Source organism: Streptomyces alanosinicus (assembly GCF_014650595.1).
In the GTDB taxonomy this organism is placed as follows: domain Bacteria; phylum Actinomycetota; class Actinomycetes; order Streptomycetales; family Streptomycetaceae; genus Streptomyces; species Streptomyces alanosinicus.
This window is the reverse complement of record NZ_BMVG01000028.1, coordinates 1-56,696: the sequence shown is the minus strand read 5'-3', so window position 1 is coordinate 56,696 and position 56,696 is coordinate 1. Positions and strand designations below refer to the sequence as shown.

The window sequence follows — 56,696 nt, the reverse complement described above, 5'->3', positions numbered from 1 at the left end:
TGCGGGCTTCCGTCCGCTCCTCTATAACGAGTTCAACAAGCGAGCGGGCGAGACCCTGGAGGCCAACGGGGCCAAGCCCCGCGGCGACGAGGAAGGGATCCCCAAGCCCGGCGAGCCCTGTCCCTTGGTCGTGGGCGACGTCCGAGAGCTGTCCATGGAGTACCTGCGTGACGCCGAGGTCGACGTCCTCGCGGGCGGTCCGCCCTGTCAGCCCTTCAGCCTCGGGGGCGCCCACAAGGGTACCGAGGACTCGCGCAACATGTTCCCCGAGATGTTCAGGGCGGTTCGGCAGATCAGACCCAAGGCCGTGATCTGCGAGAACGTCCGTGGCTTGCTTCGCCCCTCGTTCAAGCGGTACTTCGATTACATCCAGCGGGAGCTGGAATTGCCTTTCGAGGAACGCGCGGACGGGGCGTCATGGGAAGAGCACGACAAGATCCTGAAGCGACGCCGGGAGGAAAAGCCTCGCGACCCGTCCGAGAGGTACGAGGTCATCATGACCCCGGTGAACGCCGCTGACTACGGCGTGCCGCAGATCAGACACCGGGTCATCCTCGTCGCGTTCCGGGCGGACTTGAACGTCGATATCGAGGCCTTCAAGAGGGCCGTGCGCCCCCAGTACTCGGAAGAGGCACTGATCCGCTCCATGCTGGACGGGTCCTACTGGAAGCGCCATCGAGCCATCCGGGAAGTGCCGGACCACGTTGCGGAACGCGTCCACGCGCGGCTGCCGCAGCAGGAGCTGCCGCAGGACGAGGACGGCGAGAAGAAGCCCTGGCGGACCCTTCGCGACGCGATCGCCGGAATCGATGGGAACAGGCCCCTACCCCCCGTCCCCGAGGAGCTCTTCGATCGCAAGGAGCACTACTTGGGGGGCTTTACCTACCACATCGGCTGGCCCGGTGCCCGTATCTACGACGGCCACACGCCCAACGAGCTGGACAGGCCGGCGAAGACCGTCAAGGCCGGCGTGCACGGTGTACCCGGTGGGGAATCGGTCATGCTCCTGGACGACAAAGAGCCGGACCCCGAAGCCCCTAACGGCTGGAAGTACAAGCACCGCTACATGACCGTTCGAGAGACCGCTCGCGTCATGACATTCCCGGATGACCACAAGCTGGAAGGTCCTCGCGGAGAGAAGATGCGGCAACTCGGCAACGCCGTCCCCGTTCTACTCGGCGAGGTCTTCGCCAAGGCCGTGGCCGCCGCCCTGGACGAGGCGGAGAGCCGTAGGTGACCGGTATGGCACCAACCGAGCCAAGCCGATGGAAGGACAAGCCGCCACCCGCCCGCGCGTGGAAGGGCCGAGAGGGAAGAAGCCGTGAGGCGCTGGCGGCCGAGCAGGACCGTGCCGCTAGTGGACGGCACCGACGCATGGTGGACCTGGGCGACGGCCGCTTCGCGCGCGCTTCCATCGAGCTGAAGGTCCTCCCCAAGACACGGCGCATCCGGGCTTATCTCCGGTGGTCCGACAAGGGCCGCTCACCAGCTGAGTATGTGGGCGAGGTCGCGCACGAGACACGTGGTGCCAACCTGGCTCAGGCATGGGAGATGGCGAGGGACGCCGGGCTTCTCGCCGAGGAGCCGCCGCCCGAGCGGTCATGGGCCACTTCGCCGGCCGTCCGGTCTGTGATGCGGGGTAACCGCAGCAGGGACACCAAACCAGAGATCCGGCTGCGCTCGCTCCTGCACCGGGCGGGCCTGCGCTATCGCGTGGGGATTAGGCCACTGCCTCAACTGCGCAGGACGGCCGACGTCGTCTTTCCCAAGGCGCGTGTCGCGGTCTTCGTCGATGGCTGCTTCTGGCACGGTTGCCCGGAGCACCACCGACCCGCCACGAAGAACATCGATTTCTGGCGCGAGAAGATCGAGGGAAACCGCAAGCGAGACGCAGAGACTGACAGCCTCCTGCGCCAAGCTGGCTGGACGGTCATCCGGGTTTGGGAACACGATGACCCAGTCGACGCGGCCAACCGGGTCATCGCGGTTCTCCGCCCTGAGCGCGCGACGGTTGAACGCCCAGACCTACAAACCATGCCCACCTAGTAGGTCCTCGACCGAGTCCTCAAAGCGGCGCAGCACGATCCGGCCGTCCCCGTCGCTGTAAGCGAGAACCGTGGACCCCGGGTTCAGGCCGGCCTCGGCCAACAGCCCCATGGGCAACTCAACGGTTCCGTCCGCTTGGACGGTTAGCTCTGTTGGTTCGCGGATCATACGGCTGAGTGTGCCACGCGGCCCTCTGCCACGGGCGACCACTTCGCCTCCAGCCTTCCTGACCTTGAGTCGTGGATCATAAGTGGCCTCTCGGGTCGGGAGTCGGCTCCACCGCTCCTGTTGTCTTTGAGGTCACGACTGCGCGTGTGTGCCCAGGGCGGATGGGGACGCGCCCAGGCACCACCGATGCCTGGGTAGTCTGGTCCTGCCCGAGCGGGGCGACCGGCGGAAGGGCCTTGTAGAGGCTTACGCGAGTGACCTTCGTATGAGCTCATCAGCCACCACATGGAGCCAACGCGAGAGCGACCTAACCCGTCTTCCTCGCAGCAGCACGCCTGCTTCGGCGTGTGACGAAGTGCCTCCAGGCGTGAGGTTGGCGGATCCGACGTACGCCAGATGTTCGTCCGCGAGCAAGACCTTGAAGTGGACACCTAGGCCAGCTTCGTCCCACGAGCAGATTTTGAGGCGACCACCGTTTGCGCCCGCGGCCTCAAGAAGAATGGACACAGAGTCGACATTGGCGTCGGAACGCTTTGGTGCCGAAACACCCAACGCCCTTGTGATCAGGACCGCGCGCCCTCCATTCGCCAAGAGATCGGCCAGAGCGGGCGCCAGCGCGGCGACGAAGGATGGGTGCAGATAAGGCGCGGCCATCACCAGTCGATCCTGGGCGCTCTCAGCGACCATGCGGAGCGTAGGCTCCGTATCGAGAGGGAGTCCCGGGCCGCCGTTGTCCCGGGACATCGTGCTCAGTGAATCACGCAAGAAGGTCGGAACGGTCAAGACCAGGTCCCAGTTGTCCTCGACTGACATCGCGACCATGGCGTGGGCTTGGGCGAGAAGCAATGGTGCCGACTCGGTAAGGTGTCCGTCTTCTCTGAGCACACCGGCGTGGACGAGGGCGTGGGGCACGAGGCGTTGATCCGTCACCGCGTGGGCGACCTGCTCAATCACTTTCGCTGCGGTGGCGCCGGCGGCCGCGAGGCTGGTCGCGGCCGCTGCGACGCGGACAGGGTCCGCCGCTTGCTGGAGAAGGGAGACGAGAGGTCTCAGTGGCTCCAGTACCCGCGCCACTGCGGCTCTTCCTTTCGTCCAGACTTGGCTGGTGTGCTCGCGGGGGAAGCGGACAGCGGGAGCGTGCCGAAGAGCAGGTTGCGGTCCAATACGGTGTTGAACCTCGCGCAAGCGACCTCGGAGATGTGAAGGCAGGCGGCGCACGCTCCACCAAAGTCCCGTCGACACGGGGGGTCGAAGACGCAACGGGTCTCCGCGTCCAACTCACGCAACGCGTCTTCGAGATCGAAGCGATAGACATGCTCCAGCCCGCCAAGGGTGAATTCGCTTCGAGTGTTCGCGTAGATCAGGTAGGCGCAATTCGCCGAGAAGAGGTACTCCGCCAGCGAATCGACATTGAGGCCGCACCTGCTGGCCATGGCCTTCATGGTGCGATGCGCCATCGAGTGGACAAGGCCGAGTAGCGCCCGGCTGATCGGGTTCTCGGGGGCGTTGAAGACATCGACTACTGGGTCGGCCACCGAGAAGATCCAACGTTGAGCGTCTTCCTGTGTACGCACGCCCGGATCCGCGACGAGACCGGAGTCGACGAGCCACTTCACCACGGCGAGTTTGTCCAGCTCGAACAGCAAGCCCTCGGTCTCCGTACGGACGCCATACATCGGGAACTTGCTGTCCCGGCCAGCGGGGAAGAAGCGGAACTGCTGCGTAGTCTGCGTTCCCCGACGGGTCGTCGCGACCGCCTTGCTGCTGATCCTGGTGTAGCCAGCGACGATGTAGGCGATCGGGAGCTCTCGCAGCAGGGTCACGTCGGCGAACCCGTAATGGGTGAAGAGCTTGCGGTACCGCCGGTAGATGGGCTCAAGCTCAGTTCCCTCGTCGCCGTCCAGCAGCTCCTGAGACGTCAGGGGCTTGGCGTCCCAGGCCAACCCAAGCTGACGGCACTCCTCACCGAACTCCTCAATCGTGTCTGGATCCCGTCCGAGGGAGTCGACCTGTGCGTCCCACGCGGGCGCGTCTCCCTCCTTCTTCTTGGCCTCAGCGATGAGTTGGTTATAGAGATCATCGCCCGCCTTCAGGCCGAGGGTCGCGGCCATCTCGCGTGCCTGTTCTACGGCGCCTCCCGTGGCGGTGGAGCCTCCTCCCCGTCGTAGTCCTTCCGCACCCTTGGGCAGGAGGCCAAGACTCTGAGCCACAGCTGCCGCGTACACGCGCTTGTGGGCCAGGGCCCCATAAGTGCCCCGAGTCGGCGGGTTGATGACGGTGATCTGCTGGGGGTAATAGACCGACGTCTGTGGCACACGCATCACCTGAGGGCGACCCTCGCGACAGGTAGAGCACCACTTGACGATCGGCTGGTCGGAGCGCCTTTGGCAACGACCGCACATCCAGTACCAGCGGTACGTGTTCAAGTCGCGGGTGTTGCAGAGCCGCATCGCGCCCTGGCAACCGGAGGCACATCGCGGCACCGAAAGCTCCTTCAGATGGCCACACTCATGCACCTCACCCCAGGAGAATTGGGCCATACCCCCGTGGCTGGACACCGAGCAGGCCGGCGCCGGGTCACTCGCTCGGACGGTCTTGAGGAGGCCACACGCACGGCAGATAAAGGTGTTGGGGAAACGCGTGGCGCGCAGGTCCTCCGCCTTCACGAGCCTGAACTGTCCGCGATCGATCGCGTGCAGTTCAGCTCCCGACCTTGAGCCACCCTTCGCCGCGGCGGCGAACGGCAGGAGGAGGCGAGTGAGTTGCGGAGCGACCCAGCCCTCGGGCACATCGAGGGCGGTCACCTGTCGGGGTGGCTGGCCGATGACCGATCCCTTGGAGGACCAGTTGTATGGCTGGCCGGGCATGTAGCGCCAGAGGGCTTGGATATTACTGCGACTGAGCTGTTCGAAGGCCATGACGGACTCTCTGGAGAGACGTGATTGAGAACGGCTGGTGCGGCACGCTGACTTGCGCGGCTGACTACAACTCGCCGTAGATGATCAGAGGTTCCTCGATATCCCGGAGAGACCGGGGCACAGACGGGTTCAGCAAGGTGGGCAGCCTGTCACCAGCTTCCGCCCGCAGCGGGACCGTAGTCAGATGTTCGTCCACCCAGGAATCGATGGCCTGCCGGTGCATGCGGTGGTAGATGCTGGTGTCGTCGATGCCGAAACCGTGACGCAGAAGTGAGACGAGCAGCTTCTTGTCGATAGCGCCGGCGTTCACGGCGTCACGGAAGGCCGTCGAGTCCGCCAACGAGCGTCGCTTCGGCGCTCCCGTGATCCAGGCACGGTCGAGCACCTGGAGCAGCCACGCCATCAATCCGCCTGGCAACACTCGCTTGAGTACGGGTACCGACTCGCGGTTGACGGGAACCTTGTGGACTAGGCGGTCCAGGTACCTGATCCACTCGGGGTAGTAGCGAAAGACGCTGGCATCGCGGTCGCGACTGGGGTTAATCACGTTCACGACCAGGCCCGGGTGTCGTCGCCCCACACGCGCGGACGCTTGGATGATCTCGGAGGCCTGAGTCGGGGTTCCCATGACGGCCATGACGCCGAGTCGTGAGACGTCGAATCCATGCCCGATCGCCTTCGTGGCAGCGATGATCTTGACACGTTCGGATTCGTCGTCAGGACGTTCAAGCAGCCGGGTAACCGCCCCTCGAATCGCCGATGGGCTGGCGTCGCCGTTGATGATCGCGAGGTTGTCCCGGCTGACTAGGAGGTCACTCACCGCCGGGTCCCGGGTGAAGCTCGTCAGGTCCTCATTGCGCAGACAGTAGGTGACCAGCACCTCGTAAAGGTCTTCGCCGGCCTTTCGAGCCTCCTCCACGATGTCGGGGTCGTTGGCGTCCAGGCCGGCTTCCGCGACGACGCTCTTGGGATTGGTGCACAGGTCACGTACCCAGTAGTCGTGGACGACGGCGACCTCTCGGGTGGCGGTGACCATCGTGCTCGCCCGGGAGCGCACGCCAAGGTAGCGGCGCAGTGGATCGCCAATCTCGGTGGTGGACCAGAATGTCTCCCCCGCCTCCGGACCATTGACGGGGAAGCGCCTCGCGTCCCGGTCGTAGAGGTGGCGCACCTGGTTCTTGTATCCCTCGATCGTCGCGGTGGCCGCAACGATCTGAAACGGATCGTTGTTCAGGTGCTCGCTGATCTTTTGGAGTAGTGACTCGTACATGCCGTCGAGAGCGCCAAGGCTCTCATCGAGCAAGTGGAGCTCGTCCGCGATCTCCAGGCGTACATGCCCGAATCCCTTCGGCACGGGGAGCCGGTTCTCACGGCATCCATACACCGCACACCAGTTGGGGTTGGAGGAGTATCCGTGCTTAGGGCAGACGGAGTGAGGCCGCCCGAGCAGGATCTGGAACGCCTGGTTTTGGCCAAGTTGTGCCAGTTTGTCTACAGTGCCCACAAGGACAGCGGGTGCCCGGCGATAGATATCGTCATCTACGCCCCATACCGGCAACACTCCCGAGAGCTGACAACCGTCGTTCTCGCAAATGTGACGCATGGTGTGGCTGGGATCGTCCCACCGCACCGCTAGCGGGCAGCCGCACAACGGGCAGTCGTCCAGCACCCGGCAGGCCTCCGCTGTCTCAGGTGACGTGGGGTCAGGCCCGTGATAGCTGTTGTTGCCGGGTTTGTACAGCTTGTTCGGTGTGTTGCCGCCACCAACGAAGTAACCGATGCCGAAGGCCCCCGTGTGGCGAATGCGTGGGTCTCGCTGCCGCAGGACCTCCGCGTGCAGCACCATCTTCGCGAATCGCTCTGTCTGCTGGAGGGCCAGCAGGCGCAGGGGGAAGCGAGCCCACACCTGAGTCCCGCGGGTGACGCCGGTGTACCTGCCGTAGAACAGAGTGACCAGCATCAAGCCGAGGTAGGCCTCTGACTTGCCACCACCTGTCTGGAACCAGACGATGTTGACCTCGCGGTGCTTCCTGGGGTCGACCATGCCGGGGAGGCAGCCGACGATCCAGGCGATCTGGAAAGGTCGCCAGGCCGTGTACTCGTTCTCCGCGGCAGCTTTGACCACCTTGTTCGCCGCCACGAAGGCGGCCAACACATCGGGGTTGGCGCGTAGGGTCTCGAGCCCAGCGCGTACCCAGCTGGCCTCCGCCCGGGCGGCCAGAGCGTCCTCCTCGGCCTCAGCGCGCGCCTCGTCGTTCCAACCGCGCGCCTTGTGGAGGGCATCGAGAGCGGACGCGCCCCAATTTCTCTCAACCCACACGTCGAGGAGATCCACGAGCCTCGCGACTGTTCCAATCGGATCCGCGATGAGCGAGTCGAAGGTGGTGTCAATAAGGATCTCTCGTCCGTCGGCGTCCTTGGACTTCGTCCTGGGATGCGCGCGCCAGGTCGGTTGTTCAGCCGCGAACTCCGTGCGCAAAATTGTACGTTCCCCGCGGGTCTCGCACGTGACCGGAGAGGCGTGTCCGAAGGCTGAGACCGTTCGCTCGTAACGATGCGACTGGGCTACCTGCTCCAGCTCGTACGGCACGACGGGCGCATCAACGGTCGCCGAGAGGATGACCTCGTAGAGGCGAGTATCCAGGTATGCCTCGTCGTAGGGCCGATTGCCGTCGACCAACTGATCACGCGGAGCGGGCGTGGTGTTCACGACGGCGACGAAGATCTCGTAGCAGCCATCTACGGGCCTCACCTCGACCTCGACAGCGGCCCGATGCTCAGGTGGAGTGAGGTGATCGGGAGCCAACAAGTTGTGAGCTCCGTAGGAGGCCCACGTTCGTTCGTCGATAAGGTCGTGATCGCGCGGCAGGGAACCAACGGGTGGGCCGGCCAGACGCTGCCGGTAGAGCTCCCGCTGCTGTCGTGCCGTCGCGGAGCGCATCGCCGTAGCGATCTCGCTTTCCCCCACCCGAACCGAACGCGCCTCGCCTGAGACCAGGGGAATCGTGACCTTGACCGGGGTCATCGAGATCTTCGTCCACACCTGAGCCAGCGGGTATCCCGGAGTCTGGCCGTTCCCAAAGGTGGACACTCGTGTTCGCGGCGCAGGAGCGGCGGCGGGGACACCGCGGGCGTGATCCGCCGCCGCAGAGCCAAGCTCGTCAGCGGCGTCGAAACCGTGGGTACTCGCCTCTGTTGCCATAGACGCGCGCTGTTCGTCGACCGTTGGGTGCAGCGCGAGGAAGGCGGACGCGCTGACTTCGACGGTCAGTTCGCTTGGCAACCTCTGTACGCGGAAGGTGAAACCTTGCGCGGGAGGGGTGATCTGGAGGCCGCGAAAACCGACGTTCGTCTCCTGGATCATCTTCGGCTCGCTCGCGAGCATGCCGAGCCACAGGCGCTTCTGAGGCTGGTCGGAGAGGCGGGTGCCGCTAGGGATTGAAGTGCCTACGGCCTGGCTGACCACGCGGCGCGAGAGGCTCGCGAGCAGGGCGTCGTATCGCTGGGCAGGCGTATTGGCCGGCGCGGACGCACGGCCATGAGGGAATGCCGACATGGCGAAGCTCCTGTGCTGTGAACGGTGGGCGTATAGCCGGTTGGCCCGTCCGGGGGGAGACCCCCTCGCGTGACCCTCATGTGGGTTAAGTCGAAGAAGAGCTAAGTGCGCAACTGCGTGGCTATTAGATGGCCGATACTCTAGCGCGACGCATTGGCCGGTGTAGGCCGAACAGGTTCAACCAGTGCCACTTTTAAGCCAGTTGAGTGACGATCTCACTCAAATGTTCGTGGGAGTAGGTGCCCCACCTCGTGCGTCGCGACGGTGCGCGGGCTGGATCGACCGCCCCGCCGGTATGCGCCGTCACGCTATCCAGCAGATCCGAGACGCGGAGCCCCAGGTTCACGTCGATCAGCGTCTCGTTGGGGCGCGGGTCGCTTCCGCTGATCTGGGAGGACAACCAGACTCCCGCCTTACGGTGCACGATCTGCAGCGTCTTCAACGCCCAGCCGACTCTCTCTGCCTGTGCGAGCAGACCCGGTTCTGCACGGCGATGGCGAACCGCCGTACATCGGCCGGATCCTGCGGGCCGTTGACCTCGCCTCTCACCCATGAGTCAATCGCCTACTCCGAGGTGATCGACGTGCCGTGCGTTCGGCGGAGAATGTCACAGTATGTCATTCCGGACCACGCGACGAGTCCTGCTCTGCGGTGCCAAAAATCGACTAGTGCTACAACACCGTTGCTTCATTTGTACGTAGACGATCATGCCAGGTGTATACAGCACATATACCGGCGCACTGTGGCAGCCGGAGTTCGCAGCCCGTGATGTTGGCCTGCGTAGACTCGACCACGGCGCGGGGCCATCTGGGAGCAGCACTCTTGAGGACTCGCAGCCTGCCCGCACCGACAGCTGTGCTCGGTTACCGCCGCGATGGTCGCCCCATCCACCCCGTACTCGGCGCCTCGCCGGACGACGACTCGAACAGCGACGAGGCGACCCTCAGCATCAGCCAGAAGCACCTGAGCACCCTCATGGCCAGGGAGAAGGACCAGGGCGGCCGGGCAGCAGTCCGCGGCCTTGTCGAAAAGCTGGGCTTCCCCAGCGCATCCGCTCTGGAAGAGTTCATCACCACCGTCCGCAAGGCGGAGCAGGAGCAGTTGACCGAGGCCGAGCGCCGCGAGCAGGCGCTCGCTGAACGGGAGAAAGCCGCCCTCGGCCGTGAGAACGCGGCTATCGCGCGGGAGCGGGAGGTGATGTGCCGCGCCCTGCTCGCCAGGGCCGGAGCGACCGGTCGTGACCTCGACGATGCTGTAGTCCTCCTACGCGTAGCCGACGACGCGGACGAGACCGCGTTCGACGAGGCGATCCAGGAGCTGAAGGGCCGTCGGCCCGAACTCTTCGCCCATCCCTCTCATCCGCTCCCAGCTGCTCCTGGTGGTGCTCCTGCATCGGTCCCGCCGCCGAGGCCCGGGAACGTCGAGCGCAAGCCCGGCGCCGCTGGCCTAGAGATGGCCCGCCGCCGAGGCCTGCTCACCAACCCCGGATAGCTCGACCACCGGAGCACCGAATCGTGGGGACCACGCCCCGCTTCCTCCCCGTGGACCGCGCCACCACTCGGTGAGTGCGCGACCGCACCCTGCACCACCTGGAGAGAAGCGGCTTGAGCATCCAGCCGTACACCACCTCTGTGACGGTCACCGCCAACCGGGATTGGCTCGCCTCCCGACACGGCACCGACTCCACGGAGACCATCACCCTCGACCTGACCAATCTCACCAAGAACACCCACTACCTTGAGCCGACCGCCGGCCAGCCGCACGGCTACGTTCGCTCCGGCGTCCCGGTCGGCCGCATCGCCGCCTCCGGCCTGTACGGCGCGTACGATCCGGCCGCGAAGGACGGCCGCGAAGTCCTCGCCGGCCTCGTCTACGCCGAGGCCCCGTTCACGCCCGGCACTACGAAGGTTCCCGCGGCGCTGTTCTGGCACGGGACCGTGAACACGGCGAAGATCCCCGGAGGCATCGACCCAGCGAAGATCGCCCCTAGCCCGGCGGGCGCGCAGATCCGGTTCCTTGGGGCGGTGAGCGCGTGAGCGTGGCCGACCTCCTGAAGAACGTCTCTGTCGCGGACCTGACCGTCTACGCACGGTCGATCCCGACCCCTGCGGACTTCCTGCTCACCCAGAGCGTCTTCGCCGAGACCAAGGTTCAGGACGTGAGGTGGCGTGTTCGGCAGTCGAAGCGTCGCGTCAACACCGCCTCCTACCGCGCTTACGACTCCAGCGTGCCGTTTGCGAAGCGGCAGGCTGAGTCCACGCAGACCGAAGGCACCCTGCCGGCGCTGGGCCAGAAGCTCCTCGTCGGCGAGATGGAACAGCTCCTCCTGGACGCGACGCGTGGTGCGGACGAGGACCGGTTGATCGACTTGCTCTATGACGACACCGAGCGGCACGTCGAGGCCATTCGTTCCCGCCTGGAGCTCGCGGCGGGTGACGTCCTGGTCGACGGCAAGTTCACCCTGGCCGGGGAGAACGGCCTCACGATCGAAGTCGACTACGGCGTGCCCGCGGCGAACATGCCGACGGCTCCGAAGCCGTGGAGCGACCCGGACGCGGACCCGATTGCTGACGAGTTGCGGTGGATCGACTACCTCGATTCCATCGGCGCACCAGCACCTGAAATGGTGATCACGTCCAGGAAGGCTTGGTCGCATCTGGCCTCCAACGGCGCCTACCGGGCGGCCTACTACGGCACGTCGGCCGGTGGTCAGACCCCGACCGCGACCCTGAATCCGGAGCAGGTCAACTCGGTGCGCGGCACATACGGGCTGCCGCCAGTGACGCTCTACAAGGCGCAGGTGTGGCAGGACGACGTGTCGAAGCGGGTCCTGCCGGAGGACCGGTGGATCATGCTGCCGCCGGACCGCGCGAAGTGGGGCCAGACCCAGTACGGCACCACGACCGAGTCGCTCGCTCTGTCGCGGGGCGCTAGCCCACAGATCGAGCGCGAGGACGCGCCGGGCATCGTGATCACCCGTGACGCCGAGGACGATCCGGTTCAGATCTGGACCAAGGGCGCTGCGGCCGCGATGCCTGTCCTGTACGCGCCGGACTGCCACATCACGGCGACTGTCCTGTGAGCGCCAGCGGCCCCGCTGGGGGCATCCTGGCCGCGACTGTCCACATCCTCGATCCTGTCGAGCGAGTACCGCTCGTACTTCAAGCCGGAACCAAGGTCACCGACCCCGTGATCGCCGAGCAGATAAACAACCCCCGATGCTGGCAGCCCGATGCACCCGACGTGCGCCGAACAAGCGCCCGGAAGCCGAAAGCCGCCCAGTAACCCTGCTCAGCGGTGGGGAGTAGCACGTGCTGCTCCCCACCGCCGTCTTTCCCCAGGAACACCGTGAACAGCGACGTACTGCACTGGCTCCACGCCCAGCTCGGCCCTGACATAGATGCGGCGAACCTTGTCAGCCGATACGAGCGTCTCGGATCCGCCCGAGCGGTCGCTCTCGAGGTACTGCACGAGCGGACCGCCGCACTTCTTGCGGATCCGTTGAAGGTCACCGTCAATGGCGTGGTGACGATCGACAACTCAGCCAACGTCTCTGCGTTGGAGAGACAGGCCGCCCGGATCAGTGCGGCGGAAGCTCCCGACGACCTATCCCCCATGCAAGGCGGCACTCTGATAGCCGTGCAGTTGCATACTCGTGCCCGCCGATAGCCCCGTCGGCCAGCATGATCGGGTCGAGTACCAGGCCCCCTTCCTCGCCTGAGACATCCACGTCAGAGACAACGCGGGACTGTGCAGGTCCGGCATCCCGCCTGGGCCTGCACCATGCGTCGCTCCCCGCCTACGATGGCCAACATCTCTTACAGCACAGCTCTGCTGAGCTGCCTCGACGGCCGACGGCGATCGGGCGCGGCGTTTCGCTGGCACGTGGACTACGAGAAATGCGACCGTGGTCGCCGCTCCTATGGCTCCCAGCTCGTGACCTCAGCCGCTCACGGACCTGACCGCCTCTCCCGCCTTGAAGGGAAGAAGCCGGCACGGTCGCCTTCTTGCAGGCCGAACCGGTGGGTGCGGGCCTGGGCGATGACGTCGTGGGGCGGGTCGCCGTTCTCGAAGATGATCACCTGTCCTGGGAAGGTGAGCATGTTCCGGTAGAAGTGATCGACGACGGTCGATGTCATCGGTACGTCGTCACCTGGGGCGTCGCCCTGGGGGTCGCTGTGGGGGCCGCGGTAGGTGACGACGGGCGAGTCGAGGACGACGAGCCCGGGGTGCGGCCGGTCGTGCTCACGGCAGTAGTGGGCCAGGGCCGTGGTGAATGCGGAGTGCAGCACGGAGCGGACGCCCTTGCCCCGAGAGGCCCGCAGTCGGTTACCTGCCCTGATCTCCATCTGGTACTGGTCGTACTCCGCGTACTCGACGGAAGGCACCTTCCACGCCTCCAGCGTGTGCTGGAGGACCTGGTCAAAGGCGGAGAGTGCCCGGTTCGGAATGTAGTCGGTGGGCCGGTGGGCGGGCGTTGCGGCTTCACCGTCCAGCTGCGACCGGCGTTCTTCCAGTTCCTCGATGCGCTGGTGAAGGTCCAGGTCGCGTTCGATGGCCGAGCGGACCTCAAGATGCTGGTCCATGTCCTCGCGCAGCGGGGCGAGCCGTCCCCGGGTGACGGAGATGTCCGCGTCGAGGCGAGCAGCGGATGCCTTCAGCTCCTCCCTGCGGCTGCTGAGCTCTTCGAGCTGACTGCGCAGGTCGCGCATGGTCGGCCGAAGGTCATCAAGGAGCGAGGTGGTCTTGGCCATCTCGGTCTCCACTGCGAGATGCAGCTGGGTCGTCTCGCGTTCGCTGTGGTCGGGGTGCTGGTGTTCGGGTTCGGCGCCGCAGAAGACGCAGGTGCCGACCTTGAAGAACCCCAGGAGGTTGCCGGCCTCGGTGACCATGACGAGCCGGTCGATGTCGGAGCGGTACTGCTGTTCCAGCAGGGTGAACCGGGACATGAGGTCGCCAACCTCGGCCAGGCGCGCTTCCATCCCGGCCAGCTCCTCCGTGACCGACATGCGTTCGGCCACGGAGTTCAGGTGCTGTTGGGTGATGGTCTCGACTGCGCGGGAGTAGCCGTCGATGGCTGTCTGCAGGCGCCGGTGCCGGTAGCGGAGTTCCTGGACGTTCTCGGAGGTGCTGAGCTTGTTCTGCAGGTCGACGATGATCCGGTCGAGGAGGCTGACCTGCCCTTTGTTGACGCGGCGCTGGCCGGCGTTCATGCCGGTGGTGACCTCGGCGTCGCCTTCTCCGGTCATCAGCAGCCGCATGACGGAGGCCGCCGCGGTTTTCCCGTTGGTCGAGGAGGAGTGCAGGACTGGGGAGCGTTTGTCGACCATGCGGTTCTCGGGAACGACCGAGAGGTGCACCAGGTCGCTCAGGCGCAGCTCGCGGGTGCCGCCTGCGTCGTTCGTACGGATGCGCAGGTCGTCCCATCCGAGGTTGCCGAGGAGGAACTGGGAGAGGCTGTTCTTGCTGCGCGCGGTGTGCTTGGCCGTGACGTCGAAGTCGGAGGGGCGGGTGACCTGTTCCCGCAAGTCGGCCCAGTGCACGTGGATGGTGTTGCCGTCCGGGACGCGCAGCAGGGTGAGCGGGGTACCGTCGTCGAGTTCGAGGCCGAGGAGGATCTGGCTGTATCCCTCGGCTTCAGAGACGAGGTCGAGCTTGCTGCCGCCGAGCATGTACTCGATGGACTCCGCGACGAACGATTTGCCGGTGTCCGAGGCCCCGTAGACGACGGTGAGGGACGGGTCGAAGTCCACTGTGGCGAGCGGCTTGGTCGCGGAGGCGTAGGTGAGATGTGTCAGACGCAGGTCAGCCATGGCCAGCCCCTTCGGATGCGGAGCCTGTTGCGGCGCGGTTGATGATCTGGTGGGTCACACTGCGGGCATGCGCCGCGGAGGCGTAGTGGCGGAGGGCCCACTCGGCGCGTTCGCGCAGAGATGCGACGTAAGGGGCTTCCAGCACTTCGATGAAGGTGGGGCCGGTTTCGGTGGCCGCGTACATGAGGCCGCCCTCGCTGCTGACGATGTCGGCCAGCCCGGCCCGGATCAGCACGAGAAGACCCTGTTCGAGGAGTTCTCGCTTCCTGCCGAGCTCGCCTTCCCGGGCCGGCAGGTCGGGGTGGAGGCTGCGCGGGCCGTCGAACTCGCCGCTGTGGAGTACGAGGTAGTCCAGCGCGACGAGCTGGGCGAGGTCCAAAGGCCGGGGGTGGCTCTCGGCCAGGAGGACAAGGGCGCGCACGCCAACCTCGAGTGGGCTGTTGAGCGGGGTCACTGCTCTCCCTCCCGGCACCAGATAAGGCGGTTGTCGTTTGCCAGGTGGTGACATATCCCCTTGCGGACCTCCGGTCCCACGTAGGGCTTGAGGATCGTCTCGGTCACTTCCACGGCGCCCGCGCAGATCGTGACGGCTGCGTGTCGTTCCCAGCCACTTGGGTGGGCCCGCTCCGCCTCCTCCACGACAATCGTGTAGATATCCTCTTTAACCTGGTCAAAATAGTCTGATGTGGTCGAGTCCCGCGCGAACACACGCACGGACTCCGCAGCGAAGAAGGCCACCCGCTGTCGCAGAAGATGCCCCTTGGCCTCGGCCACGTCGTCGACCTGCTCAAGACTGTTGATCTTGTCGGGGAACCGCTCCCGGTAGACCTCGACGAGGCGCTGCACATACCGCGCCTCGTCGTGCCGGGGCCGCTCGGGAGGAGTCAGCTTCATCGGCCCGCTCGCCGGCGGAGCCTGCGGGAAGCGCGCGAGCCAGTGAGGCGTGGTCATGTGCTCCTCGAGCAGCTGATCGAGATCGATGCACGAGAACATCCCGAAGTCAGTGCCTTCCGCCAGCCCCTCGACCTTCCGGCGCTCGTCAGCGTCGAGTTTGGTCACGAGCTTGTCCTTGGTCGTGGACAGGTCTTCCAGGAACTTTGCCTGGCACTCGGACGGCTTCGAGATGAGGCGCTTCAGGCTGGCAGCGAAGGTGAGAGCAACGAAGACGTAGCGGGTGGGGACGGTGAAGTGGCCGGCCGCAGCGGCCACGAACATCTTCCGCATCTCCTGGGCCGCAGTGGTCCAGGACAGATCCCTCTTGTACTGCTTGCACTGGTAGTTGTGCCATTCCCCCTCCAGCTTCGCCTGCGTCAGGAAGCCCGCCACGTCGATGCCGTGGTCCCCCGCGCCTCCCTGCCGTTCAACGAGGTCGTACTTCGCCCCCTGCGTCGGCACCCATTCCTTCACGAACTCCTCGAATTCGTCGGGGTCGTACAGGAAAGTGACCGTCTGCTTCGGCGTCGCCATCCTCGGCATGCTGAGCCTAGGCGGCAGCACTGTCAGTGCCCGCTGCTCTTCGCCCCCCGGCTGACCGTCATGCTGGCTCGTCACGCCATCCCCCCTTGCTGCGCTTGGCGATCTCAACAGATATCACCGGGACGCAGCCGCATCCAGACCCGAACAGCGGCGCCAGCTGCCGCATGGTCAGGTTCGTTCGCCAGTACGCCGCGACCAGCAGTGCCCGGTCCTCCAGCGGAAGGCTCCAGGGCCGGCCGCTGCGGACCGCGTCCGCACCCCGCCCCTCACACCGTCACCAGCTTCCCGAAGGCACGCGAGCTCAGCCCGGAGAGCGGGGCTGTCCAGGACGGCTCCGACGCCGTCATCACACCAGCCACACCAAGATCATCACATCAGGATCAGGCGGAGGTCCCCGGCCCCTCTCTCACAGCGGACGCGACCTCCAGGGAATGAGAGCTCCAGCGCAACGCGTCCGGTGATCGGTTCGTGCTGTCGTCGGAGGTGCTGTTCCACCCGTATCGGCAGGGCCAGCGGTCGGCGGGCTGGGCGGCGCTGCACGGTGCACGCCATGTCCGATCTGCCCCTGACCCGCCCCGACTTCGGGCGATCCTGGCGCACCTCGATAGACAGATCGCGGAGAAACACCCGATCGGCGTCTACCTGCGACTCCAGCGCGAGACAGGCCAGAAGCCCCTTGGCCAAGCCGAGCATCCGCCCCAGCAACAGCGGCCGAGGCGCACCATCACGATCCGCAGGCGGAATGAGGCTTGGCCAGCCCGTGGTGGCCACCACCTCGCGCGCGATGTCCAAGACAGGTCGCTGCATATCACGAGATCATCCGGCTGGCCTCGTCTAGTACCGCTTCCCACGGATACTGGCGCCCCGGCATCCCAGCCCGCGGCTCGGCGAGCGGCCACACCTCGTCTCCGTAGATCAACCGTACCCCTGCATCGTGAAGAGCTTTGATGTGCCCTGCCCATGCAGGGTGGCGAGCATGCGCGGCGTTCACCCGGGGCCAGACGACTACCGGAAGGTCCAGTGTTCCGATGGCTTCGTTGAGCTGTGTCAACGCCTGATTGTCTGAGATCCCCAGGGCGAGCTTGGCGACGGTGTTGGCACTTGCCGGGGCAACGACATAACAGTCCACAGGCGGATGCGGCCGGGAGTCACCTGGCAGGCGTGATGCGGACCGTACGGGAAAGCCGGTCAGCCCCTCGAGCTCCGCCGTCTCCCCGCTCGCGCCGAGCCACTGAGCAGCGATCGGTGTGAGCGTGACCGCAACCGTCCAGCCCCGTTCGAGCGCCGGGACCACCAGTCCTGGACGCAGTTCCTCAATCCCGCCGGCGCTCGATCCCACGACGCCCAGCACCTTGCCCTGCATTGAACTCACTGCACCGCCCTGCATCACTGAGCCACGGCCAGCAGCCCGGACGAGTGGCTGCCACCCGTGACCGGGTACTGCTCCCTCAGGTCGCGAAAGGTCTCGCGGACACGTGGATTGTTCCGCACGAGCCGGGGCGAGGTGCGTTCGGCCTCCCACCGCTCCCTGAAGGACTCGTCGACGCAACCCCTGGGGCCGAGGCCGCAGGCATAGTCAGTGCATCCTTCTCGTACTCAAAGGATCAAGGAGTCGCTGATCGTGAACGGCCACCCGAGGGAAGGACATTGCCGAGAAATTCCCGACTCGATCCACGAAGCCACGTTCCTGTTCCGGGGTCCGAAGCTGCATCACATCGTCGACGTGGGAGGCAGCAGGACCGCCTGGCCGTGCTCTGGGTAGCGGTTCGGCGCTTCAACGGCTCACCGCAGCGCGAGAGAGTGGACGACCTGCCAGCGGTACGCCCTGCGTTCGCGGCGGAGTTCAACGAGTTCCACGTGGTGCACGCCCACATCCATCGGGTCGAGATTGCGGAGGGGCAGTATGGCGGCCCTCACATCGTGCGCGGGCATCGACCGGTTGCAGTACGCGATGCCCACGTGGGGCCGCAGGCTGGCGGTCGGCTTATCCAAGGGCAGGCCGGACTCGCTGCCGGCGGCTGCAAGCGTCGCGTGAAGCCGCAAGACGGGGTCCCAGGGTGCGATGCTGTAGCGGATTGCCCCGCGGGAGGCCGTCAGTGGAATGGCCTGAAGCGTGAACGCGTGGATGATGTGCTCTCGCACGATGGCTGCCAGATGCTTCAGCCGATGCGGGGTGATCTCGTGGATGAGTCCGATGCGGCCGAGCGTGAGGTGGAAGCCGTCTTCGTCTACCGTGTCAAAGCCGAGGTCCTGGAGTTCCCGTTGGCAGTAGCGAGCTTGCTTGATGAGCGGGAGCGGCTCAGGGAAGGTGAGCATCCAGTAGTACGCGCGAGTACTACTGGTCCATCCGGGCCGGTCCCAGTGGTTGACCATCTGGCCAACCGCAGCGAAGGCGTCCCAGTCGTGAGCCGAAATGACGCCGGGGTCAGTGGTATCGGCTGGGGGTGCTGGCGGAAAGGCGCGTGGGTCCGGCGCGAGCGTCATCCAGCTCCCCCGTCTCGCACATGGCTCAGGCCAGCCATCATGGCAGATGCAGTGATGATGCCCTGTCCTTCCGCTACGGGGGAAGCAGAAGGACAGGGCGGCTCTCATCAGGCGGCGGCAGCGTGAGGTGGGCGCGCGCGTTCCGTCGCCTGTAGATCGCAAGGTATCGCCTACGCGTGTCCGCGCCACCTCTGATTACTCAACTCTGCATTGGCGCCGCATACTTCGCACATCACAAGTGTGATATCCGGGCCGGAATCAGCCGGGTACCTTCTTCACAGAGCGGCGTCAACGCAAGTTGAATTGTCACGGCCGCCGTCATACTCAACCCGCATCTTGGTGGCAAGATCACGATCGAGGTTCGAGCATCAGGAGACGGTCCGGAGAGGTAGGCCTGGAGAAGCGGCTACGGGGCGGAGCATCGGCCCAGTGATGTCGACGGGTGCGTTCAAGCCGTCTAGGAGCACGACGATCCGCTCGATGTTGGTGAGGCGTCGATGCCCGGATTCCAGCATCGACAGGAACGCCTGACTCAATCCCGTCAGAAGGGCCATGTCCTCCTGACGGAGATGGCCGTACTCTCGCACGAGTTGGCACAGCTTGCCGAAGTCCTTACGTAACAAGGCGTCTCTGACGTCCTGGCGGGCCCATACATGGGTCGGAACGAAGGGGCGCGCAGGCGGCGCGGCTGTCGTGCTACGAGCGCAGCCGGAACAGATGTCGTCGCTGTTGTACCTGCTCAGGCGGCACTGGCAGGTGCGGCAGCGACGAGTGCCCCACGAAGTTGCAGGTACCTCAGTGGTTCGCGGTCCCGACACCTGATCGTCTCCTTCGCCGGCTGATGAACTCCTGGATCCGGCAAGCGGGCCTGCCGGAGTGGGCCCCATCACACCGGCATTCGGCTCTGTGGCGTATCACTGGCGCTTGGCGAAGCTGCTCATCATCGAGCGACGTGACTTTTCAACATCGGCTTACACATGAGTTCGTTCGGGGCAGACTTAGGGTCCCGATCATGGTGAGTAGTGGGCAGGCGGTAGCAGGTATGGGGAAGGGCCGCGCGGGGTGGCGTCCGGAGCAGCTCCGCGCGATGCGCGAAGCGCATGGTCTGACGCTTGAGGGTGCCGGTGAGCAGCTACGGGAAGTGGCGCGCGCTGCCGGACTCACTGTGCCAGCCGCGAACTTCCAGACACTGTGGCAGCACGAGCAAGGTGAGGTGTATCCCGGTCCGCATTACCGCCGGGCTTACTGTCTTCTCTACCGAGCCACCGAGCCGGAGTTGGGGTTCCGTAAGGCACTTCCGGGTGAGCAAACTCAGCTCAGGCTCACACCATCGAAGGTAGAGCCGATCGGCGACCACGTGCTGGCCGTTGAGCGTGCGGTGCTGCAGATCGCTCCGGGCGATGCCAACAGCAACGGCCAGGAGGTTCAGCAGCGGATCATTGATGCGTGGAAACGTCGTCACACGGGCGGCGATCCGAATCAGCCCACGCTGTTGGTGGTGGCCGGATTCGCCGGCAGTGGGAAGTCAGAGTTCTCCCGGTTCCTCTCGAGGCTCACCGGATGGCCGCTCCTCGACAAGGACCCCATCACTCGTCCGCTTGTTGAGCGGCTGCTGATCGAGATGGGAAGCGACCCAAACGACCGCCGCTCCCCGATATATCGGGAGAAGGTGCGGCCTTTGGAGTACCAGTGCTTGCTCGAAACCGCCTACGCCAACGTCGACTGCGCGATCAGCACCGTACTCACCGCACCGTTCGTTGCCGAGGTGACCGACGAGCGGTGGATGCGCCGGCTGATCAACCGATGCCAGGCGCGGGGCGTGATCGTGCCGGTCATCTGGATCCACTCTGACCTGGAGACGATGCACGAGAACATAAGCTTCCGCTCGGCAGCCCGCGACAGCTGGAAGTTGCAGAACTGGGACGAGTACGCCTCCACGATTGATACGGAACTACGACCAGTCGTACCGCACTTGGTGGTCGACAACCGTCTCGGTGCAGCAATATCCCTCACGGATCAAGTTAGGCAGATCTTCGGGACGGTGTTCGCATGAGCCAGGGCATCCTGCTGTACGGTCCACCCGCGTCCGGGAAGGACACCATCACCACGGCCCTCTGCGAACACAACGACACCTATCGCGCGTTCATGCGTCTCAAGATTGGCAGTGGCCGCACCCGTGGCTACCGGATGGGGTCCGCCGATCAGCTGGCAGAGCTTGAGGCACGAGGGGACGTGATCTACCGAAACGACAGGTACAGCAACATCTACCTCGTGGACCGTCCCGGCCTTGTCCAGGCCATGAAGGACGGATGCATTCCCATCCTGCATCTCGGGCAGGTCGCGGGCCTTGAGGCAGTGGTGGAGAAGTTCCCCGCCTCGTGGACCAGTGTGCTGCTGTGGTGTTCGCGGGAGAGCACCGGTACCCGTTCCAAGAGGCGCGGCGACAGCGACACCGAGGCCCGCCTGGCCGCCTGGGACGCTACGGCCCAAGACATCGAGACCAGCTCGGATTTCGCTTGGGACCTGCAGTTGGATACCGACGCCATGTCGCCCGCAGAGGCAGCGCAGGAGATCGATCTCCTGATTCGCCGCGGCGTCTGACCGCAGGCGAACCACAGGGGCACGCTACGGTTCGGCGTTCTTGTCCCGTCCGTGGTCGACTTGCAGAAGCGAGAGCGTCTCCGCGACGGTGAGGTCGCGGTCTCGGGCGTCCGACCACTGGTGGAGGACTCGGCTGGCTGCTCGCATCAGGTCGTCTGGGAGCCCGACGTCCCTCAGCAGGGCTGCTGCATCGTCGAGTTCGGGGGCCCAGCGCCAGGCGCGGGATGCTGTCTTGGGGATGTAGTCGGTTTCGGTCAGGTAGCTTCCGCCCCGTTTCCCGGCGATCTTGAGGAGTTCGTCAGCTACGCCGTTGGCATCGGCGACACCGTAGGCGAGCGCCGCCAGGATGCGGGAGGCCTTCTGGTAGCTCGAGTACGACAGCTTCAGCGCAGAGGCCGTTCCCACCTCGGTGCCCAGCACATGGGTCTTCACGTCGCTCGCGTCGAACAGGGCCGTGGCCCGGAGGCAGCCGTCACGGTCTCCTGACAGATACAACGTGGGCTGCTTGCCGCCCACCGGTGGGGAGCCGACAACCGCGCCGTCGATGACCACAGCGCCAGGAAGAAGTTCTGCGACTTCCCTTACACGGCGCGGCGTGATCGCGTTCGCCTCGATATACAACCGGCCGTCGAACCCGCAGGCAGCCACTTGCTGCGCGACCTCCACTGCGGCGGCTGGCGGGCACAGAGACAGCAGCACGTCGGCACGCGCCACCAGTTGCATCAGGTTCTGTACGCCTTCGAGGCCGGCGTCCTCGGCCCGGGCCAAGGACTGGCTGCTGCGGCCGTCCGTGCACCACAGCACCCGGACGTTCTGTCGTCGCAAGTGGGCGCCGAATGCGGCGCCCATGCTGCCGGGGTGCAGCAGCCCAACCGTGATGGCTTCGCAATCCACGACGATGTCCTCTCAGCCCACGGTGGTGAGCAGCAGATCGATCGCCTGGCGTACGTCGGTGGTGACGTGGTCCGGCTGCACGTCACCACTGGGCCAGGTCCTGCCGCCGCTAATCCAGATGGTGTGCAGTCCAGCTGCTCGGCCCCCGCGGATGTCGGTGTCCACACCGTCCCCGACCATCCAGCCGCCCAGTGCAAGATCAGCTCCGCAGGCGGCAGCCGCTTTCTCGAAGATCACCGTTTCCGGCTTGCGTGCCCCGACTGCCTCAGAGATGCACACCACATCAACGTGATCAACGATCCCCGATGCGGTCGCTTTCGCAGTCTGGATCTCGGTCCCACCGTTCGTGGCAACGGCAACCTTCCAGCCGGCGCCTCGTAGCCTGGATAGGCCATCAAGTACTCCTGCAGGGCAACTGACGGAACGCGCCATATGGCGGCTGTAATCAAGCCACAACGCTTCGGCCGTGGGTGCGAGCTTATGTTCAGCGCAAAACGCCTCAAAGGTCTCCAAGGAAGCGCGGTCACGCATCGCATCGAACAGGTGCGTTCGAGCAAGGTCCGTCAGGGCATGCCGCTCGGAGAAGGCTGAGATCCAGGCTGTCAATGGACCTTGGCGGTCCACAAGGGTGTTGTCGAGGTCGAAAATCGCCAGCTGCTGCATGGAGGCAGAGCCTACGGGCCGGCGCGCCAGCGACGTATCACGCTGGTGATTTGGCTGCGTAGCGATCGACGCGCTCGGGGGATAGCAGCGCAGCGATGGACAGGGCGTATCACGTCGAGGTGTGGTTGCCCAGCAGCGAAACCGACGTCGAGTGGAGGCCCGGGATCATTGGACTGAGCCGTTCGGGCGGATCACGAAGCCCAACCGCGGTGCAGAGGGAGCTGGCCAGCCTGGTGTGCGTTGCGCTGCTCAGTGATCCACTGCTCGACCTGGTCCACGGATTCGGTGACTGAATGGTCCGTGGTGTCGAGCAGCTGAGTGCACCATCGGGGATCACCGGAGTGCCACCCGGTCCAGCGTTGCCAGGCCATCCCGGGCCAGCCGTCCTCGATGATGACGTCGGGTCGGTGAGACGGGTCGAGGGCGTGCTTGCGGCGCCATGCAGCCCAGCCGAGGTAGGCGTCGATCGCCTGGATGTCCCACCGCCCGGGGTCACGCTCGACGAGGCGAGCGCGTCGGACCGGGTCAGTGACATCGACCAGGCAAACGGCGATGCCGTCCAGTCGCAGGGCGGAGGGCGCTGCCAGCAATTCACCCAAAGGGGACTGCCCGCTGAGCAGAAGGTCGATGCCGCGGTCCTGGTAGTCCAACGCGCGTCGCACCCACATCTCGGTCATGCGATGCCGCCACTGGCGGTTGGCGTCCTCCGGCACACCAAGCTCATCGGAGTCGTGCACAGCGATCTTCCCGAGCCGACAGGCCGTCGCATAGGCCAGGGTCGTCTTAGAGGTCGTTCTCTTTCCGAACCTCACGTGTGGTTTCCGCTGGTCCGGCATGGGATGGCGACTGGCACGGAAGTCTCGGTCCGTTGCTGACCGAGATGTCGTGGGGGTGGCGGATGCCGTCGATGCGGGCGGTGTTGGAAGCGAGGCAGAAGGCCGCGATGGTGCGGGTGGAGGAACTCGAAGCCGAGCTGGAGCGGGTGCGGGCGGCTCTGGCAGATGCGGAAGAGGTGCTCAGGCGCCGGGTGATCGGCCTGGAGCAGTATCTGGAGGCGCTGGCCGAGGAGGATGCGCCCGCCGTGGCCGTCGTGTCGCAGAGGAAGCCGGTGGGGCCGCGCCGGGCGGTGCCTCACCGCCAGGACGCGGCCGACACCGAGGTGCTGTCGGTGGATTACCAGGCGTTGATGGCCGCTGCCCTGGAGGCGGGAGCCGATGGGCTTGGTGCCCGACGGCCAGCGGTGGTGCTGGGCTGGGACAGCGCCTCCGCCTCCCGTGTCGAAGGAGCGAGGGCCCGGCTGAAACGGCTGGTGGAACGGGGCTGGCTGGTGGAGGAGAAGCCGGGCAGGTTCATGCTGCCCGCGCCGGAGCAGGACGCTGCGGGCACTGGGCGGCCAGGCGGCGGCTCATGAGTATGGTCATCGACCACAGGATGACGGTCTCGCTGGTGTCGGTGCGCCGTTCATAGTCACGGACCAGGCGTCGGCTGCGCAGGAGCCAGGCGAAGGATCTCTCGACGACCCAGCGACGGGGCAGGACCTCAAAGCCGCTGGCCTCATCGCTGCGGCGGACGATGTCGAGGACGACTCCGAGGTGCTGGGTGGCCCAGTCGGTGAGGTGGCCGGTGTAACCGCCGTCGGCCCAGACGCGCGCCAGCCGCCGGAAGTGATTCCTTGCTGCGGGTAGAAGGATGCGGGCCGCGTCCCGGTCGGTCGTGGAGGCCGGCGTGACCAGCACGGCCAGCAGGAGTCCGAGGGTGTCGGTGAGCAGGTGGCGCTTGCGCCCGTTGATCTTCTTCCCGGCGTCGTATCCCCGTGAAGCGAGGGTGACCGTGGCGTCCGCCTTCACCGACTGTGAGTCCACGACCGCCGCGCTCGGCTCCGGGCTGCGGCCCTCTACCAGGCGGACGGCCTCGCGCAGCCGGTCGTGCAGCTCGGTCACCAGCCCCGCATCCCGCCAGCGGGCGAAGAAGGCATAGACCCGTGGCCAGGGCGGGAAGTCAGACGGCATCGCCCGCCATTTGATGCCGTTGTCGCAATGCCGTTGCTTGAGAGGTGCACGTAGTTCTCTCCCAGGCACGGTGACCGCCGGGGTGCTGGTTCGTTGACACGGACATGCATCCATGGATCGGGTTATCCGATGAAGTCCGGCTCGGGTTGCTCACCGAGTGGATCGTTCCTGAGCTGGTGGACGAGGTGCTGACCGCGTGTGGTCGGCTGGATGCCAAGCCCCGTCCCCTGTCGAGCCGGTTCATGGTCTACTACGTGCTTGCTCTGGCGCTGTTCCAGCAGGACTCCTACGACGATGTCGCGGAGAACCTGGTCGGGGCCCTGGGCGAGATGGACCAGTCGGTCCCGAACAAGTCGTCGTTCACCAGGGCCCGGCAGCAGCTTGGGGCCGCACCGGTGGAGGGAGTGTTCCGCCGGGTGGCGGGGGCGATCGCTCCGCGCACTCTCGAGGCCGCGTTCTGGCGCGGGATGAGAGTTGCCGCGGTCGACGGGTTCTTGCTGGACGTGCCGGAGAACGATACGACACGTGCCGCTTTTGGTGGCCAGGTGGACAGTGTCGGTCGGCCCATCGGGTTCCCGCAGGCCAGGGTGGTGACCCTGACTGAGACCGGTACGCACGCGACGATCGACGCGCGGATAGGCAGCTTCAAGGGCGGTGGTGGCGAGCCCGCGCTGGCGACAGAGATGGCCGGCAGTGCCGCCGGCATGCTGGTGATCATGGACCGGGCCTTCCCCGGTGTCGCACTGTGGAAGGCATATACGCGGGCCGGAGCGCACTTACTGATCAGAGCCCGCACCTTCGTCGCCGCGAAGCCCATGGAGGTCTTGCCTGACGGGACCTATCTGACCCGGATGAATCTCGCCGGGCAGCGGCGGTCCCATCCGGGCGGGGTGACAGTGAGGGTGATCGACTACCAGGTCGACGGGGGTGAGACAGCCAGGCTGCTGACCGACTTGCTCGATCCGGAATCCTGGCCCGCTGAGGAGCTGGCGGCCCTGTATCACGAGCGCTGGGAGGTCGAGTCCGCCTACCGGCAGCTGAAGACCTGTCAGCGGGGAAAGACCGAGGTTCTGCGGTCGGCGTCGCCGGAACTGGTACGGCAGGAGATCTGGGCTCACCTGACTCTCCATCACTGTCTGAACCGGATCATCATGCGGCTGGCCGACGGCGAGGGCCTGGACCCCGACCGGATCTCGTTCGTCAAGGTCCTCAAGCACACACGACGCAGCGTCGTTCTCCAGGCAGGCCAATCAACCCGCCGCCTGGGGCAGTTCATGAAGCGGATGGCCACGAAAGTCGTGCGCAAGCTCGACAACGGGCTACGGCGACTACGTGCAGCGGACCGCTACACCCGCCATCCGGTCTCGCAGTACATCGTGCGCAAGAAAGACCAGGTCAGGCGAGGTACACGACGGGTTCCGGAGAAGGTCATCACCCTCACGCCCGCGATACTTCAGTAGCTCAAGCAACGGCATTGGCCGTTGTCGACGAGGTAGCGCACAGCGTCGATCATCTGCCGGTGGCAGTAGCCCTCTGGACGGCCGCCCCGGCCCGCCAGCCATCCCGGCACCGGCAGCAGATCCCGCACCAGGGCCCACTCCGCATCGCTCAGGTCCGAGCCGTACCGGGGCCGGCGCTCTGGCCGGTCGGCCGCGTTCCCGAACCGATGGGCGAGGCAGTCACACCCAGGAGTGGACGGACTGGACCCGGCAACCACGACCACGCGACACTTCGACAACAGGGCCTCTTGCTTCTCGCTGGACTCGACAACCGCGAGCTACCAAGAGGCCCTTCCTTCATGCCCCGACGTCGGCCAACTCACCCGATCCAGGACCACGTTCGAACCAGACCGAGCACACGAACGGATAGAGAACGGGCAGTTACCCGAGCAGCTTGACCCGGTGAGCATGAACAACATGGCGCCAGAGTGCCAACAGCAAGGCACCTTCCACGACCGGTTTACTCCAGCCAGGCGCCTCCGTCTGCCGCCCACGTGGATCGCGCCGCGGTCGTGTTCGTCGTCCTGCGCGCCCGTGACCGCAGATAAAGGGCGACGCCCAGGAGGAGCTGGCAGCCGTTGGCTGCGTGGGCCGGTGGACTGAGCGAGCCGTTCGGCTGTCGCTTTGCAGAGATACGAGAGTCGCGCTCCGCCGTGGTCGGCCTACCCCAGGTGTGCGTGCGATGCGATGTCTACAACCGAGGTGCCATACAGCGTGGTGATGGCACACGCGGGCACGCCTTCGTTTAGCAAGCTGGCCGTGAGCGCATCGTCACCGATTAGAGTTCGCAACAGGTCGACCGTAACTCCACCATGGGTAACGACCGCGATCGGGCCCGGCTCTCTGGTCAGATCCCTCAAGCAACTAAGAAATCGTGCCCCGGCTTGATGGGACGAGTCTCCGGACCGTGGGATGAAATCCCGGTCCTGGACCGTCGCGTCCCACTCTGTGAGGAAATCTTCTAGGGATTGATCGTCGTCCCAGTTCATCCGTTCACGTAGCCGGGCATCCTCTCGTACCGGCAGCTCGGCAGCGGCAGCGATGAACTCCGCGGTCTCACGGGTTCGCCTCATCGGACTGCTGACCACGGCTTTCAGCCCGACATCACGAAGCCAGTCTGCGGTACGTACAGCCTGCTGCGTCCCCAACGCAGTCAGCCCAGGATCGCCTAGTTGGCGTTCCTTCTCCGCATGTTGCACTACGTAGAAGACGGTCATGGTCAAAAGTCCTTCCTGGTAGCCATCGGGGACAACGAGATGAACCCATCGCTTTGTAGATCGAGTGGAATGGCCGCCCAATCGGCTTCACAGCGCGCTGCGAAGTCAGCGGACTTTTTCGACATGCCCGGAGGGTAGTGGCTTCTTTGACCAGATCGCCCCCTGATTTCCTGGCCCGACGTGCGCCTCGGCTGGAGCGGTCAGAAGGTCCATCCGCGCCGGTCAGCCAGCCATCGCAGTGTGACCTCTCCACACCACATCTGATGCTGGCGAATGTGCGGTGACCAGTCTGCTGGGGGCTGTCCGCCGGAGGTGAGGAAGAACCCGGAGAGTGCGGCGAGCGCCGCATCGAGTTGCTCGCCGGTGACTCCGCGGGCGGTGGGGTGCTCGGCGAACAGGGACGTGGCATCGTGGCCGTCCGCGTAGGCGGTGGCCAAGAGAAGCACCAGATCGAACCAGCTCGCCCCCAGGCAGGGCCAGTTCCAGTCACAGATCCATGCGGTGCCGTATGTGTCGATCAGCACGTTGTCCTGGCGTAGGTCGTGGTGGAGGACGGCATTGCCTGCGACGGCCTCCCGCCATCCGCTTTCCAGGCTGGCCAGCACGTCCAGCAGCTCGAGTGGCATCCAGGAGGGGAGGACGTTCACGGACGTGGCGCCGCCGACGAGATTGCGCCAATCGACGAAGTCACCACCCTCACCAACCCGCTTAAGGCCGACGTGTTGAAGTCGTGCGGGTGGGGTGGAGAGGGCCTCGGCCGTGATCGTGTAGGCGTCGAGGGCGGCGGTGAGCTCGTTGGGTTTCCATGGCGTGGTGGGCAAGCAGCCGGCATCGATGCCGAGGGCGACCCATCCGTCGTACTCCTCCATCCACTGCAGGCGTGGTGCCGGTATCTGTGAGGGGAGTGCCTGGTTGATCACCGCTTCGCGCCGGTAGCAGTCGGCGACCCCAGGGGTGTCCAGGCTGTTGACCGCTTTGATGAACTGAGGTCCGGAGGTCCCACGGAGTACTGCGGCGAAGCCGCTGGTGAATCCGCTCCCTGTGCTGGGCCCGGCCTGTACCTGGCCCCCGAGGTGTTGTGCGATGAGTCGGCGAACGTCCTGGGGGAGGTCCTCCCACTGTGGGCGTACCGCCGTGGCGTCGTAACGGAGGCGGGGCGTGATGATGGTGGGCATGCCGTCAGGATGGGGGAATGGCGTTTCCCGGCGCCACGGAGTTGTCGCGTCGACCAGTTCCCGTCCATGCGCCGGCTGAGCCTCGCAGGGCTGCGCCTCCGAGTGGCGTCGTGATCCCTGCGGCCACCACGTGATCCTGCGTCCGGGCCTCCGAGCTTCTCGCAGGCGCCGACGATCTCCGCCTCCGCGAAGGCTCCGATGAACGTGGGGATGTAACCCTGTCCTACACCGTGCTCCCGGCAGAAGGACGACAGCGCCTCGAAGAAGTCCTCCTCGTGGTCGAAGGTGACGCCGAAGCTACGTCCTACGGTCAGCTCATGAGCGCGCCTTCCCGGAATCGACTGAAGCGGTGGAGGTAAGCGGGTGGAGGCGGCGCGAATTGCCCGGAAGTCGGCTTCTTGGGCCTACCCCTTCGCATTCGCCGGAATCAGCTGCCCCCACGATCAGGATGCTGCCGCCTACGCGAATTGGCAGCGTGACAGCGATGGCGGACGAAACGCACAAACACCCCATAGCCCAGGGCGCTTGTCCGTCACCCCAGCGACTTTCGCACTGCTTCGGCCAGCGCCGCTGCACGCATATCGTCGGGGCCGCCAATGATGTGGTTCATTACGTAGCCGAAGGCGATGCCGTGCTCTGGGTCAGCGAAGGCGAGCGAGCCGCCTCGACCGGTGTGGCCGAAGGAGTTCGGTCCGGTCATCGGGGTGGTCGCGGTGGGAAGCATGTATCCGGAACTGAACCGGCTCGGGACCACCATCACCTGGTCCACCCCGCTGGCCTGTTCCTTTGTGGCCGATGCGAGGGTTTCCGGGGTGAACAGGCGTATGCCGTCGACCTCGCCGATCAGCGCGGCGTACATGCGCGCGAGTCCGCGGGCGGTGCCGATGCCGTTGGAGGCCGGGAGCTCAGCAGCCTGCACCTCTGGCGAGTTGAAGTCGATATCAGCGGGGTTGGTGACCGCGAACGCGCGGTTGGAGAGCGAGTCCGGGTCGCGCCAGGCGGCAACCAGTTCACGAAGCTCCTCGGGGACCGCCTCCGGTGGCAGGGCGGTGAAGTCGATCTCCGGCTGCTGGTACACCATCCGGCTGACCCGGCCGCGTTCGCTGGCCGGCAATCCGATGAAGAAGTCCAGCCCGAGAGGGGAGGCGATCTCGTCGGCGAAGAAGCGTCCCGGAGTACGGCCGGACACTCGACGGATCACCTCGCCGACCAGCCATCCCCAGGTCCGGCCGTGATATCCGTGCGCGGTACCTGGAGTCCACTGTGGACGCTGAGCGGCCAGTGCCGCCACCATCGGCTGCCAACTCAACGCCTGGGCCAACGGCACGGGTTGGTCCAGCGACACTAGGCCGGCACGGTGGGACAACAGCCAGCGCACAGGGATATCCGCCTTGCCCTTCGCGGCGAACTCCGGCCAGTACCTGGCCACCGGTGCGTCCAGGTCCAGCACGCCGCGCTGGGCCAGTAGGTGTACGGCAGTCGCGGTCGCGCCTTTGGTTGCTGAGTAGACCAGTTGCAGCGTGTCCCGAGTCCACGGATAACCGATGCTGGGGTCCGTGACCCCACCCCACAGGTCCACTACCGGCCGACCGTCGTGGTACACGCAGAGCGCGGCGCCGATGTCCGCGTGCCGGTCGAAGTTCGCCGCGAACGCCTCTAGCACCGGTTCGAACCCGGCCGCTACCTCACCGTCGATCGTCGTCATGTCGCTCATCCTGGCATTCTGGCCGCCTGCCGCGAGGAGGGCTGGCTCACTGTCTCGCACAAGGCGCTGCCTGTCAGTTCGCGGCGGGCAGCGCCCGAAGGCGCTCACGGAAGTCGCGGACGGTTGGAACGGATTTGTGCGGTTCGAGTCGCTCGGAGAATTCCTTCAGGCGGTCCAGTGCCCGTACGGAGCTGACCTTGTCTTCTAGGAGTCCGGCGCCGTAGTTCGCGGCGTCGAGCGCCCCGTCCAGGTCATTACCGGCGAGGCGGGCTTCAGCCAGACGGCTGGACCGTACCGCCTTGTCCCGTGGGGCGGCCTTCTTGACGGAGGTCTCCAGCGAGCTCGTTGCGCTCTCCACCTGGCCGGCACGTAGCAGTACCTTGCCTTCGGTCGACTTCAGTTGCGCCTCGCCGAACCAGTCGAGCCAGTCCGGGGTTTCTTCCAATGTGTGGCGCTCCCAGAGGGCAGCGGCACGGTTCAGCGCCGTACCGGCCCTCTGGTGGTCGCCGTCTCGCGACAGTGCTTCGGCCTTATGCAGGTAGAGGAAGGACTGGGTGTAGGGCGTCAGCGTTCGAGGAGCGTTGTCGATGGCGGTCGAGATGAGGTCTACGCGCTCGGCGGTCCGTCCGGCCTCGGAGACGTGAACTCCCATCTCCGCTAGGACGAAGGCCCCGAAGGCGTCGTCCCCAGCGGTGCGGGCGCCGCGTAGGGCCCCGATGTAGTACCGCTGCCCCGCGGATCGCAGCCCAGCGTCGTAGGCCATCCAGCCGGTCAGATGGGACACCCGGGCCGCCAGGGCGTACAGGCGGACGCGGATCTCGTCTGTGTACCGGCCGGCGCTCAGGAGACTGGTGATCAGAGCCAGATCGCCGCGTGCCTGCTCCAGCAGTCGGGCGCCCCCGAGTTGGTCGTCGAGGGTCCGGAGTGTGCTGATGCGCTGTTCGATCGTCGAGACCATCGTGTCCGTGACTCGGTCCCCGTTGAGCGCGGAGGCAAAGGCGTAGGGAGCCCCGGCCCAACTCGCTGCGAGACCCGTCAGTGCGGCACCAGTGATGGTGAGAAATCCCCGACGGTCCATGCGGCCACTCCCCACTAAATCAGCCAGGGCCTCAACGGTGCCCGCCTCAGTCCAGGGCGCCGTGAGTCCGGTAACTTCCCACACGGGGAGCCATCGCGGCCATCCCTCCACCCGAACCTGTTCGTAAGGAACCTGAAGCAAGTCAGCGAGGACGCGCTGGGCGTCGGCGTCCGGCTCCTGGCCCTGCTCCCACTTCCATACGGTTGTGCGATTGGTCGCCAGGGGGATGCCAAGTTGTTTGCCGCGTACCTGCATGAGCCGTCCGAGCTCGGCCTTTCCCCAGCCCTTCGACTGGCGGACGAAGGTCAGCGGGTGCATTGCTAATGACTCACCAGTCACGTCACGCCTCCGGTCGTCCTCGTTCGACGATGGCGAGATTACCCACCTGACGTGCACATGGGAGCCCTCAGCGCCGAGAGAAACCCCCTAGAAACGTTCCTACCTGCTCGCCAGATGGCTTGACTGATCTGCCAGGCCGGTGCGCTCTCGGGCTCGGGGCATCGTCGGATCTCAGAAACCCAACTCAGCGAGCTCGGTTCCGCGCAAGATCACCGATCTACTGATGGAGCCTCGCCATGCGCTATCCGGCGACGAGAACCTCCCTGTCGACGGGTCTGTCGGCGATCACCGCGCAGCCCGCGGGCGATCTAGTGCTGGTCGGCACCTCCAGCAGGCGAGGTTTTGCACATCAGGCTCCATGCCCACCCGCCGAGGAAGCGTCGCCTCTGGCGATGCCCTGGCTGGCCGTCTCCGGCGACCGAGCGCAGCAGCCCGCACCAGCACCGGCTGTAGATGAGGGCCTAGGGCAGCGCACCCGCCGGTGCAAGCAGTGCCGTTGCATCCTCAGCCGGTACAACGAGGAGGCATACTGCAGCAGTTGTGCGCGCAGTACGCGGAATCAGCCTGGACCAGTTCCCTGCGTGGCAAGCGATGTGTGGGCCCGTGCCGATGTTCAGGAAGCACTGGTCGCTCGTGACTTTGGAAAGTTGTGTCAACTGGTGCGTGTGGCCAGCGACTTACGGCAGAGCGACATGGCTGAGCTCACAGGGCTGAGCCAAGCATTCCTGTCCATGCTTGAGTCAAGGGCACGACGCTTGACCAACATCGACAAGATCACCGAGCTACTTGCAGGGCTCGGTACTCCAGCGGAACTCACCGGCCCTATGCTCCGAATGCCGAGGCCGAATCGAGATGAGCCCGACGTGCGGCATGGCATGCCCGGGTGACGTGCCCGACGATCGCGCTCGGTTTGAAGTGCCACGTCATCGTTCCATCAGCGGCAAGACCGGGCCGCCCGGTCTGCACTGGCACAGGTTGCCCAGTTCCCCCAGTGCTCTTACGCAACCCGCTGCGCTGCGCCGAGCCCTGAGTATGGCCCGCAGAGAGATCTATGGGTCCATGGAGGGCTCCGTCCTTTAGATCCCACAGGTCGGGTGGAGATCAGCCCCACGTGCTGTTGCTCAACGCTTCACGATGACGTCTCACATTTCGACGGCGCCCAGGATCAGTGCGGTCGTGGCCTTCCGTCCCCAAGCGGTATCTCGGTTCATCGAGGAGAGGATGTCCGTGTCGGCAATCCCCACGACCAAGACGCCCGCGGTGTCCGGCATGCGCCGACTACTCACCAACACCGACGAGATCACCGTGCTGCTCGAAGGCCTCGATGTACCGATCGAGCTCACAGGCCAGATCCTTCACGGCCCGAAGGACCCCGCGACGAGCGACGGCCATGGGTAGGGCGTGGACATATCACGGCGGTGATGTGCTCGATCCGCCTTCCTGAGCCACGCTGGGCATCGGTCGGTGACAGCTCAAAGGAATCAAGGATGGACTCATGGAGAAGGAAATCGGGGCGGTCCATCGACCCTCCGACACGGACATTCCATTCGCGTACAAGGTGATTTCTCGGGTGGCGCCCCAGATGGGAATTGTACTGGAACTCGAACCATGGGGACGCGAAGCGGCCCGGCTCAAGTTCCCCAATGGCCGGATCGCTTACTTTCGCCATGGCAACCTCGACATCAATCGCTCCGGTAGCGCCGACCTTGCGCGGGACAAGTACGCCTGCGCGCACTTCCTCGCGAATGCCGGCATCCCGGTTCCATCAAGCTTCCCGATCCGTGCACTTGACGAGGTAATCGACCGGCAGCTTAACAACTTCGTTATGCAGCACTCTTGGCCGCTCGTCGTGAAGCCTAATAGCCGCTACGGCGGCCAAGGGGTCGAGAAGGTCGACAACATGTCAGCCTTGTGTCACGCCGTGAAGCGGGCCTTGCGCATGGACAAGATCGCTCTCGTTCAGCCCTTCGTCCCGGGGCACGATGTCAGAGTCCTGGTGCTTGACGGTTCACCAATCGCAGCGTACTGCCGTATCCCGCCGGTACTCGTTGGTGACGGCAGCCGTTCGATCCAGCTGCTTCTCAAAGACTTGTATGCCAATAGTAAGATCGCTGGGCCGGCAAAGCGGCTTCCGGATCACGGTGAAGCCGCAGCCCGGCTGGCGAGACGAGAAGGCGGACTGCATCGTGTACCACGCAGCGGCGAATACGTTCCTCTCGCGGATGCCGCCAATGTCGCGACCGGGGCGCACATAGTCGACCTGTCTCAGGCACTCCCGGCGGATGTTCTCAACTTGGCGGTCCGCGCGGCCCAGACTGCGGGACTGCGCCTGGCAGGGGTGGACCTCCTGGTCGACCTCAGGGTGGAGCACTCCGACCTCGTCCCATCCCAGGCCCACCACGATGTGGCGCACGAAGACCGGAGCGACGAACATTGCGTCGTCTTGGAGATCAACAGTGCCCCTGAGCTCGACGGCTTCGCCTCGCTCGGCGACAGCCAGGCAGTTCTCGTTGAGCATCTGTACGAAACCGTCCTGCGGGAAATAGCCAGATTAATCGACATGCAATTCCACATGGGTCAAACCGATGACTGAGACGCCTGGGAGGCGGGAGCAGTCACGCGGTTGGCTAGGACACACCGAGGTCCTGAACTCTCGCCTGGGGCCCCGGGACCGACACCTTGGCAGGCGAGATGCTTCCCAAGCCCGAGGACTGGCGACTTCGACGCGCTGGCGGAGACGCAGCCGGAGTGCCCTCATGGACAAGGTACTATTTGCGAGTCAGTAGGCGCCGCTAGCTCAGTTGGTTAGAGCAGCTGACTCTTAATCAGCGGGTCCGGGGTTCGAGTCCCTGGCGGCGCACTCTCGCCATGTTGCTCGACTGGCAAGGCCGCCCACCTCCTTGAGGTGGGCGGCCTTTGGCGTTCCTCCCGAGGGCATCGAGGGGCGGTGGCAGGCCACGCCCTCGACGCGACAATCGAGCTCTCTGGGCAAGAGGGCCGCCACTCGACTCGGTCACATGGTGCCCCAGCCGAAATCGAGATGCGCCTCAGATCGTGGTCCAAGACCGCGGCTCTCCGATGACACCTCTGCAACAGAAACGAACGCCGGAGCCCACGAGATCCTCACTTCCCGAGTCCATCCACCGGCCCCCTGTGCCGGCTTCCCGTTGGAACGCTGGGAACCGTGTCAGCTGGGCTTCACCAGAGGGAACAGGATGGTTTCGCGAATATTTTTGCCGGTGAAGGCCATGATCAGGCGGTCGATGCCCATGCCCATGCCGCCCGTGGGGGGCATGCCGTATTCCAGGGCATGGATGAAGTCCTCGTCGAGTTGCATGGCTTCCGGATCGCCGCCTGCGGCTAGCAGGGACTGCTCGGTGAGGCGTCGGCGTTGCTCAATTGGGTCGACTAGCTCCGAGTAGGCGGTGCCCAGTTCGGCGCCGAAGCCGATCAGATCCCACTTCTCTGCCAGGAGCGGCTCGGAGCGATGCTGGCGGGTCAGCGGCGAGGTCTCGACCGGGTAGTCCATGACGAACGTGGGCTGCATGATTGTGTGCTCGACGAGCTCCTCGAACACTTCCTGGACGAGCTTGCCCTGACCCCACTTGGCTTCCCAAGCGACGTCACGGGCGTCGGCGAGCTTACGGACGTCCTTGATCGGGGTGTGCGGTGTGATCTCCTCGCCTAGGGCGTCCGAGACAAGGCCGTAGACGGTCTTCCGCGGCCATTCGGCGAGGCCCAGGTCGTATTCGACGTTGTCGTGGACGACCACGGTCGTACCCAACGCAGCGACGACGGCCTGCTGGATCGACCGCTGGGTGAGGTCGGCCATGTCGTTGTAGTCGAGGTAGGTGCCGTAGGTTTCGAGCATCGTGAACTCGGGGTTGTGCGTGGAGTCGGCACCCTCGTTCCGGAAGTTCCGGTTGATCTCGAAGACCTTCTCGATGCCGCCGACGACGAGCCGCTTCAGGTAAAGCTCGATCGCGATGCGGAGATACATCTCCATGTTGTAGGCGTTGATGTGGGTCTTGAACGGCCGGGCCGCAGCGCCACCGTGGATCCGTTGAAGCATCGGTGTTTCGACCTCGAGGTAGCCCTCAGCGTGCCAGAAGTCCCGGATCGCCCGCACGGTGTTGCTGCGCAGGTGTGCCATCTTGCGGGCCTCGTCATTGACGATGAGGTCGAGATAGCGGTAGCGGACGCGCGCCTCAGGGTCGGTCAGCCCGGCGTGCTTCTCCGGCAGCGGCCGCAGGCACTTTGACGTGATGGTCCAGCTCTCTGCCATGATCGACAGCTCGCCACGCTTGGACGAGATGACCTCGCCCGTCACGCCGATGTGGTCACCGAGGTCTACGTCGCGCTTCCATGCCTTGAGCGCCTCCTCACCGACGCCCGCGAGCGAGATCATGACCTGGATGTCCGCGGTCCCATCGCGAAGGGTGGCGAAGCAGAGCTTGCCGCCGATCCGGGACAGCATTACCCGTCCCGTGATCCCGACCTTCTCACCGGTCACCGTGTCGGCTTCCAGGTCGGGGTATTTCACCCGGACGTCGCCGATGGTGTGCGTGCGCGGGTAGGTCACCGGGTACGGTTCGACGCCGTTCTCTCGGAGCCGCGCCACCTTCTCCAGGCGGACGCGCATCTGCTCCGGGGCACCCTCGTAGATCTCGTCACTCATGGCACAAGGATAGGCGGAAACGTCCTGCGGATTCGCCGCCGTTAAGGATCTTCTGCACCGTCAAGGCCAGTCTCTGGACGCCACGTTGGCCGTCTACTCGGCTGTTTGCCATCCGCGTACAGCTTGTCGTCATCTGGGTCGCGCTCCCTTCCAGCGTGCCGAAGCGGCTCACTCGTGGGTCGAGCGAGCCGTCACGAGAGATCAAGGCTGGATCTGGGCAGGTCAAGTGGCACTTCCTGCGTAACTACGCGCCAATCCCATGAGCGCAGGGGCCTGTGAAGAGACATCGTTGATTCGTTCGAGAAGGCCGTCGATCTGCTCACTGCTATGCATGGCTGACACGGTGAGACGGACACGGCATGCCTCCGGAGAGACCGCTGGCGGGGTGACGGCGACGCACCAGTACCCCTTGTCGAGCATCAGCTCCTCGAACTTTGCCGCTGCTCGTGGTGTCCCCATATGGAGGGGGACGATGGGCCCGTCGCCTGGCGGATGGATACCCATGCGGGCCAGTCCGGTGCGGAGCCGACGCACGTTGTCCCAGAGGGTCTCGCGTACTGCCGGCTCGCTTCGCAGGATCCGCAGGGCCGCGATGGTCGCTGCCGCCTGTTCTGCCGGCAGACTCGAGGTGAAGCGGTAGCCCGAGCTGAAGGTACGGAGCATCGCGATCGTCCGCTCATCACCTAGAACGGCTCCTCCCATGCCCCCGAAGGCTTTGCTGAGGGTGGCAACTTGGAGGGGGACGCGGCCGGTGAGACCGAAGTGGTTGGCCGTGCCGGATCCGTCGGCGCCATAAACGCCTGTGCCGTGAGCGTCGTCCACCATAAGGACTGCTCCGTGCGCATCGCACACTTCGACGAGGCTGGGGAGATCCGCCATGTCCCCGTCCATGCTGAACACCCCCTCCGTGACGACGAGGATTGCGCGCCCGATGTACACGGCCAGGATGTCGGCCAGCTGTTCGGCATCGTTGTGGCGGAAGCGAACCCGTTCGGCCGAGGATTCCCGTGCTCCCATCTGGATGCTGCGGTGACACAGCTCGTCGTAGATGACCACCGGGTGGCTGCTGGGCGGCGGGGATCCGTACCAGCGGCGCGCTAGTTCGCTAGCATCGAGGATGCCGTGGACGGCTGCGATGTTGGCCAACAGCCCGGTCGCTGTGATGAGGGCCGAGGGCTGCTTCTTGAACTCGGCGAGTTCGTATTCGAGTTGTCCGAGTAGCCCGAGGTTGCCTCCGAGACGGCGGGATTCGCTGGTGGCGTGGGTGTGCTCGTGCAGGGCTTGGGTGGCTGCGGCCTTTACTTCGGGGCGGTGGTTAAGGCCGAGGTAGTTGTTCGAACAGAAGGAGACCACTGTGCTGCCATCGTGGAGGCGTACGAGTGGGGTGGGTAGCGTCTCGCTCCGGCGCTCTGGCGGGAGAAGTCCACGGCCGGCCAGCCAGTCGTGGGCGACGTGAAGGTCGGAGAACAGTGTTGGTGTGTTCATATGGCGAGCCTCAGGCTGGAGGCCACGGTGAGAAGCGACGCGGCGTGGAAGCCGTTTCGGTGACGGGCAGCGAGGCCCGTAGCCCAGCTAAGGAGCTCGTCGTCCTCGACAAAGAAGCTGTCCTTCTCTTGGCGGGCAAGGATTCCGGAGGTGGAGAGGTCTGCTAGAGCCTGTCGGCAATGAGCGGCTTCCAGTTCTGCGAATCTGCGGTAGCCGGGATGGACGCCGAAGCCACCGTTGGGGTGGTCCTTGTCGAGGATGCGGGCCATGACGTCTTCGGCATCGAAGTCTCTGCTTCTGAGGTCGGGGAGGCACAGGGTCACGATGGTGGCCCACGCCCGCCTACGCAGTGCCGCGAGGACGTCTCTGTTGCCGGCTACGTGCCGACTGAACGCCAAGGCGCCCATCCAGGCCAGGTACCAGGTGTCCTCACTGCTGTCCCAGTAAGAGTCACCCAGCTCTCGGGGAAGCGCCGGCTTGCCGTTGATCACGGGGATACCTCGGCCTGCTGCGGCGTCGTGTGCTTGGCCGACGGTGAAGTATTCGCCGGGGTAGCGGCAGTCGAGGCGCATCCCATGCTGGTGATGCAGGTTGCGGTAATCGTCGATGAAGCCCCTCAGGCGGTCAAAGAGAGCGTCGTCAGGCTTCGTGTCAGCGGGGAGGACGACATTGACGTCGATGTCGCTGATTCCGCGGACGGCGGCGCCAAAGGGCAAGCTCCCGCTGGTGAATGCCACCACCGCCTCGGGCAGGTGGAATTCGACGAGCTTGCCGAGCTGCTCGTGAATGCGGTCCGCCTCATCCAGGCCGATGATCTCGCGAGGCATCACAGGTCCCCCACTGCATTGTTGACGAACAGCGTCTCCACGCAGGCTTGCGGAGGAAGCTGAATTGCCGCGACAGTCAGCTCAGCGATGGACTCGGGATCCATGAACTCCTTCTTCTCTTCGGACCGCAGATGGTCGTAGGAAGGTGTATCGACTGAGCCGGGCTGGACGCTCGTCACTCTGATGCGGCGTGGCCGGAGCTCGTCTCGCATGCTCGCGGCGAAGCCCTCCAGCGCGTGCTTGGAGGCGCAGTACAGGGACCAGTCGGCAAAGCCCCGGCGTCCTGCGATGGAGGAGACGAACGTGACCACCGCCTGGCCGTCACGAAGCAGAGGCGTGAACACCTGGGTGGAAAAGATCGCCCCGGCCACGTTCGTGTCGAAGAGTTCGTCGTACTGGGCGCGGCTCGCGGAGGAGAGCGGCGTCGGGTAGCCGACTCCCGCGCACAGGACCAGGGCATCGACGCGTTCGCAGGAGCTCGCCACAGCGTCAGCGGAGTGTTTAACGGCGTCGAGGTCGCGAACATCCACATCGTGCGTACGGCAGCCCTCGTGATCGGCGTGGATGTAGCTGCTGGCTCGCCGGGCAAGGATGTGGACTTTCCAGCCGAGGTTGAGCAGCTGGGTGCTGATTGCCTCGCCAATTCCGAGGCTTCCTCCGGTAATAACCGCGACACGCTCCATGGTCTGGTTCATCACTGGCCTCCGGTCAGGTCCTCTTGGATGGCCTGGCATAGGTCGTCTACCGCGGCAGCGATCCGCTCCGGAGTGCTCGTAAACACATCACCGTCGCGGTTGTGGTCCGAGATGACGAGCAGGCACCGCATCTGGTGGCCGGCGAGAGCAGCCGCGGACAACAGATGGGCGCTCTCCATGTCGACGTAGTCAGCTATGCTCGCGAGCCGGTGGTGAAGAAGCGTGGAGTCGGCTAGGCAACCGACCGTTGCGGCGACCCCGCCGGGCAGGCGTGACTTGGTCGGATGGCTACGAGCGTGAAACGACAGGTCGGCGGGAAAGGTCAACTGGCTGGGCTTTCCCGCAGAGGGTTCTGCGATGAAGGCAGACTCCGGGTCCACAGTGGTGCCGACCGGTTGGTTCCGCAGGCCACCGGCCAGGCCGACGAACGTGATCCGAGTTGGTTGGGGAAGTGCGAAGACGATGTCCTTGGCGGCTGTGCCTTGAGGAACGTGTACGACGGCGGCGTCCCCGATCAAGGAAGTGCGCCACCAGCCGTCGCGTTCCGTTCCGCCGCGGGCCAGGGCTGTGTGGATGCTGCGGATCGGGGTCAGGAGCATCTCGCGACCGCGCCAATCGCAGCCGAGCAGCGTCATGCGTGCTCGCCGGCGCCACGGTTCGTCCGGCACGTGTGCCTGGTTGGAGATCGGCTGTGCTAGTGCTCTCACGACTGGATCACCGGCAGCGAAAGCAGGGGAAGCGGGCAAGCTGTGGCCAGTTCTCGGACCGGTCGCATCATCGACTCCACGCCCGTGCGCAATTCGGTGAAGGACGCTTCTTCCAGGTTTCCGAGACGGAAGCGGTCCTGGTCCAACTTGTAGAGCCACGAGCACGTGGCCAGGTCCCCGTTCGGCGCCACGAAGAACACCGACTGCCCCGCGGGGCACCCCTCGACATCGCTGGGCTGCGGCTTCCCGAGGCTGTGGTCGATCTGCATGCCGAGCTGCTTGTACTTCTCCTGGAGCTCGGTGAGCTCCTCAAACAGTCGCTGCTTGCGCTCGGGCGAAAGGCCCAGCTCCGGGTGACGGGCAGCCCGCCCGGCAGGGAACACGGAGTTGATGACCAGCGCCTCGACGCCCAGAAGTGCCATCTCAGCGCAGAACGCGGCCACGTGCTCCACGTTCCCGGGGTGAATAACATGGGATACCCGGACGGGGACCCCAGCAGCCAGGAGACGTTCAACCGCAACTATGGCTCGGTCGAACGATGTCGGCTTGTTGCGCACAAGTGCCTGCGACTCCCGATTGTGTCCGTCCACGCTCACCGTAATTCGGCGCAGGGCAGTCCCGCGCAGAGATTCAGCGGTTTCCTGCGTGATGAAGTAGCCATTCGAGTTGACGTATACCTCGGCTACCTTCGGATCAATGGCGGCGATGATCTCAACGAGATCCTCTCGGGCAAACGGTTCACCGCCGGTCAGGTAGAACTCGGTCACCCCAGAGGAGACCATTTCTCGCACGGCGTCGAGGAAGCGTGATGTGCTGAGATCGCCCGAACGAGGGATCTGTGGTGAAGAGTCTGACAGGCAGTGCTTGCATGCCAGATTGCAGTAGTTGGTGACCTCCCATACAACCGTGGCACCCTCCGCAGGAGGACGGAATCGGCAGCGATCCCCCACCGTCTTGGTCATAGCAGTCCCCTTTCAGATGCTTCGATTGCATGGGTCGCGTTAGCGAGTACGGCTTTCTCGAACCCGTCCGTTGCCGGGCGGTGGCGGCGATGCCAGGCCGCGCACTGAACCGCCCAAATGGCGATAGCTCCAGCCATCCGGTCGGCCAGAGACATTTCCGTCTTCGCCTCGACCATCAGACGTCCCTGCCGGAGTAGTTCCAGGCGTGTGCCTGCTAGCAGGTCCAGGGATGGAGTCAGGCAAAGGGCAGCGATATCGTGCAGCGGGTCCCCTGGACCGTAGAACTCGAAGTCCAGCAACCACGCCCGAGGCTGCTCAGGATCGACAAGCACGTTGGGAGGGGTGGCGTCCCCGTGGCAGGCAACTCGCAACGGCTCCTGTATCGCCTTGTGGAGTGCTCGGATGCTCGCTGGCGCCCGGGAGCCGAGGGCGGCAGCTAACTCTGCTTGAAGCTCGGTGATTTGAGTCGGTGGGTCGTACGGCCACGGTCCTGGCAGCCCTACGGATGCAACCACCGCCTCCAGTACTTGTTGCATCCATTTGGATGGATGCCCAGCCGCTGGATCGTCGAGCGGCACACCGGGGACCTCCGCCAGGACCAGCGTCGGTGGATTCCGGCGGTGCTCCAAGATGTGCGGAGCGAGACCGTCCGGCATCTGCTGCAGCGCGCGCAATTCTCGCTCATACGGGGCCGGGGTTGCGTACTGCTTGATGTACCGCCCGGTGCCCGCCCCTGATGTTCCCGACCCTGGTACGTGCCACAGCGAACGTCCCGAACGATCGACATGAACGGGTGTCCATCCGGCGCCGTGCCCCTCCTCGCCTGCGATATCCACCGATCCCATTTCCACGGGAATCTCCTTGACTTTGCATGTGATGCATGAAGGATTTCACTGACGCGATTCAGCCATCTTCATGGCCGTGACGGGTTCCCGGCACTGCCCCAACTCTCTAAGAGCTACGGGTGGTTGGCACATCTCGGGCGTGATATCACTCAGGTGATGCGGCGTTCCACGGCGGCGTCTTCCGGCTAGGCCGAACCCCGGTCGCGCCGGTTCGCAGGCCGGAGCCGCGGCTGTGCGCGCCCGCAAGATCAAGGCAGTGGGTTCGAGTGGAGCCCTGGCGCCATCGTCAGTCGAGGACTCTCGCGTAATGCTGTCGGCGCCGCCTCAGGTGGGGGGAGTGCTCGCTATACAGCTCGTTATGGAACCTCCGCGAGCCCCTCAACTCACTCCTTGCTTACCGCGGCGAGAAGTCGTACAGCGCGAAGTCAGTCACCGGGCGGTACCCGATCCGCTGGTAGAGGCCGTTGCTGGTGGGGTTGGCAAGGTCCGCGAACAGTACGACCTCCGCCGCGCCCACGGCTAGCGCAGCCCGGCTCACTTCGACCGTCGCGGCCGCCGCGTAGCCACGGCCGCGTAGGTGCGCCGGCGTGTAGACAGGGGCCACCCTGATCTGGCCGGCGACCATCGGGGTCACACCCGCCATGGATGCAGGGGTGCCGTCCGGGGTCTGCCAGAGCCTGATCCTCCCGTTGGCGATGCGAGTGTCGGCCCAGGAGCTCGCTTCGGAGGAGGGGACTTCGCCAATGGCATCAACGAACTCGTGATACCAGCACATGAGCAGCTCGCGGTCCTGCTCTCCCGCGACGCGCCCTCGGCCTTCCGGGACTGGCTCCGGTGGGGTGAGAGCATCGAGTCTGTAGAGACGCTGGCGCTCGTAGAGCGACGGCGTCGCACCCACGTGCCGCTGCCAAGCCGCAGCGAAGGAGGTAGCGGTGCCGCTGTCCCCGCTGACCCCGGGCAGAGAGCGCCCAAGGGTGGCCAGGTGAGCTGCGAGGGCGTCGGCCTCCTCGGGGGTGAGGGAGGTGAGGACGAGACGGTGGGGTGGGGTGTGGAAGAGAGCCGCGCACGCCTCCCCTCCCCGCTCCAGCCAGCCGAAAATCGGAGTCCCGGCGCCATACGCGCCCGCCCCACGCTGACGTACGGACTCGGTTACTGTCAGCGGGAGGGTGTGCAGCGCAGGGCGTGACTGCAGAAAGGCTCCGGCTCGGTCGAGAAAGCCGTCGACATCTTCAGTGAGGTGCCACTGCCCCAGGCGCATACCTCACGATTACTCGCGCTGTCGATGTGCGCCTGCGGGATTCCGCTGGTCAGGTGACAGAGCCCGGAGCCATCCTGGGAACGCTGGATGTCTCCTTGTCGGGTGGCATAGCGGAGATCAGACGGCTGGAATGTCGTCGGTACGGCGCCACCCCAGCCAAGCCGAGGTGGGCAGATGGTTCAGGCCGCGAGTGACGTGATTGCGTCCAGGAGCTGCCGTACGTCTTCCAGGTTCTGGAGAACAACATCAGCCCCAGCTTCCTTGAGATCCCGGGAAGAGGTCTTGCCTGAGGGCACGCCGATAACAGCAGCGCCGCCCTCCAGCCCGGTGCGTACGTCTTCGAGGGAATCTCCGATGATCACCGTGTTGGTGCGAGTGAAGGCGGTGCCGTGCTTGGCCTGAGCGCGTTTCTGCGCGACGCGGACGAGGGCGGGACGGTGGTCATCGTCTGACGCGTACCCCCCGATCTCCGTATCGAGGTAGGGGTCGAGCTTGAAGGCTGCGAGCTTCAGCAGAGCGTTCGGCTTGAGGTTGCCGGTGACGGTCGTCGCTACCCAGTTCTCGTGCTTGTGCACGGCCTGAAGAGCAACCTTCGCGCCGGCCATGAGGACCCTTTGCTGTGGAGATCGTCTGTGTGGGCGGCAAGCCGCTTCGGCAGCAGCTCCACCATGCGCGGAAGCAGGTCTGGGACCGCGTGCTCCGGTACGCCGTTGTCGAGGAGGAGAGAGCGGATGGCGAGGGGCATGGTCACGCCAGTACCACGTGCCGGCTGGCACTCGGCGGGGCGGCCTACCACTTCAGCGAACGTCTCGCGGTACACCTGGCGGTCGATGTCCCCGACGTATAGCAGCGTACGGTCGATATCCCACAGGATGAGGGTCTGCTGGGCCTCGGTCACGTTCAGTTCCTCGCTGCCGTCACGGACTGCGTAAGCGCCTTTCCTCCCTCGGTGAGCACGGTCTATGAGCTCAACTGCCCTCACCGAACTGAAATCACTCCAGTGATATCACCTGCGGAATGTGTGCACGGGACGTGTTCCCGTCACTCTGGGACTCCCGCAGCGCGCGGTGTCAGCGAGCCGTCCGAAAGCGGATCATTCCGGCTCACACCTGCCCTCCGTGCTGCGGGTACACCGTTGTCCCTCACCTCGTCTACCGGAGTCCAAGGTGTCCTCGGCCTTACACGTACGGCCTGCACAGCCCCCGCCACTGGTCCGGTCATGGGAGAAGGCGTGGCGGCCCCTTTCGTGCTGCGGAGCGGTCCCCTCTTCGGGGGTGCCCCTTGGTCATTAGCTTCTCCGCTGTTGTGCTCCTGGGCGTGATCGTCTTCCTCCTCGTGAAGAAGGCCAGCCTGAACGTGGCCCACGCCCTCGTGTGTGTGCTGTTCGGCTTCTTCCTGGCCGGGAGTTCCGCAGCGCCGAGTATCAGGGACGGCGTGCAGGGCGCATTTCAGCTGATCGCAAAGATCCACTTCTAGACCGGCCACCGGTGCGCAGACGAGGTTCTGGCTCACCTCCCATTAGCTCTGAGCCCAGACGGTCTTTCCACTCCCGGACGTAACCCGAGGACTGCTGATGACGCCGATACCAACCTTGTGCCAGAGTCCGACTGAGGGTACGGCCACTATCGCTTCGCCCCTGCTCTACCCGCGTGCCAAGACGCACGATGAGCGTCACCTGCTTCTACGCGAAAGCGCCCCGTATGTGGGACCTCACCACCTCTTCCCGTATGAGCCTGTCCGCCTGGGACGGGGGCAGCCGTGAAGCGTCGAGGCTCAGCTCTGGACAGACATCCGGCTCGTGACGACGCCCGATTGCGGGTGGTAGTTGAGGACTCGGCGATGGGCCGCTGGGAAGGCGCCCGGGAACTGCTGGCTTCGACTGGAACAGACTGGGACCGGCGTATCTTCCGTCTCCAGGTGCTCGCCCGTGTCGGGATGCAGCTGACGTTTGCCGACACTTGGGCGCAGGCCGAACCGCGGTCCCCGCATGCCCTTGCGCTTCTGGCCCACGTGTTGGCCCTGCGGTCGATGGCAAACGGTCGGGGGCAAGGCCGCAATGAGGCGATGGAACAGGCTTGGGCGGTTTGTGCCGACGCTGCGGAAGCAATGCCCAGCGACCCATCACCACACATTGTCATGCTCGCGTTAATGCGGTTCCACTCGCCTCACCGTGACCGCGAGTGGCGCGCGACGGTGCGGCACGTGTGGGGACAGGTGATGCAGCGTGACCCGTGGAATCGGGAAGCACACCACGAGCTCCTCACCTACATGTTCCCCTCCTGGCATGGCGTAGGAGGGGAGATGTTCCACTGGGCGCAGGAGCGATGCGCGCACGCCCCTCGCGGTCTCCCGCTCCACACCCTTCCTTTGGTCGCTCTCGCTGAGTCCCACCGCCTGCGGATGGAGCAGGAGGGTCACCGCTATGGACTGACCGTGCACCCGTGGACGGACAATCCGTCGACGCGGCAGGCGTGGGAGAACTGGTGGGCGTACCGGGCTCCTGGCCGGCCTCACGCCGCCTTCCACGAGGACGCGAACTACTTGGCCCATGCCTTGTGCTTTGCGAATCAGCACCGGGAAGCCGCGGAGGTCTTCGACGCGATCGGTCCGTACGCCACCGACGTCCCCTGGAGCTACTGCGGAGACGCGCAGACGCTCTTCACCCGCCACTGCACCTGGGCGGTCAAGGCGTCCGCGCCGTAAACGCCCTCCCGTGACCCCGTAGGTCACGGCACCGCCTCGTCCCGTCCAGTTACCACCGACAGAGAAGGGCATCGCCATGCCATTGGACATACCGAGCGTCACGCCATCGGAAGAGGAGCGCCTCGCAGAGCTCGGGATCAGCCAGACTCTGGACCGCTCCATGTCGGGGCGCCAGAACTTCGCCGTCTCATTCACGATCATCAGCATCCTGTCCGGCTGCCTGACCATGTACGGGTTCGGCATGAATACCGGCGGTCCTGCGCTGATCATGTGGGGCTGGGTTCTTGTCGGCCTGATGACGCTCTTCGTCGGCCTGGCCATGGCCGAGGTCTGCTCCTCCTACCCGACCTCCGCCGGCCTCTACTTCTGGGCCCACAAACTCGCCCCGCACAAGTCCGCGCCGGCTTGGGCCTGGTTCACCGGCTGGTTCAACACCCTCGGCCAGGTCGCCGTTACAGCGGGCATCGACTTCGGTGCCGCATCGTTCCTCAACGCGTACCTGAACCTTCAGTTCGGGTACACGGCCACCCCCGGTCACGCCATCACGCTCTTCGGTCTCATCCTCTTGCTGCACGCCGTCGTGAACACCTTCCGGGTCCGCGTCGTGGGCTTCTTCAACACCGTCTCCGTGTGGTGGCACCTGGTCGGCGTCGTTGTGATCGTCGGTGCGCTCCTGGCCGTTCCCGACAAGCACCAATCACCCAAGTTTGTGTTCACCGAGTTCGTCAACAAGACCGGCTGGGGCTCCACGGTCTACGTCGCCCTCATCGGCTTGCTCATGGCCCAGTACACCTTCACCGGCTATGACGCGTCCGCCCACATGACCGAGGAAACGAAGAACGCCTCCCTGGAAGGACCGAAGGGCATCGTCCGATCCATCCTCGTCTCCTGGGCCGCCGGACTCATCCTCCTCTTCGGCCTGACCTTCGCCATCCAGTCCTACACCGGCGCTCTCCAATCACAGACGGGTGTTCCGCCGGCGCAGATCTTCATGGACGCGCTCGGCGCGAGCACCGGCAAGCTGATGCTTCTCATCGTCATCGGTGCACAGCTCTTCTGCGGCATGGCCTCGGTGACCGCCAACTCCCGCATGATCTACGCCTTCTCGCGCGACGGCGCGCTCCCGTTCTCCACCGTGTGGCACAAGCTGCATCCTGGAAGCCGCACCCCAACCAACGCCGTCTGGCTCGCAGCCGGTGCTGCATTCGCCCTCGGCTTGCCGTATCTGTTCAACACCACCGCGTACGCCGCCGTCACCTCCATCGCAACGATCGGCCTCTACATCGCCTACGTCATCCCAACCCTCCTCCGCCTTCGCCAAGGAGAAGACTTCCGACGAGGTCCCTGGCACCTGGGCCGCTGGTCCAAGCCCGTCGGCGTGATCGCGGTGATGTGGGTGGCGCTGATCACCGTCCTGTTCATGCTGCCCCCGTCCCACCCTGTGACTGTCGAGACGTTCAACTACGCGCCCCTCGCCGTCGGCGCGGCCCTCGCCTTCGCGGGAACCTGGTGGCTCGTCTCCGCCCGTAAGTGGTTCCTCAACCCACACCACCCGCGGAACACCACACCGCTCAGCCCCGCGTCAGAGAGGGCCACTCGATGATGCACACGAAGATCGGCGGCGCACGAACATCGGGATAGTGCCGCAGCACGATTGCAGGCAGATCCACAGCCCACCGCCTGGTCCAACGAGCCGACGCTCGCTGGACCAGGCCCCGTGGGCGACCGGACCCCGATTCTTGTTTCCCTGCTGTGACTCCCCGTGGACGCTGGAGGGGCGTCGGTCCTCCAGCGTCCACACGAGTCCGCAGAGCCAGGTCTGTCTCTTCTACGCACGGAAACGAAGGGCTGCCTGGTCTCAGCGCAATTCCAGCGAGTGGATGACCTGCCAGCGGTAGGCCGGGCCTTCACGACGCAGTTCGACCAGCCGAACGTTCTGCACCGCGACGTCCACCGTCTCGAGTTCCCGGAGGGGTCGTACAGCGTCGCGCACGATGCCGGCGGATATGGGGCGATTGCAGTAAGCGATGCCCACGTGTGGGCGAAGAAGCGACGTCGGCTTGCGCGGCGGAATCCCCGACTCGGCCCCAGCTGCGGATAGGCCCTCATGCAGCTGAAGGACGGGGGTCCAGGGGGCGACGCTGTAACGGATCGCGCCGCGGGATGCCGTGAGCGGCACCACCCGGAGGGTAAAACACTCCGGTCTGCGTTCATACGCCTCGGCGACTAGACGGTCCACATCCTCGGAGTCGATCTCGTCGATGCGGCCGATACGTCCCAGGGTCAGGTGCAGGCCGTCCGCATCAATGTCGTCGAAGGCGAGGTGGCGCAGCTCCTTCTGGCACTGGCTTGCGTGGTCGATGAGCGACGTCGCATCTGGGAAGGTGAGCATCCAGTAGTAGGCGCGGGTGGAGGGCGTCCAGCCGGGCCGGTCCCAGTGGTCTTGCATCTGCTCGACGGCAGCGAAGGCGGCCCAGTCGTGCTCTGCGATCAGCGTCGCGTCAGTTGTGCTGGGCGGAGGAGTGGGAGGAAATGCGCCCGGGTCGGCTGTGAGCTGCATTCGCGGCCCTTCTCGTCTGCTCCGTCAGGCATGCCATTTTGGCAGACGTCGCCAGGTCCCTCGTTTGTGGGGCGGATTGCCATGAGCGCAAGGCGTCGTCGTACTCCCGCACGGCTGGCAGGTCCTGCCATCTGCTGGCTCCGGCGTAGAGTTCACCAGCCCGTTGGACCACGGAGCGGATGGGCGGGCCACCACCGGCTTCGAGAACCTGGCGGCCAAGGACCATTGCGTGCTCGACATCGGGGCGTGGGCCGGCCAGGAGTGCGGTGGCGACGTCCAGACGGACCAGGGCCTGGCTCCAGGCAGAGTCGGATTGCTCGACGAGTTCGTCGATCTGATCGGCGTAAGCGAGAACCTGTGGGGCGTTGGCGAGCGCGACGTGGACTGTCGCAGCGTTGGCCAGAGTGCGGGCCATGCCGTATGGCTCGAAGGAGATGCAGGACGTCAGGCCCACAGCAACCTGATGGTCACTGCTCAGTTCCTCGGCTGCGGCGATCGCGCGTTCCGCGCCGGGGCGGTCGCCAAGCTTGCCCAGGGCTCGCGCGCGCCCATTTGATTGGAGTCGGATGGCTTGCGGATGGTTTGGAGCGATCTGGAGGCCCGCTTCTGCCCACTGGACGGCCTCGTCGTAGTGGCCTGCGTAGTAGGCGTTCAGTGATCGCGTGCCTTGGACCCACATGATCAGTGCACGGTCTGCGATCTCCTTCGCCAGTTCCTCTGCTTCCTTGCAGTACGCCTCCGCCACGACTTCACGACCGGCATTGACAGCCATGTAGCCGAGCAGACCTGAGGCCTGAGCTGCCAGCCGGAACAGGGCTTCGCGCTGGCGAGGCGGCTGCTGCCCCTCCAGCCGGTCCTGGATGAAGTTTCGTAGATCGACGGCTTCGGGGGCGAGGCGGTGCGGCCCTTCGGTCTCATAGCGGGCGACGAGGTCCGCCACGCCTTGTTCCAGGACCGAGACGGTCGCGGGATCGGTGTTTGACGAAGTGGTGGCGTTCAGTCTCTTCGCAATGTCGAGAGAGCTCTCCCACTCAGGGGTGGATAACGGCGTGAACTGCGCGCCGGAAGCCGGCGGCTGATACTGGGCAGCGGAACCCGGGACGGGAAGTGGCGCCACTTGCGGGGGGGACACCCAGTCGCTCGAGGACGGGGACGATCTTGTCGATGTTGACCAGTCGCCGCGCCCCGGATTCAAGCGTGGACAGGAACGATTGACTCAGGCCGGTGATTGCCGACATGTCTTCCTGGCGGAGTGACGCAATCTGGCGTATCAGGCGGAATGCGGTGCCAAAGTCCCAGTCGGCCAGGGCTGCGGCTACCGTCGGGTTCTGCCACACGTGATCCGGAAGGGTCGGTGCCGCCGGGAACTCGTTACCCGTCACTCGGGCACACGCGGCGCACCGCTCGTCAGTGTTGTATCGGCTTAGGGGGTTGCCGCACCGGGTGCACCGACGGTTGTCCTTGTGTGCCACTGCCGCCTCCCATCAGGGCACGAGATCCTGGTCAAGGATCTCCATGAACGCAATCACATCAGTGATATCACCAGGGGAATGTGCCAACGCGGGCTTTTCGTCACACCCTTGGTTGTCAGCCGACGACGACGCGGAACGATCGGTCCCCTCACGATTTGAGAGTGATCGTCTCGCCGAGAGACCGCTCGAGCCGCGTTGTCAGTGGCTGCTGGCAAACTTTCACCCACAGGAAAACACCCTGTGTAGTCAACTGATCGCGCTTGGTGTCGCGGGTCGACTCCATGAACGGGAGGATGCGCCGCAGTGACCGACATGCCCGAAACGGTCAGCCGCTTTGGCGACGTCGGTGACCTCCCCGCGGCCGCGACCGCTTGCTGCCCCTCCTCACACGGAAGGCGGTGAGGGGCATGGGCAACGCCGACTGGGATGAACTGGTGGCAGACGTACTGGAAGAGCAGTACGGGGTGATCGTCGAGGCGATGGAGCACGTGCCGATGGGCACGGACACCACCAACCGGCGTGTCCTCACCACCGATGGCCGCAGGCTGTTCGTGAAGGAGTACGCGTCGACAGCTGACTTGGACGCGGCCAGGTCAGCGTGGGACATGTCCGAGTTCTGCCGGGCGGCTGATCTTCCCGTGCCACGTGTCTGGCCTGACTGCCACGGCAATCTGATTGCCCTTGCCGAAGGAAGTGCCTGGGCCGTGGTCGATGAGGTGCCGGGTCGGGTGGCCACCTCGGCGATGACCGTGGCGCGTGCGGAGCACATCGGCATGGTGTTGGGACGCATGCATCGAGTTCTCGCCGCGTATCCCCTACCGAGACGTGTACAGCCGTCTCGATGGCGGACAGGATCTGTCCAGGACGCCGTGACAAAGTGCAGCAGCGTGCTGTCCTCAGCCAATCAGCAAGGGCATGCCGATCTGGCGCGGTTGCGTGACCAGCTGAACCAGCGTCGTCAGGACCTGCGCACTCACGTCGGCAGGCTCCGAGCCAGGCTGCCAGAAGATCTGGTGGAGCAGGCGCTACACGCGGACTTCACCCGTCCCAACCTGCTCGTACTCACCGATGTTGTCAGGGGCGTCATCGACTTCCGCGGTGCCAAGGCCTTTCCAGCTTGGGAGTTGGGGCGCGCGGCGTTCGACCCGCGTACGGTCGCCACCAGTGACCAGTGGCCGGCGTGCGCGACAGCGATGGTGTCCGCCTATCGTTCAGAGAACCCCACCCTCCCTCTCGCCGATGTCCTGGCCTGTGCCCGGATCGCTCTTCTCTACATGCTGTTCAGCTTCTACGGGGCGACTACCAGCGAGTACAACCTGCCTCAAGAGGCAGAGGCAGACCTGCAGCGGCACTGGCGGGAGAGGCAGATCACCATCCGCATCCTGCTGGACCACCTCGATGAGGTCGACGACGCCTTTTCCGGCATCGCAGCGAGCGGAGGCCACTCGTGACCAAGTGGAACCTGTGCTCCGTACGTCGCCCGAACAGGGGGGTGCACCCAACCAGAGCGACCTGTCCTGACCTTCTGGAAGAGTGAGATGACACCGACCGCCATACCGGCCGAGGCCGCTGACTGGGCCCGAGGCCACGTAGGAAGGCAGGCCGCTTGGGCGCTGCCAGCCGATCTCTGCTGCGCTCGTGCATGGCGCATGTCCTCACCGCAAGGACTCATCGACCTACGTATCACGCGCAACGATGACGACTTCCGCCGCGAGATCTACGCACACCGCCACGCCATCCGTCATCTCAGCCCCAACCACGGCCCGCGGATACTTGCCAGCGAGCCGAGACTCAGGAGCTTGCTGACGGTCCAACCCAGAGGATGGCGCGTCGACAACGCAAATCTCCATCTGATACCACGAGTTCACGAGGAAGCGGGACGCCTGCTTCGAGTGCTGCACGACAGTGCTGGTCCTAATGACACATCGCGGACTCAAGCGACTCGGGCCACCGCGCTCTACGCGCAACGCATCCGCGCCCTCGTCCGCCAGGCCGGCGCAGTGATGTCCATGACGCAGCACGATGCCGTTGAGCGATCCGCAGCCATCGTGCTGGAGCACATACGAGATTTGCCGGCCGCGTTCTGCCATGGCACGTTCGGCCCCTCAACTTGGGAATGGCAGAGCCAGTCTCAGGCCCTGTCCTTCACGGGGTTCGGCCGGTCTCAGATCATGGCTGCCGTCATTGACCTCGCGCGGCCGACCCTGTTGTGGGCAATGCAGCCGAACCTGCGTGATTGGTTCTTCAAGGGCTACTGTCGGGCGCTCTCGGAGTCCGAGGTACTCATTCTCGGGCACATGTCGGTGCTGGCTGCGGGCGAGGACCTGCTTGACGCGATCCATTTACGTGACCGCGAGTCGATCGCAGCAGCGGCGGCTTCCCTCCGCCAGGCCGTTGACCAGTCCGAGACCGCGCTCGGCAACGCTTCGATGGCCCCCGCTGATGTACGGGACCGGTGTTCGTGAGGGCAGCCCCTCACGCTGCCGAGTCTCGGGCGCCAGGCGGCATGGGTCATGCCGCCTGGCGCATCTCCCTCTGCTCGCTCTCTCACACCGTGACAAACCATCGGAAGGGACGGACCTCTTATGCGTAGTGACCGTGTGACCGCTGCCGCGCTGCTTGCCGTCGCAGGCACGGGCATCGTCCACCTCGTCCTCAGTGGGCGCCGGCACCGTGATCGCGTCGTTCTGGAAACTGCGCAGATGCACCAGCAGTTACTGGCCGCTCAGGTGGATCGCCCCAGTCTCCGCACGATGTGGGGGAGCTTGACACCGCTCGACCCGAAGGAGCGCCGCCTGCATCTGCACCGCAACGCCTGGGTCTCCGCCTGGGAGGCAATGTACCGAGTTGGAGCCCTGTCTCCTGCTGGAGTGGACCGTGCAGCGCGAGCCCTCTTCGCCACGCCTGAGGGTCTGCGCTGGTGGGCACGTGTCCGTGATGCTCGGGCCCGGGCTGCCGTCGACACGCGGGCCCGGCAGTTCCATGACCTTATGGACACCGCTTGCCAGGACGAGACCGGAACAGTCCTGCCGCCCGTTTCCACAGTCACCAACTCGGTGATCTGAAACAGCCGCATACTGCGCCGTCCGTGTCGAAGAGTCGGCGTCGCCACAGGCCGACAACCGGACCACTTCACCTCCGGAGGGGATGGCACTCCCTCAGCCAGTTCGCCAACACGCAAGGACTGTATCCCCGTGATATTGGACGTAATGAGCCAGAACGCACAGATCGGCGCAAACCACGACGGACGATGGGAGGACAAGGTCGACGCAATCCGTGAGGTGGACCCCGACCTGCTCCTGCTTCAGGAGGTCGGATGGCTGGCCGATCCTGAACAGGCCAATACCGCTCGCGAAAAGCTCGGCATGAACCTCGCCGTCGCACCATCCCGCCAGATGAACACCGCAGTCGCTTGGAAAGCCAAAACGCTGGAGTGGGTGGACACCGACACCAGGTACAGCGACACGGACCTGCACCACGGCTACTGTTCCCTTCAGCTTCGGCCACTGGGTCTCCCGAAGGAGTGGCCGTACCCGCTGGTAGCGATCAGTACCCATCTGACCCCTTACTCCGTGGAATTCGCTGGCCAGGAGGCTCAGCTGGTTATCGCCCGTGCCCACCGCTTCGGCGGCATCGGCCTCGTCGGTGGCGACATCAACCACATGCCCCTGGGGGACGAGGAGCCCGACTGGTCGCTCGTCCCGCCCTACAACCGGTCCTCCCGGTGCCACAGACGCAAGACACCTTCCGACCCATGGCTCGGTAACCGCCTCGTGGGCGAGGTGTTCCGCGACGGCGACATGACCGACGTCGCCGCCCACCTCGCCGGCTCCCGCTCCGATCCCTCCCTACGTGCGCTGACCGGCAAGGGCGGGCAGTTGCGGGTGGACCAGTTCCACGTCACCCCGGCCCTCGCACCCGCCATCGTGGACTACCGGCGAGTCGACACCAACTCCGATCACTACGGCATCGTCGCCACTTTCGACCTGGACCGGGTCGATCTCTCTGCTGCCAGTGCCTACAGCTGAACTCGCCTTTCCTCACTTGCCTGCGTGGCTGCCAAGACAGTCGGGGAACTTCGCCTCGTCCCATGCCCCCACTGGCTCCACGCGGCCCGCACGGACCAAGCAGCACACACGCATCTCAGTGATCACGAAAAGGCTCTAGGGATGACCACACCGACCTTCAACAACGTCCTACGACAGGCGGAATCTGCCTTCCAGCAAGGCGACTTCACCAAAGCCATGAGTCTGTACCTGGCGGCTCTTCCGCACGTCGACGCCGAGTTCGGCCTCGACCACGACACCCCCTGGCAGACCCGCCTCATGCTCGGGCTCTCCCTCTACAACTTGGGACGCTTCGCGGAAGCAGAGATGTACCACCGTCGTGCCGTGGAGGGCCGGGACCGCATACTCGGCAACGATCACCCGGACACGATCAGGACTCGCTGCCGGCTGGCCGACGCCATCGGCGAGCAGGGGCGCTGGGAGGAAGCCGGGGCGATCGCCCAGGAGGCGATCAGACTCGGGGAAGCCAAGGGTCTGCAGTCGCACGATGGGGTGCTGATGGCTCGCATGACCGAGGCGTGGATCAGACTCCATCAGGAACGATGGGATGAGGCCGCAGAGTTGGCCGGCACCGTCTACACGGACCTGGAACGCCATCTCGGCACAGAGCATCGGCTTACCTACTCGGCCGGAAATCTGCTGGCCGTATGCCTTCAGAACATCGGCGACCTCGAGGGTGCAGAAGCCCGGGCATGGCAGGTGTATCGCGGGCGTGTCGCGACTCTGGGAACGGAGCATCCCCACACAGTCGCCATCGCCCACGACCTCGCCAGCATTCTGGTTGCGGCGGGAAAGATGTCGGAGGCGGCATCGCTGGCTGCGAAGACACTCCCAGTCGCTCAGCGGGTGCTGGGCGACGCGCACCGGTGGACGGCAGGACTGCGCGAGGTCGTCACCCAGACCCACTCCGGACGGGAGGAGCAGTGACTCGCCGTGCTTTGCCCCTGCTGGCTGCCGACCGGAATCGGGATACTCACCTACCGGTCAACGAGGTCTTCTGGGACGTGATCCAGGGCGAAGGCCCGTACATGGGCCGTTCCTGTGGCTTCATCCGCTTGGGGCTGTGCAACCTGCACTGTCCTCCGTGCGACACGGCCCAGACGTGGGACAGATCGCGCTACGACCTGGCCGCTACCTGCCCGGACACTGCGGTCGAGGTTGCAGTGAACCAGTTGCCTCGGCGGGTTCGGATGGTGGTGATCTCGGGCGGTGAACCTCTGCTGTGGCAGAGCGCACCGGCGTTCATCACCATGCTGGACCTGTTGGGGCGCCGGGGCATTGAGGTGCATGTGGAGACGAATGGCACTATCGCGCCGCTTCCGTCGCTCAACCCCTTCGTTGGGCACTACAGCGTGTCGCCGAAGCTGACGGTCATGGGCGGCGGCGATCCGCTCAAGCGCCGGATCCAACCCGATACGATCGCGGCGTTCGCTCAGCTCGCGGCGGCAGAACGAGCGGTGTTCAAGTTCGTCGTGGCCGACCAGGTCCAGATCGGGGAGGTAGCGGACTTTGTCGCGGAGCACGCTCTGGAGCCCTCGTGGGTCTGGGTGATGCCGGAAGCCTCCGATGCCGCCACGCTCCTGGAACGCCAACCGGTCATCACGGCCGGCGCGGCAGAGTACGGCTACAACGTCAGCACGCGCCTGCACCTGATAGCGCGATGCCGATGACTTGCCGGGCGATCACGAAGCGCCCAGTAGTGCCCTGACCGCCGTGCCAGGCGACCGGATGCAGTCGGCGCTTGGCTGACCAAGACCTTCCAGGTCCAAACGAGTCCCGCTCGTTCACGAATGAAGGGGAACCTGGCTGCGAAGGACTTCTTCTCCACGGTCATCCACCGGTGGCCGGAAGGCCGCCGGGACTATCACTGGCACCTACTCGCAGCCCCCGAGTGGGTGAAGGAGACACTGTTCGAGCCCTACCGTGAGCTGACCCACCGACCGGGTCTCGCCCCTGTGCAGCCGGATAACTTCCACATCACACTCTTGCACGGGCCTCCTGTGGAGGAGATGTCCGAGCAAGAGCTCGCGGACATGGTCAACCAGGTACGCACGAGCTGCGCGAAGATCGCACCAGTCGAACTCACTCTGGGACGCGCGGCCGTGGGCACTGTCGCTATCGAGTGCGCGGGGCAACCGGGTACCGCTTCGCGCCCGCTGGGGAAACTGACCTCGGACGCCACCGCGAAGGCCACCGGTGGACGGTTCCCGACCATTCCTGCGGACCACTACCCTCACGCAATCCTCGCATACCGTCAGTGGGGGAAGCAGAGCGGCTTCCGATGAAGGTGTGGCTCAGCGACCACGGCCCCGGACCCGTCACGCTGCGCGCGGACAAGATCACCTTGGTCACCCAGTGGCACGACCGGCGGGAGATCATGTTCGATCGGATCCTCGACGTGCCGCTCGGCGGAACGGCGTGAACGGGGATGTGGTCTGCCGCGCACCGCCCGCGCCGCGAGCCCAGGGGTATCGGCAGCCGTTGTACCTTCGCTCCGGCCACCCGGTGCTAGTAGGGCCTGGTCAGGTTCACCCGACGGTGGCGTGTCCGTTTGATCGCTTGTTCCGTTGACCTGTTGTGATGGGTGGGGAGCTGGCCGCGGTCCGGTGTGATCTGGAGGACTTCGCGGCGGAGATGTTCGAGCCGTTCGCGCGGGCGGATCAGCGCCGGTGGGGCGGGGTCTATCTGCGGGGCCTGCTGCTGGAGGGGCGGCGCAAGTCGGTGGAGCCGATGGCTGCCCGGCTGGGCGAGGACGGCAACCGTCAGGCCCTGGCGCACTTCATCACCTCCAGCCCG

58 protein-coding genes, 1 tRNA gene and 1 pseudogene (1 of these 60 running past the window's edge) are annotated in these 56,696 nt (G+C 65.2%); 25 read left to right on the top strand and 35 right to left on the bottom strand.

The genetic code is table 11. From position 1 onward, the window contains the following. Both IE277_RS34825 and IE277_RS34820 read left to right on the top strand, forming a co-directional pair. On the top strand, positions 1-1,237 hold the 3' portion of the coding sequence (locus IE277_RS34825) for a DNA cytosine methyltransferase (protein WP_189957737.1). Its footprint begins 89 nt before the window's first position; the window shows 1,237 of its 1,326 coding nt (coding positions 90-1,326); the start codon falls outside the window, past its left edge; the stop codon is at positions 1,235-1,237. Between the two features lie 137 nt (positions 1,238-1,374). Then, entirely contained in the window at positions 1,375-2,046 is a 672-nt protein-coding gene (locus IE277_RS34820) for a very short patch repair endonuclease (RefSeq protein WP_229882177.1), read from the top strand. A gap of 414 nt (positions 2,047-2,460) precedes the next feature. Here IE277_RS34820 and IE277_RS34815 read toward each other — a convergent pair whose 3' ends face one another. From IE277_RS34815 to IE277_RS50265, 5 genes are all read right to left on the bottom strand, one after another. Further along, positions 2,461-3,288 carry a phospholipase D-like domain-containing protein gene (locus tag IE277_RS34815; RefSeq protein WP_189957735.1) on the bottom strand — a complete coding sequence of 276 codons (828 nt, stop codon included), beginning with the start codon at positions 3,286-3,288 and terminating at the stop codon, positions 2,461-2,463. Beyond that, positions 3,264-5,132 carry a DUF8724 domain-containing protein gene (locus tag IE277_RS34810; RefSeq protein ID WP_189957734.1) on the bottom strand — a complete coding sequence of 623 codons (1,869 nt, stop codon included), beginning with the start codon at positions 5,130-5,132 and terminating at the stop codon, positions 3,264-3,266. The genes IE277_RS34815 and IE277_RS34810 overlap by 25 nt, the downstream gene beginning before the upstream one ends. A 64-nt stretch (positions 5,133-5,196) precedes the next feature. Continuing rightward, the gene (locus IE277_RS34805) at positions 5,197-8,688 is read right to left on the bottom strand and encodes a P-loop NTPase family protein (RefSeq protein ID WP_189957733.1); all 3,492 of its coding nucleotides are present in this window, start codon (positions 8,686-8,688) and stop codon (positions 5,197-5,199) included. Between the two features lie 193 nt (positions 8,689-8,881). Further along, positions 8,882-9,130 (bottom strand): hypothetical protein, encoded by a 249-nt coding sequence (locus IE277_RS34800; protein ID WP_189957732.1) that lies wholly within the window; start codon positions 9,128-9,130, stop codon positions 8,882-8,884. Further along, positions 9,127-9,249 carry a DISARM anti-phage system protein DrmE domain-containing protein gene (locus IE277_RS50265; RefSeq protein ID WP_506005350.1) on the bottom strand — a complete coding sequence of 41 codons (123 nt, stop codon included), beginning with the start codon at positions 9,247-9,249 and terminating at the stop codon, positions 9,127-9,129. The genes IE277_RS34800 and IE277_RS50265 overlap by 4 nt, the downstream gene beginning before the upstream one ends. 261 nt (positions 9,250-9,510) lie before the next feature. On the opposite strand from IE277_RS50265, the gene IE277_RS34795 reads away from it, so the two are divergent. The 4 genes from IE277_RS34795 to IE277_RS34780 all read left to right on the top strand — a co-directional run bounded on the left by IE277_RS34795 (position 9,511) and on the right by IE277_RS34780 (position 12,357). Further along, positions 9,511-10,179, top strand: a complete 669-nt coding sequence (locus IE277_RS34795) for a hypothetical protein (RefSeq protein ID WP_189957731.1) — start codon at positions 9,511-9,513, stop codon at positions 10,177-10,179. 74 nt (positions 10,180-10,253) lie between these two features. After that, complete coding sequence (locus IE277_RS34790; protein WP_229882176.1) at positions 10,254-10,724, top strand: head decoration protein; 471 nt, start codon at positions 10,254-10,256, stop codon at positions 10,722-10,724. Continuing rightward, complete coding sequence (locus IE277_RS34785) at positions 10,721-11,770, top strand: major capsid protein (protein WP_189957730.1); 1,050 nt, start codon at positions 10,721-10,723, stop codon at positions 11,768-11,770. The genes IE277_RS34790 and IE277_RS34785 overlap by 4 nt, the downstream gene beginning before the upstream one ends. Positions 11,771-12,036: 266 nt before the next feature. Beyond that, positions 12,037-12,357, top strand: a complete 321-nt coding sequence (locus tag IE277_RS34780) for a hypothetical protein (protein WP_189957729.1) — start codon at positions 12,037-12,039, stop codon at positions 12,355-12,357. A 281-nt stretch (positions 12,358-12,638) separates the two neighbouring features. On the opposite strand, the gene IE277_RS34775 is transcribed toward IE277_RS34780, so the two are convergent. The 8 genes and pseudogenes from IE277_RS34775 to IE277_RS48985 all read right to left on the bottom strand — a co-directional run bounded on the left by IE277_RS34775 (position 12,639) and on the right by IE277_RS48985 (position 19,348). Then, positions 12,639-14,501 carry a coiled-coil domain-containing protein gene (locus IE277_RS34775; RefSeq protein ID WP_189957728.1) on the bottom strand — a complete coding sequence of 621 codons (1,863 nt, stop codon included), beginning with the start codon at positions 14,499-14,501 and terminating at the stop codon, positions 12,639-12,641. Further along, the gene (locus IE277_RS34770) at positions 14,494-14,955 is read right to left on the bottom strand and encodes an ABC-three component system middle component 2 (protein ID WP_189957727.1); all 462 of its coding nucleotides are present in this window, start codon (positions 14,953-14,955) and stop codon (positions 14,494-14,496) included. The genes IE277_RS34775 and IE277_RS34770 overlap by 8 nt, the downstream gene beginning before the upstream one ends. Then, complete coding sequence (locus IE277_RS34765) at positions 14,952-15,968, bottom strand: ABC-three component system protein (protein ID WP_229882175.1); 1,017 nt, start codon at positions 15,966-15,968, stop codon at positions 14,952-14,954. Before IE277_RS34765 ends, IE277_RS34770 begins: the two co-directional genes overlap by 4 nt. 148 nt (positions 15,969-16,116) lie before the next feature. Further along, positions 16,117-16,336 (bottom strand): annotated as a pseudogene (locus IE277_RS34760) (helix-turn-helix domain-containing protein); the annotation flags it as partial. 10 nt (positions 16,337-16,346) lie between these two features. After that, entirely contained in the window at positions 16,347-16,769 is a 423-nt protein-coding gene (locus IE277_RS34755) for a hypothetical protein (RefSeq protein ID WP_189957725.1), read from the bottom strand. 16 nt (positions 16,770-16,785) lie between these two features. Beyond that, positions 16,786-17,340, bottom strand: a complete 555-nt coding sequence (locus IE277_RS34750; protein ID WP_189957724.1) for a flavoprotein — start codon at positions 17,338-17,340, stop codon at positions 16,786-16,788. 419 nt (positions 17,341-17,759) lie between these two features. Next, a complete protein-coding gene (locus IE277_RS34745) occupies positions 17,760-18,461 on the bottom strand; it encodes a 2'-5' RNA ligase family protein (RefSeq protein ID WP_189957723.1) in 702 nt (233 codons plus the stop codon). Positions 18,462-18,829: 368 nt separating this feature from the next. Next, positions 18,830-19,348, bottom strand: coding sequence for a helix-turn-helix domain-containing protein (locus tag IE277_RS48985; RefSeq protein ID WP_268252687.1), 519 nt, complete (start codon positions 19,346-19,348; stop codon positions 18,830-18,832). Between the two features lie 155 nt (positions 19,349-19,503). Here IE277_RS48985 and IE277_RS34735 point away from each other — a divergent pair, with 155 nt between their 5' ends. Both IE277_RS34735 and IE277_RS34730 read left to right on the top strand, forming a co-directional pair. Beyond that, positions 19,504-20,514 (top strand): AAA family ATPase, encoded by a 1,011-nt coding sequence (locus tag IE277_RS34735; protein WP_373310959.1) that lies wholly within the window; start codon positions 19,504-19,506, stop codon positions 20,512-20,514. Continuing rightward, the gene (locus IE277_RS34730) at positions 20,511-21,062 is read left to right on the top strand and encodes a P-loop NTPase family protein (protein ID WP_189957721.1); all 552 of its coding nucleotides are present in this window, start codon (positions 20,511-20,513) and stop codon (positions 21,060-21,062) included. The genes IE277_RS34735 and IE277_RS34730 overlap by 4 nt, the downstream gene beginning before the upstream one ends. Positions 21,063-21,086: 24 nt before the next feature. Here the strand turns inward: IE277_RS34730 and IE277_RS34725 are convergent, their stop codons facing one another. From IE277_RS34725 to IE277_RS34715, 3 genes are all read right to left on the bottom strand, one after another. Beyond that, positions 21,087-21,956, bottom strand: coding sequence for an NAD(P)-dependent oxidoreductase (locus IE277_RS34725; protein ID WP_229882174.1), 870 nt, complete (start codon positions 21,954-21,956; stop codon positions 21,087-21,089). Positions 21,957-21,968: 12 nt separating this feature from the next. Next, complete coding sequence (locus IE277_RS34720; protein ID WP_189957720.1) at positions 21,969-22,619, bottom strand: HAD family hydrolase; 651 nt, start codon at positions 22,617-22,619, stop codon at positions 21,969-21,971. 191 nt (positions 22,620-22,810) lie between these two features. Further along, on the bottom strand, positions 22,811-23,332 hold the full coding sequence (locus IE277_RS34715; RefSeq protein ID WP_229882173.1) for a hypothetical protein: 522 nt from the start codon (positions 23,330-23,332) through the stop codon (positions 22,811-22,813). Positions 23,333-23,526: 194 nt separating this feature from the next. Between IE277_RS34715 and IE277_RS34710 the strand changes: the two genes are divergently transcribed. After that, positions 23,527-24,030 carry a hypothetical protein gene (locus IE277_RS34710; RefSeq protein WP_189957775.1) on the top strand — a complete coding sequence of 168 codons (504 nt, stop codon included), beginning with the start codon at positions 23,527-23,529 and terminating at the stop codon, positions 24,028-24,030. Here the strand turns inward: IE277_RS34710 and IE277_RS34705 are convergent. Further along, the gene (locus IE277_RS34705; RefSeq protein ID WP_189957718.1) at positions 23,969-24,628 is read right to left on the bottom strand and encodes an IS5 family transposase; all 660 of its coding nucleotides are present in this window, start codon (positions 24,626-24,628) and stop codon (positions 23,969-23,971) included. The genes IE277_RS34710 and IE277_RS34705 overlap by 62 nt on opposite strands. Positions 24,629-24,732: 104 nt before the next feature. Here IE277_RS34705 and IE277_RS34700 point away from each other — a divergent pair, with 104 nt between their 5' ends. Further along, positions 24,733-26,088, top strand: a complete 1,356-nt coding sequence (locus IE277_RS34700; protein ID WP_189957717.1) for an IS4 family transposase — start codon at positions 24,733-24,735, stop codon at positions 26,086-26,088. On the opposite strand, the gene IE277_RS49775 is transcribed toward IE277_RS34700, so the two are convergent. From IE277_RS49775 to IE277_RS34680, 6 genes are all read right to left on the bottom strand, one after another. Further along, entirely contained in the window at positions 26,082-26,345 is a 264-nt protein-coding gene (locus tag IE277_RS49775) for a transposase (RefSeq protein ID WP_373310958.1), read from the bottom strand. The two genes, IE277_RS34700 and IE277_RS49775, sit on opposite strands and share 7 nt — an antisense overlap. Before the next feature lie 444 nt (positions 26,346-26,789). Next, the gene (locus IE277_RS34695) at positions 26,790-27,344 is read right to left on the bottom strand and encodes a histidine phosphatase family protein (protein WP_189957716.1); all 555 of its coding nucleotides are present in this window, start codon (positions 27,342-27,344) and stop codon (positions 26,790-26,792) included. Between the two features lie 200 nt (positions 27,345-27,544). Then, on the bottom strand, positions 27,545-28,213 hold the full coding sequence (locus tag IE277_RS34690; RefSeq protein WP_189957715.1) for an aminoglycoside phosphotransferase: 669 nt from the start codon (positions 28,211-28,213) through the stop codon (positions 27,545-27,547). A gap of 47 nt (positions 28,214-28,260) precedes the next feature. After that, positions 28,261-28,833 carry a PCC domain-containing protein gene (locus tag IE277_RS47910; protein WP_268252688.1) on the bottom strand — a complete coding sequence of 191 codons (573 nt, stop codon included), beginning with the start codon at positions 28,831-28,833 and terminating at the stop codon, positions 28,261-28,263. Between the two features lie 218 nt (positions 28,834-29,051). Continuing rightward, positions 29,052-30,224 carry a serine hydrolase domain-containing protein gene (locus tag IE277_RS34685; protein ID WP_189957774.1) on the bottom strand — a complete coding sequence of 391 codons (1,173 nt, stop codon included), beginning with the start codon at positions 30,222-30,224 and terminating at the stop codon, positions 29,052-29,054. Positions 30,225-30,297: 73 nt separating this feature from the next. Beyond that, entirely contained in the window at positions 30,298-31,620 is a 1,323-nt protein-coding gene (locus tag IE277_RS34680) for an NsdA family TPR-like regulatory protein (RefSeq protein WP_229882172.1), read from the bottom strand. A gap of 1,248 nt (positions 31,621-32,868) precedes the next feature. Here IE277_RS34680 and IE277_RS34675 point away from each other — a divergent pair. From IE277_RS34675 to IE277_RS34665, 3 genes are all read left to right on the top strand, one after another. After that, positions 32,869-33,039 (top strand): hypothetical protein, encoded by a 171-nt coding sequence (locus IE277_RS34675; RefSeq protein WP_189957713.1) that lies wholly within the window; start codon positions 32,869-32,871, stop codon positions 33,037-33,039. A gap of 97 nt (positions 33,040-33,136) precedes the next feature. Next, positions 33,137-34,234, top strand: a complete 1,098-nt coding sequence (locus IE277_RS34670; RefSeq protein WP_189957712.1) for an ATP-grasp domain-containing protein — start codon at positions 33,137-33,139, stop codon at positions 34,232-34,234. A 193-nt stretch (positions 34,235-34,427) separates the two neighbouring features. Then, positions 34,428-34,501 (top strand) — tRNA-Lys (locus IE277_RS34665). A gap of 327 nt (positions 34,502-34,828) precedes the next feature. Here IE277_RS34665 and lysX read toward each other — a convergent pair. The 9 genes from lysX to IE277_RS49310 form a co-directional block, all read right to left on the bottom strand. Continuing rightward, a complete protein-coding gene (gene lysX / locus IE277_RS34660) occupies positions 34,829-36,319 on the bottom strand; it encodes a bifunctional lysylphosphatidylglycerol synthetase/lysine--tRNA ligase LysX (protein ID WP_189957711.1) in 1,491 nt (496 codons plus the stop codon). A 222-nt stretch (positions 36,320-36,541) separates the two neighbouring features. Continuing rightward, the gene (locus tag IE277_RS34655) at positions 36,542-37,804 is read right to left on the bottom strand and encodes an aminotransferase class I/II-fold pyridoxal phosphate-dependent enzyme (protein ID WP_189957710.1); all 1,263 of its coding nucleotides are present in this window, start codon (positions 37,802-37,804) and stop codon (positions 36,542-36,544) included. After that, on the bottom strand, positions 37,801-38,631 hold the full coding sequence (locus tag IE277_RS34650; RefSeq protein ID WP_189957709.1) for a nucleotidyltransferase family protein: 831 nt from the start codon (positions 38,629-38,631) through the stop codon (positions 37,801-37,803). The genes IE277_RS34655 and IE277_RS34650 overlap by 4 nt, the downstream gene beginning before the upstream one ends. Then, positions 38,631-39,326, bottom strand: a complete 696-nt coding sequence (locus IE277_RS34645) for an SDR family oxidoreductase (RefSeq protein WP_189957708.1) — start codon at positions 39,324-39,326, stop codon at positions 38,631-38,633. Before IE277_RS34645 ends, IE277_RS34650 begins: the two co-directional genes overlap by 1 nt. Beyond that, the gene (locus IE277_RS34640; RefSeq protein WP_189957707.1) at positions 39,326-39,961 is read right to left on the bottom strand and encodes a phosphorylase family protein; all 636 of its coding nucleotides are present in this window, start codon (positions 39,959-39,961) and stop codon (positions 39,326-39,328) included. Before IE277_RS34640 ends, IE277_RS34645 begins: the two co-directional genes overlap by 1 nt. 68 nt (positions 39,962-40,029) lie before the next feature. Further along, positions 40,030-40,995, bottom strand: a complete 966-nt coding sequence (locus tag IE277_RS34635) for a radical SAM/SPASM domain-containing protein (RefSeq protein WP_189957706.1) — start codon at positions 40,993-40,995, stop codon at positions 40,030-40,032. Next, positions 40,992-41,651: a phosphotransferase family protein gene (locus IE277_RS49770; RefSeq protein ID WP_373310957.1), complete on the bottom strand. Its 660-nt coding sequence runs from the start codon at positions 41,649-41,651 to the stop codon at positions 40,992-40,994. The genes IE277_RS34635 and IE277_RS49770 overlap by 4 nt, the downstream gene beginning before the upstream one ends. A gap of 583 nt (positions 41,652-42,234) precedes the next feature. After that, entirely contained in the window at positions 42,235-43,098 is an 864-nt protein-coding gene (locus IE277_RS34625) for a GNAT family N-acetyltransferase (protein WP_189957704.1), read from the bottom strand. A 179-nt stretch (positions 43,099-43,277) separates the two neighbouring features. Then, the gene (locus IE277_RS49310) at positions 43,278-43,703 is read right to left on the bottom strand and encodes an HAD hydrolase-like protein (protein WP_308433446.1); all 426 of its coding nucleotides are present in this window, start codon (positions 43,701-43,703) and stop codon (positions 43,278-43,280) included. A gap of 712 nt (positions 43,704-44,415) precedes the next feature. Between IE277_RS49310 and IE277_RS34615 the strand changes: the two genes are divergently transcribed. The 3 genes from IE277_RS34615 to IE277_RS34605 all read left to right on the top strand — a co-directional run bounded on the left by IE277_RS34615 (position 44,416) and on the right by IE277_RS34605 (position 47,404). Next, positions 44,416-44,574, top strand: coding sequence for a hypothetical protein (locus IE277_RS34615; protein ID WP_373310956.1), 159 nt, complete (start codon positions 44,416-44,418; stop codon positions 44,572-44,574). A 924-nt stretch (positions 44,575-45,498) separates the two neighbouring features. Then, on the top strand, positions 45,499-45,801 hold the full coding sequence (locus IE277_RS47905; protein ID WP_229882171.1) for a hypothetical protein: 303 nt from the start codon (positions 45,499-45,501) through the stop codon (positions 45,799-45,801). A 76-nt stretch (positions 45,802-45,877) separates the two neighbouring features. Then, entirely contained in the window at positions 45,878-47,404 is a 1,527-nt protein-coding gene (locus IE277_RS34605; RefSeq protein ID WP_189957701.1) for an amino acid permease, read from the top strand. 255 nt (positions 47,405-47,659) lie between these two features. Here the strand turns inward: IE277_RS34605 and IE277_RS34600 are convergent, their stop codons facing one another. The 3 genes from IE277_RS34600 to IE277_RS34590 are packed head-to-tail and all read right to left on the bottom strand — an operon-like array spanning position 47,660 to position 49,698. Next, on the bottom strand, positions 47,660-48,361 hold the full coding sequence (locus tag IE277_RS34600) for a 2'-5' RNA ligase family protein (RefSeq protein ID WP_189957700.1): 702 nt from the start codon (positions 48,359-48,361) through the stop codon (positions 47,660-47,662). Then, positions 48,303-49,478: an NsdA family TPR-like regulatory protein gene (locus tag IE277_RS34595; protein WP_506005349.1), complete on the bottom strand. Its 1,176-nt coding sequence runs from the start codon at positions 49,476-49,478 to the stop codon at positions 48,303-48,305. Before IE277_RS34595 ends, IE277_RS34600 begins: the two co-directional genes overlap by 59 nt. Further along, positions 49,393-49,698, bottom strand: a complete 306-nt coding sequence (locus IE277_RS34590) for a helix-turn-helix domain-containing protein (RefSeq protein ID WP_189957698.1) — start codon at positions 49,696-49,698, stop codon at positions 49,393-49,395. The genes IE277_RS34595 and IE277_RS34590 overlap by 86 nt, the downstream gene beginning before the upstream one ends. Before the next feature lie 542 nt (positions 49,699-50,240). Here IE277_RS34590 and IE277_RS34585 point away from each other — a divergent pair. The 9 genes from IE277_RS34585 to IE277_RS34545 form a co-directional block, all read left to right on the top strand. Continuing rightward, positions 50,241-51,284, top strand: coding sequence for a phosphotransferase enzyme family protein (locus IE277_RS34585; RefSeq protein WP_189957697.1), 1,044 nt, complete (start codon positions 50,241-50,243; stop codon positions 51,282-51,284). A 558-nt stretch (positions 51,285-51,842) separates the two neighbouring features. Then, positions 51,843-52,298, top strand: a complete 456-nt coding sequence (locus tag IE277_RS34580; protein WP_189957696.1) for a hypothetical protein — start codon at positions 51,843-51,845, stop codon at positions 52,296-52,298. Positions 52,299-52,433: 135 nt separating this feature from the next. Further along, entirely contained in the window at positions 52,434-52,898 is a 465-nt protein-coding gene (locus IE277_RS34575; protein ID WP_189957695.1) for a DUF6082 family protein, read from the top strand. A gap of 144 nt (positions 52,899-53,042) precedes the next feature. Then, a complete protein-coding gene (locus tag IE277_RS34570; RefSeq protein ID WP_189957694.1) occupies positions 53,043-53,861 on the top strand; it encodes an endonuclease/exonuclease/phosphatase family protein in 819 nt (272 codons plus the stop codon). Between the two features lie 141 nt (positions 53,862-54,002). Beyond that, a complete protein-coding gene (locus IE277_RS34565) occupies positions 54,003-54,827 on the top strand; it encodes a tetratricopeptide repeat protein (RefSeq protein WP_189957693.1) in 825 nt (274 codons plus the stop codon). After that, positions 54,824-55,570, top strand: a complete 747-nt coding sequence (locus tag IE277_RS34560; protein WP_189957692.1) for a 7-carboxy-7-deazaguanine synthase QueE — start codon at positions 54,824-54,826, stop codon at positions 55,568-55,570. The genes IE277_RS34565 and IE277_RS34560 overlap by 4 nt, the downstream gene beginning before the upstream one ends. Before the next feature lie 120 nt (positions 55,571-55,690). Beyond that, positions 55,691-56,185 (top strand): 2'-5' RNA ligase family protein, encoded by a 495-nt coding sequence (locus tag IE277_RS49765; protein ID WP_189957691.1) that lies wholly within the window; start codon positions 55,691-55,693, stop codon positions 56,183-56,185. Next, complete coding sequence (locus IE277_RS34550) at positions 56,158-56,322, top strand: hypothetical protein (RefSeq protein ID WP_189957783.1); 165 nt, start codon at positions 56,158-56,160, stop codon at positions 56,320-56,322. Before IE277_RS49765 ends, IE277_RS34550 begins: the two co-directional genes overlap by 28 nt. Positions 56,323-56,534: 212 nt before the next feature. Continuing rightward, the coding region (locus IE277_RS34545; protein ID WP_229882181.1) for a transposase at positions 56,535-56,696 on the top strand (162 nt) is incomplete at its 3' end.

Coding starts and splice junctions, on each gene's coding strand:
- IE277_RS34820 (WP_229882177.1), top strand. CDS start 1,375: ATGGTGGACCTGGGCGACGGCCGCTTCGCGCGCGCTTCCATCGAGCTG.
- IE277_RS34810 (WP_189957734.1), bottom strand. CDS start 5,132: ATGGCCTTCGAACAGCTCAGTCGCAGTAATATCCAAGCCCTCTGGCGC.
- IE277_RS34805 (WP_189957733.1), bottom strand. CDS start 8,688: ATGTCGGCATTCCCTCATGGCCGTGCGTCCGCGCCGGCCAATACGCCT.
- IE277_RS34775 (WP_189957728.1), bottom strand. CDS start 14,501: ATGGCTGACCTGCGTCTGACACATCTCACCTACGCCTCCGCGACCAAG.
- IE277_RS34765 (WP_229882175.1), bottom strand. CDS start 15,968: ATGGCGACGCCGAAGCAGACGGTCACTTTCCTGTACGACCCCGACGAA.
- IE277_RS34750 (WP_189957724.1), bottom strand. CDS start 17,340: ATGCAGGGCAAGGTGCTGGGCGTCGTGGGATCGAGCGCCGGCGGGATT.
- IE277_RS34745 (WP_189957723.1), bottom strand. CDS start 18,461: ATGACGCTCGCGCCGGACCCACGCGCCTTTCCGCCAGCACCCCCAGCC.
- IE277_RS48985 (WP_268252687.1), bottom strand. CDS start 19,348: ATGGGGCCCACTCCGGCAGGCCCGCTTGCCGGATCCAGGAGTTCATCA.
- IE277_RS34735 (WP_373310959.1), top strand. CDS start 19,504: ATGGGGAAGGGCCGCGCGGGGTGGCGTCCGGAGCAGCTCCGCGCGATG.
- IE277_RS34730 (WP_189957721.1), top strand. CDS start 20,511: ATGAGCCAGGGCATCCTGCTGTACGGTCCACCCGCGTCCGGGAAGGAC.
- IE277_RS34720 (WP_189957720.1), bottom strand. CDS start 22,619: ATGCAGCAGCTGGCGATTTTCGACCTCGACAACACCCTTGTGGACCGC.
- IE277_RS34710 (WP_189957775.1), top strand. CDS start 23,527: ATGCGGGCGGTGTTGGAAGCGAGGCAGAAGGCCGCGATGGTGCGGGTG.
- IE277_RS34705 (WP_189957718.1), bottom strand. CDS start 24,628: ATGCCGTCTGACTTCCCGCCCTGGCCACGGGTCTATGCCTTCTTCGCC.
- IE277_RS34700 (WP_189957717.1), top strand. CDS start 24,733: ATGCATCCATGGATCGGGTTATCCGATGAAGTCCGGCTCGGGTTGCTC.
- IE277_RS34695 (WP_189957716.1), bottom strand. CDS start 27,344: ATGACCGTCTTCTACGTAGTGCAACATGCGGAGAAGGAACGCCAACTA.
- IE277_RS34690 (WP_189957715.1), bottom strand. CDS start 28,213: ATGGAGGAGTACGACGGATGGGTCGCCCTCGGCATCGATGCCGGCTGC.
- IE277_RS34685 (WP_189957774.1), bottom strand. CDS start 30,224: ATGACGACGATCGACGGTGAGGTAGCGGCCGGGTTCGAACCGGTGCTA.
- IE277_RS34680 (WP_229882172.1), bottom strand. CDS start 31,620: ATGCACCCGCTGACCTTCGTCCGCCAGTCGAAGGGCTGGGGAAAGGCC.
- IE277_RS34670 (WP_189957712.1), top strand. CDS start 33,137: ATGGAGAAGGAAATCGGGGCGGTCCATCGACCCTCCGACACGGACATT.
- lysX (WP_189957711.1), bottom strand. CDS start 36,319: ATGAGTGACGAGATCTACGAGGGTGCCCCGGAGCAGATGCGCGTCCGC.
- IE277_RS34655 (WP_189957710.1), bottom strand. CDS start 37,804: ATGAACACACCAACACTGTTCTCCGACCTTCACGTCGCCCACGACTGG.
- IE277_RS34650 (WP_189957709.1), bottom strand. CDS start 38,631: ATGCCTCGCGAGATCATCGGCCTGGATGAGGCGGACCGCATTCACGAG.
- IE277_RS34645 (WP_189957708.1), bottom strand. CDS start 39,326: ATGAACCAGACCATGGAGCGTGTCGCGGTTATTACCGGAGGAAGCCTC.
- IE277_RS34640 (WP_189957707.1), bottom strand. CDS start 39,961: ATGACGCTGCTCGGCTGCGATTGGCGCGGTCGCGAGATGCTCCTGACC.
- IE277_RS34635 (WP_189957706.1), bottom strand. CDS start 40,995: ATGACCAAGACGGTGGGGGATCGCTGCCGATTCCGTCCTCCTGCGGAG.
- IE277_RS49770 (WP_373310957.1), bottom strand. CDS start 41,651: ATGCCGGACGGTCTCGCTCCGCACATCTTGGAGCACCGCCGGAATCCA.
- IE277_RS34625 (WP_189957704.1), bottom strand. CDS start 43,098: ATGCGCCTGGGGCAGTGGCACCTCACTGAAGATGTCGACGGCTTTCTC.
- IE277_RS49310 (WP_308433446.1), bottom strand. CDS start 43,703: ATGGCCGGCGCGAAGGTTGCTCTTCAGGCCGTGCACAAGCACGAGAAC.
- IE277_RS47905 (WP_229882171.1), top strand. CDS start 45,499: ATGGAGCAGGAGGGTCACCGCTATGGACTGACCGTGCACCCGTGGACG.
- IE277_RS34605 (WP_189957701.1), top strand. CDS start 45,878: ATGCCATTGGACATACCGAGCGTCACGCCATCGGAAGAGGAGCGCCTC.
- IE277_RS34600 (WP_189957700.1), bottom strand. CDS start 48,361: ATGCAGCTCACAGCCGACCCGGGCGCATTTCCTCCCACTCCTCCGCCC.
- IE277_RS34585 (WP_189957697.1), top strand. CDS start 50,241: ATGGGCAACGCCGACTGGGATGAACTGGTGGCAGACGTACTGGAAGAG.
- IE277_RS34580 (WP_189957696.1), top strand. CDS start 51,843: ATGACGCAGCACGATGCCGTTGAGCGATCCGCAGCCATCGTGCTGGAG.
- IE277_RS34570 (WP_189957694.1), top strand. CDS start 53,043: ATGAGCCAGAACGCACAGATCGGCGCAAACCACGACGGACGATGGGAG.
- IE277_RS34565 (WP_189957693.1), top strand. CDS start 54,003: ATGACCACACCGACCTTCAACAACGTCCTACGACAGGCGGAATCTGCC.
- IE277_RS49765 (WP_189957691.1), top strand. CDS start 55,691: ATGAAGGGGAACCTGGCTGCGAAGGACTTCTTCTCCACGGTCATCCAC.